Origin of the sequence: Microbulbifer sp. MI-G (assembly GCF_030440425.1) — a bacterium.
Lineage (GTDB): Bacteria > Pseudomonadota > Gammaproteobacteria > Pseudomonadales > Cellvibrionaceae > Microbulbifer > Microbulbifer spongiae.
Map to the genome: position 1 here is coordinate 3,930,001 of NZ_CP098023.1, position 57,671 is coordinate 3,987,671.

53 protein-coding genes (1 of these 53 running past the window's edge) are annotated in these 57,671 nt (G+C 58.5%); 27 read left to right on the forward strand and 26 right to left on the reverse strand.

What is annotated here, in order from left to right:
- Positions 1-261, reverse strand: the 5' portion of a protein-coding gene (gene tyrS / locus M8T91_RS16175) for a tyrosine--tRNA ligase (RefSeq protein ID WP_301415204.1). It extends 1,044 nt beyond the left edge of the window; only the first 261 of its 1,305 coding nucleotides appear in the window; the start codon lies at positions 259-261; its stop codon lies beyond the left edge, outside the window.
- Positions 262-536: 275 nt separating this feature from the next.
- Here tyrS and M8T91_RS16180 point away from each other — a divergent pair, with 275 nt between their 5' ends.
- Both M8T91_RS16180 and M8T91_RS16185 read left to right on the forward strand, forming a co-directional pair.
- The gene (locus M8T91_RS16180; RefSeq protein ID WP_301415206.1) at positions 537-1,916 is read left to right on the forward strand and encodes a peptidoglycan DD-metalloendopeptidase family protein; all 1,380 of its coding nucleotides are present in this window, start codon (positions 537-539) and stop codon (positions 1,914-1,916) included.
- A 13-nt stretch (positions 1,917-1,929) separates the two neighbouring features.
- Entirely contained in the window at positions 1,930-3,039 is a 1,110-nt protein-coding gene (locus M8T91_RS16185; RefSeq protein WP_301415207.1) for an anhydro-N-acetylmuramic acid kinase, read from the forward strand.
- Positions 3,040-3,062: 23 nt separating this feature from the next.
- On the opposite strand, the gene erpA is transcribed toward M8T91_RS16185, so the two are convergent.
- The 4 genes from erpA to argC form a co-directional block, all read right to left on the reverse strand.
- Entirely contained in the window at positions 3,063-3,416 is a 354-nt protein-coding gene (erpA, locus tag M8T91_RS16190) for an iron-sulfur cluster insertion protein ErpA (protein ID WP_301415208.1), read from the reverse strand.
- 159 nt (positions 3,417-3,575) lie between these two features.
- Entirely contained in the window at positions 3,576-4,019 is a 444-nt protein-coding gene (locus M8T91_RS16195; protein WP_301415210.1) for a bactofilin family protein, read from the reverse strand.
- A 33-nt stretch (positions 4,020-4,052) separates the two neighbouring features.
- Positions 4,053-4,796, reverse strand: a complete 744-nt coding sequence (locus M8T91_RS16200; protein WP_301415211.1) for a DUF6776 family protein — start codon at positions 4,794-4,796, stop codon at positions 4,053-4,055.
- Between the two features lie 53 nt (positions 4,797-4,849).
- Positions 4,850-5,896 (reverse strand): N-acetyl-gamma-glutamyl-phosphate reductase, encoded by a 1,047-nt coding sequence (argC, locus tag M8T91_RS16205; RefSeq protein WP_301415213.1) that lies wholly within the window; start codon positions 5,894-5,896, stop codon positions 4,850-4,852.
- Positions 5,897-6,115: 219 nt separating this feature from the next.
- Between argC and M8T91_RS16210 the strand changes: the two genes are divergently transcribed.
- The 5 genes from M8T91_RS16210 to hemB all read left to right on the forward strand — a co-directional run bounded on the left by M8T91_RS16210 (position 6,116) and on the right by hemB (position 11,901).
- Positions 6,116-7,813 carry a chloride channel protein gene (locus M8T91_RS16210; RefSeq protein WP_301415214.1) on the forward strand — a complete coding sequence of 566 codons (1,698 nt, stop codon included), beginning with the start codon at positions 6,116-6,118 and terminating at the stop codon, positions 7,811-7,813.
- A gap of 34 nt (positions 7,814-7,847) precedes the next feature.
- A complete protein-coding gene (hemJ, locus tag M8T91_RS16215) occupies positions 7,848-8,270 on the forward strand; it encodes a protoporphyrinogen oxidase HemJ (RefSeq protein WP_301415216.1) in 423 nt (140 codons plus the stop codon).
- Between the two features lie 82 nt (positions 8,271-8,352).
- Positions 8,353-9,138 carry a bifunctional hydroxymethylpyrimidine kinase/phosphomethylpyrimidine kinase gene (thiD, locus tag M8T91_RS16220; RefSeq protein WP_301415217.1) on the forward strand — a complete coding sequence of 262 codons (786 nt, stop codon included), beginning with the start codon at positions 8,353-8,355 and terminating at the stop codon, positions 9,136-9,138.
- Positions 9,139-9,328: 190 nt separating this feature from the next.
- Complete coding sequence (gene hemL, locus M8T91_RS16225; RefSeq protein ID WP_301415218.1) at positions 9,329-10,612, forward strand: glutamate-1-semialdehyde 2,1-aminomutase; 1,284 nt, start codon at positions 9,329-9,331, stop codon at positions 10,610-10,612.
- A 278-nt stretch (positions 10,613-10,890) separates the two neighbouring features.
- Complete coding sequence (gene hemB / locus M8T91_RS16230) at positions 10,891-11,901, forward strand: porphobilinogen synthase (protein ID WP_301415219.1); 1,011 nt, start codon at positions 10,891-10,893, stop codon at positions 11,899-11,901.
- 44 nt (positions 11,902-11,945) lie between these two features.
- On the opposite strand, the gene mrcB is transcribed toward hemB, so the two are convergent.
- Positions 11,946-14,528, reverse strand: a complete 2,583-nt coding sequence (gene mrcB, locus M8T91_RS16235; protein ID WP_301415221.1) for a penicillin-binding protein 1B — start codon at positions 14,526-14,528, stop codon at positions 11,946-11,948.
- Positions 14,529-14,915: 387 nt separating this feature from the next.
- On the opposite strand from mrcB, the gene M8T91_RS16240 reads away from it, so the two are divergent.
- Positions 14,916-15,914 carry an adenosine kinase gene (locus tag M8T91_RS16240; RefSeq protein ID WP_301415223.1) on the forward strand — a complete coding sequence of 333 codons (999 nt, stop codon included), beginning with the start codon at positions 14,916-14,918 and terminating at the stop codon, positions 15,912-15,914.
- Positions 15,915-15,937: 23 nt separating this feature from the next.
- Here the strand turns inward: M8T91_RS16240 and M8T91_RS16245 are convergent, their stop codons facing one another.
- From M8T91_RS16245 to M8T91_RS16260, 4 genes are all read right to left on the reverse strand, one after another.
- Positions 15,938-17,689 (reverse strand): EAL domain-containing protein, encoded by a 1,752-nt coding sequence (locus tag M8T91_RS16245; RefSeq protein WP_301415224.1) that lies wholly within the window; start codon positions 17,687-17,689, stop codon positions 15,938-15,940.
- Between the two features lie 173 nt (positions 17,690-17,862).
- Positions 17,863-18,429, reverse strand: coding sequence for a YajG family lipoprotein (locus tag M8T91_RS16250; protein WP_301415225.1), 567 nt, complete (start codon positions 18,427-18,429; stop codon positions 17,863-17,865).
- A 41-nt stretch (positions 18,430-18,470) separates the two neighbouring features.
- Positions 18,471-18,944, reverse strand: a complete 474-nt coding sequence (locus tag M8T91_RS16255) for a copper chaperone PCu(A)C (protein WP_301415227.1) — start codon at positions 18,942-18,944, stop codon at positions 18,471-18,473.
- Positions 18,941-19,666 carry an N-acetylglucosaminyltransferase gene (locus M8T91_RS16260; RefSeq protein ID WP_301415228.1) on the reverse strand — a complete coding sequence of 242 codons (726 nt, stop codon included), beginning with the start codon at positions 19,664-19,666 and terminating at the stop codon, positions 18,941-18,943. The genes M8T91_RS16255 and M8T91_RS16260 overlap by 4 nt, the downstream gene beginning before the upstream one ends.
- A 129-nt stretch (positions 19,667-19,795) precedes the next feature.
- Between M8T91_RS16260 and M8T91_RS16265 the strand changes: the two genes are divergently transcribed.
- The 11 genes from M8T91_RS16265 (at position 19,796) to coq7 (ending at position 31,788) form a co-directional block, all read left to right on the forward strand.
- Positions 19,796-21,589, forward strand: a complete 1,794-nt coding sequence (locus tag M8T91_RS16265; protein ID WP_301415229.1) for a protein-disulfide reductase DsbD family protein — start codon at positions 19,796-19,798, stop codon at positions 21,587-21,589.
- A gap of 241 nt (positions 21,590-21,830) precedes the next feature.
- Positions 21,831-22,307: a type II 3-dehydroquinate dehydratase gene (aroQ, locus tag M8T91_RS16270; RefSeq protein WP_301415230.1), complete on the forward strand. Its 477-nt coding sequence runs from the start codon at positions 21,831-21,833 to the stop codon at positions 22,305-22,307.
- A gap of 3 nt (positions 22,308-22,310) precedes the next feature.
- Positions 22,311-22,778: an acetyl-CoA carboxylase biotin carboxyl carrier protein gene (gene accB, locus M8T91_RS16275; protein WP_301415231.1), complete on the forward strand. Its 468-nt coding sequence runs from the start codon at positions 22,311-22,313 to the stop codon at positions 22,776-22,778.
- Between the two features lie 15 nt (positions 22,779-22,793).
- Positions 22,794-24,134, forward strand: a complete 1,341-nt coding sequence (gene accC / locus M8T91_RS16280; RefSeq protein WP_301415232.1) for an acetyl-CoA carboxylase biotin carboxylase subunit — start codon at positions 22,794-22,796, stop codon at positions 24,132-24,134.
- Positions 24,135-24,254: 120 nt separating this feature from the next.
- A complete protein-coding gene (gene prmA / locus M8T91_RS16285) occupies positions 24,255-25,178 on the forward strand; it encodes a 50S ribosomal protein L11 methyltransferase (RefSeq protein ID WP_301415234.1) in 924 nt (307 codons plus the stop codon).
- Between the two features lie 33 nt (positions 25,179-25,211).
- Positions 25,212-26,444, forward strand: coding sequence for a DUF3426 domain-containing protein (locus M8T91_RS16290; protein ID WP_301415236.1), 1,233 nt, complete (start codon positions 25,212-25,214; stop codon positions 26,442-26,444).
- 247 nt (positions 26,445-26,691) lie between these two features.
- Positions 26,692-27,630, forward strand: coding sequence for a tRNA dihydrouridine synthase DusB (dusB, locus tag M8T91_RS16295; RefSeq protein WP_301419127.1), 939 nt, complete (start codon positions 26,692-26,694; stop codon positions 27,628-27,630).
- Entirely contained in the window at positions 27,627-27,935 is a 309-nt protein-coding gene (gene fis / locus M8T91_RS16300) for a DNA-binding transcriptional regulator Fis (protein ID WP_301415237.1), read from the forward strand. Before dusB ends, fis begins: the two co-directional genes overlap by 4 nt.
- A gap of 149 nt (positions 27,936-28,084) precedes the next feature.
- A complete protein-coding gene (gene purH / locus M8T91_RS16305; RefSeq protein ID WP_301415238.1) occupies positions 28,085-29,656 on the forward strand; it encodes a bifunctional phosphoribosylaminoimidazolecarboxamide formyltransferase/IMP cyclohydrolase in 1,572 nt (523 codons plus the stop codon).
- 129 nt (positions 29,657-29,785) lie between these two features.
- Positions 29,786-31,090 (forward strand): phosphoribosylamine--glycine ligase, encoded by a 1,305-nt coding sequence (purD, locus tag M8T91_RS16310; protein ID WP_301415239.1) that lies wholly within the window; start codon positions 29,786-29,788, stop codon positions 31,088-31,090.
- On the forward strand, positions 31,087-31,788 hold the full coding sequence (gene coq7 / locus M8T91_RS16315; protein ID WP_301415240.1) for a 2-polyprenyl-3-methyl-6-methoxy-1,4-benzoquinone monooxygenase: 702 nt from the start codon (positions 31,087-31,089) through the stop codon (positions 31,786-31,788). Before purD ends, coq7 begins: the two co-directional genes overlap by 4 nt.
- Positions 31,789-31,921: 133 nt before the next feature.
- Here coq7 and M8T91_RS16320 read toward each other — a convergent pair whose 3' ends face one another.
- A complete protein-coding gene (locus M8T91_RS16320; protein WP_301415241.1) occupies positions 31,922-32,329 on the reverse strand; it encodes an OsmC family protein in 408 nt (135 codons plus the stop codon).
- A gap of 68 nt (positions 32,330-32,397) precedes the next feature.
- Positions 32,398-32,544 carry a hypothetical protein gene (locus tag M8T91_RS16325; RefSeq protein ID WP_301415243.1) on the reverse strand — a complete coding sequence of 49 codons (147 nt, stop codon included), beginning with the start codon at positions 32,542-32,544 and terminating at the stop codon, positions 32,398-32,400.
- Positions 32,545-32,640: 96 nt separating this feature from the next.
- Between M8T91_RS16325 and crp the strand changes: the two genes are divergently transcribed.
- The gene (crp, locus tag M8T91_RS16330; RefSeq protein ID WP_301415245.1) at positions 32,641-33,276 is read left to right on the forward strand and encodes a cAMP-activated global transcriptional regulator CRP; all 636 of its coding nucleotides are present in this window, start codon (positions 32,641-32,643) and stop codon (positions 33,274-33,276) included.
- Between the two features lie 79 nt (positions 33,277-33,355).
- On the opposite strand, the gene trpC is transcribed toward crp, so the two are convergent.
- The 8 genes from trpC to M8T91_RS16370 form a co-directional block, all read right to left on the reverse strand.
- Positions 33,356-34,150 carry an indole-3-glycerol phosphate synthase TrpC gene (gene trpC, locus M8T91_RS16335; RefSeq protein ID WP_436970307.1) on the reverse strand — a complete coding sequence of 265 codons (795 nt, stop codon included), beginning with the start codon at positions 34,148-34,150 and terminating at the stop codon, positions 33,356-33,358.
- On the reverse strand, positions 34,147-35,196 hold the full coding sequence (trpD, locus tag M8T91_RS16340; protein WP_301415247.1) for an anthranilate phosphoribosyltransferase: 1,050 nt from the start codon (positions 35,194-35,196) through the stop codon (positions 34,147-34,149). Before trpD ends, trpC begins: the two co-directional genes overlap by 4 nt.
- An 80-nt stretch (positions 35,197-35,276) precedes the next feature.
- Positions 35,277-35,855, reverse strand: coding sequence for an anthranilate synthase component II (locus tag M8T91_RS16345; RefSeq protein WP_301415249.1), 579 nt, complete (start codon positions 35,853-35,855; stop codon positions 35,277-35,279).
- Positions 35,855-36,715 (reverse strand): ion transporter, encoded by an 861-nt coding sequence (locus M8T91_RS16350; protein WP_301415251.1) that lies wholly within the window; start codon positions 36,713-36,715, stop codon positions 35,855-35,857. Before M8T91_RS16350 ends, M8T91_RS16345 begins: the two co-directional genes overlap by 1 nt.
- Complete coding sequence (gene trpE / locus M8T91_RS16355; protein ID WP_301415252.1) at positions 36,702-38,213, reverse strand: anthranilate synthase component I; 1,512 nt, start codon at positions 38,211-38,213, stop codon at positions 36,702-36,704. The genes M8T91_RS16350 and trpE overlap by 14 nt, the downstream gene beginning before the upstream one ends.
- Positions 38,214-38,449: 236 nt before the next feature.
- Positions 38,450-39,112 carry a ribulose-phosphate 3-epimerase gene (rpe, locus tag M8T91_RS16360; RefSeq protein ID WP_301415254.1) on the reverse strand — a complete coding sequence of 221 codons (663 nt, stop codon included), beginning with the start codon at positions 39,110-39,112 and terminating at the stop codon, positions 38,450-38,452.
- Positions 39,113-39,130: 18 nt separating this feature from the next.
- Positions 39,131-39,838, reverse strand: coding sequence for a nucleotidyltransferase family protein (locus M8T91_RS16365; RefSeq protein ID WP_301415255.1), 708 nt, complete (start codon positions 39,836-39,838; stop codon positions 39,131-39,133).
- Between the two features lie 52 nt (positions 39,839-39,890).
- Positions 39,891-41,084: an aminoglycoside phosphotransferase family protein gene (locus tag M8T91_RS16370; protein WP_301415257.1), complete on the reverse strand. Its 1,194-nt coding sequence runs from the start codon at positions 41,082-41,084 to the stop codon at positions 39,891-39,893.
- Positions 41,085-41,183: 99 nt separating this feature from the next.
- Here M8T91_RS16370 and M8T91_RS16375 point away from each other — a divergent pair, with 99 nt between their 5' ends.
- The 5 genes from M8T91_RS16375 (at position 41,184) to M8T91_RS16395 (ending at position 47,892) form a co-directional block, all read left to right on the forward strand.
- Entirely contained in the window at positions 41,184-43,784 is a 2,601-nt protein-coding gene (locus tag M8T91_RS16375) for an LPS-assembly protein LptD (protein WP_301415258.1), read from the forward strand.
- Entirely contained in the window at positions 43,781-45,127 is a 1,347-nt protein-coding gene (locus tag M8T91_RS16380) for a peptidylprolyl isomerase (RefSeq protein ID WP_301415260.1), read from the forward strand. The genes M8T91_RS16375 and M8T91_RS16380 overlap by 4 nt, the downstream gene beginning before the upstream one ends.
- A gap of 70 nt (positions 45,128-45,197) precedes the next feature.
- The gene (gene pdxA / locus M8T91_RS16385) at positions 45,198-46,184 is read left to right on the forward strand and encodes a 4-hydroxythreonine-4-phosphate dehydrogenase PdxA (protein ID WP_301415261.1); all 987 of its coding nucleotides are present in this window, start codon (positions 45,198-45,200) and stop codon (positions 46,182-46,184) included.
- Between the two features lie 64 nt (positions 46,185-46,248).
- A complete protein-coding gene (gene rsmA, locus M8T91_RS16390; protein ID WP_301415263.1) occupies positions 46,249-47,049 on the forward strand; it encodes a 16S rRNA (adenine(1518)-N(6)/adenine(1519)-N(6))-dimethyltransferase RsmA in 801 nt (266 codons plus the stop codon).
- 30 nt (positions 47,050-47,079) lie between these two features.
- Positions 47,080-47,892 carry a symmetrical bis(5'-nucleosyl)-tetraphosphatase gene (locus tag M8T91_RS16395; RefSeq protein WP_301415265.1) on the forward strand — a complete coding sequence of 271 codons (813 nt, stop codon included), beginning with the start codon at positions 47,080-47,082 and terminating at the stop codon, positions 47,890-47,892.
- A 90-nt stretch (positions 47,893-47,982) separates the two neighbouring features.
- Here M8T91_RS16395 and glnG read toward each other — a convergent pair whose 3' ends face one another.
- From glnG to M8T91_RS16410, 3 genes are all read right to left on the reverse strand, one after another.
- Entirely contained in the window at positions 47,983-49,407 is a 1,425-nt protein-coding gene (gene glnG, locus M8T91_RS16400; protein WP_301415267.1) for a nitrogen regulation protein NR(I), read from the reverse strand.
- A 3-nt stretch (positions 49,408-49,410) separates the two neighbouring features.
- Entirely contained in the window at positions 49,411-50,481 is a 1,071-nt protein-coding gene (gene glnL / locus M8T91_RS16405) for a nitrogen regulation protein NR(II) (protein ID WP_301415269.1), read from the reverse strand.
- A 365-nt stretch (positions 50,482-50,846) separates the two neighbouring features.
- Positions 50,847-51,419 carry a DUF4124 domain-containing protein gene (locus tag M8T91_RS16410; RefSeq protein WP_301415271.1) on the reverse strand — a complete coding sequence of 191 codons (573 nt, stop codon included), beginning with the start codon at positions 51,417-51,419 and terminating at the stop codon, positions 50,847-50,849.
- Positions 51,420-51,517: 98 nt separating this feature from the next.
- On the opposite strand from M8T91_RS16410, the gene M8T91_RS16415 reads away from it, so the two are divergent.
- Complete coding sequence (locus tag M8T91_RS16415; RefSeq protein WP_301415272.1) at positions 51,518-51,652, forward strand: hypothetical protein; 135 nt, start codon at positions 51,518-51,520, stop codon at positions 51,650-51,652.
- Here M8T91_RS16415 and glnA read toward each other — a convergent pair.
- Positions 51,640-53,046 (reverse strand): glutamate--ammonia ligase, encoded by a 1,407-nt coding sequence (glnA, locus tag M8T91_RS16420; RefSeq protein WP_301415274.1) that lies wholly within the window; start codon positions 53,044-53,046, stop codon positions 51,640-51,642. The two genes, M8T91_RS16415 and glnA, sit on opposite strands and share 13 nt — an antisense overlap.
- A 307-nt stretch (positions 53,047-53,353) precedes the next feature.
- On the opposite strand from glnA, the gene thiI reads away from it, so the two are divergent.
- Positions 53,354-54,853: a tRNA uracil 4-sulfurtransferase ThiI gene (thiI, locus tag M8T91_RS16425; protein ID WP_301415275.1), complete on the forward strand. Its 1,500-nt coding sequence runs from the start codon at positions 53,354-53,356 to the stop codon at positions 54,851-54,853.
- 66 nt (positions 54,854-54,919) lie between these two features.
- On the opposite strand, the gene M8T91_RS16430 is transcribed toward thiI, so the two are convergent.
- Together M8T91_RS16430 and M8T91_RS16435 are read right to left on the reverse strand one after the other, a co-directional pair.
- On the reverse strand, positions 54,920-55,417 hold the full coding sequence (locus M8T91_RS16430; RefSeq protein WP_301415276.1) for a TlpA family protein disulfide reductase: 498 nt from the start codon (positions 55,415-55,417) through the stop codon (positions 54,920-54,922).
- Positions 55,417-57,537: a TonB-dependent receptor plug domain-containing protein gene (locus M8T91_RS16435; RefSeq protein ID WP_301415278.1), complete on the reverse strand. Its 2,121-nt coding sequence runs from the start codon at positions 57,535-57,537 to the stop codon at positions 55,417-55,419. Before M8T91_RS16435 ends, M8T91_RS16430 begins: the two co-directional genes overlap by 1 nt.
- Positions 57,538-57,671: the final 134 nt, after the last annotated feature.

A 57,671-nucleotide genomic window follows, 5' to 3' on the forward strand; every position in this document is an offset into this window, starting at 1 on the left:
TGCCTTGAAGGACGGATCACCAATCAGGCCGGTGGCACCGCCAACCAGGGCAATGGGTTTGTGCCCTGCCATCTGAAATCTCTTCAAAGTCAGTAGCGGTACTAAACTCCCTATATGCAGGGAGTCTGCAGTGGGATCGAAACCGCAGTACAGGGTTCGACTCTCCGACAAATGCTGCGTCAGTTCGCCATCGCCAGTCGCTTGATTGATCAATCCACGACGGCCCAAGTCCTCCAGCAGTGCCATGTCGACCCCAGCCATGCCTCCCCCTTCTCTTTCGGCTTGAAATTCGCGCCGCCAGCCGGCGGCAAATGCGCTGCAACATTACCGGAGTCTGCAGCAAATACAAGCGCACTGCGGCAAGAGGCCCAGGCTGTAAAGGATGTTAGAGAGGAACTAAGCCATGGGCGGACAGGTCAATTATCTCGTGAACCAAGGCGGTTTTTTTGCTATAAAGCCGCCTCAATGTCTGTTTTTTAGACACTTGGAATACCAAGCGCAGATAACAACGACCGCCGGCGCCGCCCGTTAACACCATGCAAAACCACCGCAAACCGATTCCAAACCCCCGTATTGGCGCCTTGTCCAAACATTTTCCCCGGGTACATGCACTAACCGCTGGTGTCGCTGTATTTGTGTTGGTGCTGGCCGTATTTATTCCCACACCGGAGGTAGAAGCCAGGCGCATGCCCCTGCCGGTCAAACTCTCTCCGGTCACTGGAGAAACCGGCGAGGCCCACCTCGATACCACTCTCGCACCCCATCAGGCTGTGCCATTGGCCAGTGCCGGCACAGAAGCCCTTCAGTCACTGAGTCTGAAAATACGCAATGGCGATACCCTCACTGATCTTTTCAAGCGCGCCAAAGTGCATGCCAGCGAGATGTATCACTTGCTCGGCAGCGGCAGGGAAGCCAAGCAATTGGCCCGCCTGGCTCCGGGGGAAGAACTCACCTTTTTGCTGAATCCAGAGGGACAGCTACAACGTCTTGAGCTGCACAAGGACCGGCTGAGTCAAGTCAGGTTTACCCGCACAACGGGAAACACATTTAAACACACCCTGGTACAGCGCGAGCCGGACAGCCACCCGGCCTATCGTCACGGTGAGATTAGCAGCTCACTATTTGTCGCCGGCAGTGAGGCGGGATTGAGCGACAGCCTGATCATGGAAATGGCAGACGTTTTCAGTTCCGATATCGACTTCGCGCTGGATATTCGCAAGGGCGACAGCTTTAGCATTATGTTTGAAGAAAAATTTTTCGATGGGGAGAAAATTGGCAACGGGCCCATTCTGGCAGTCAGTTTTACCAATCAGGGCAGGACCTATAGCGCTGTGCGCTACGTCGACAATAAGGGCGACGCCAACTACTTTACGCCGGAAGGCAAGAGTATGCGCAAGGCCTTTATCCGCACTCCATTGGATATTGTCCGTATCAGTTCTCACTTTAACCCCCGGCGCCTACATCCTGTGTTCAAATCCCGCCGCCCTCACAACGGCACCGACTATGCCGCACCCCGCGGCACGCCCGTCTATGCCACCGGCGATGGCCGTGTCATCGCCTCCAGTTACAGCAAGGCCAATGGGAACTATATATTCATCCAACACGGCGAGCGCTATGTTACCCGCTACCTGCACCTGACCAAACGCAAGGTGAAAAAAGGCCAGCGTGTACAACAGCGCCAGGTGATTGGCACCGTGGGTTCCACCGGTTATGCAACCGGGCCACACCTGCACTACGAATTCCTGGTGGATGGCAGGCATCGCAACCCGGCCACCATAGTGCGCAAACTCCCGAAAGCGAAATCGGTGCCGACCTCTGAAATGACCCGCTTTAAGAACCAGACCCAGCCATTACTGGCAAAACTGGCCAGTTACCAGGGACCGGCACTGGCCAAACTCGACGAGAACAACCCATAAAGTGGCAACCGATATGCCCAGTCTTTTTATCGGCCTGATGTCCGGTACCAGCGTCGACTCGATTGACGCGGTACTGGTTGATTTCGGCGATGAAGGCAAGATGAAGCCAAGAATTCTGGCAGCCATAGGACACCCCATTCACGCCGCCCTTCGCGATGCTATATTGGCCCTGTGTGCGCCTGGTCCCTCCGAACTGGACCGCGCCGGGCAACTCGACCGCCAATTGGGCCAGATCTTCGCTGAGGCCGCGAATCTGTTACTGGCGCGTGCCGGCGTTGAGGCCAATGCCGTGACCGCGATCGGCAGCCATGGGCAGACTGTGCGGCACCGCCCTCCGGGCACCGTCACCTCGCCCTTTACCCTGCAGTTGGGCGACCCCAACACCATCGCAGCCCTGACCGGTATCAGTACAGTGGCAGACTTCCGTCGCCGCGATATGGCCCTCGGTGGCCAGGGCGCGCCTCTGATGTCCGCATTTCACCGCGCTGTTTTTAGTACCGGGACCAATCGTGCCGTCGTGAATATCGGCGGCATCGCCAATATTACCGAATTGGCAACAAACGGCAGTGTGTACGGGTACGATACGGGTCCCGGCAACGCACTGCTGGATTACTGGGTGGGTTTGCACAGAGATCAACCATTTGACCGGGACGGGGCCTGGGCCGCCAGCGGCCGCGCCAATCCGGAGTTGCTCAACCGTCTGATGTCCACCCCCTACTTTGCCGCTGAGCCACCCAAAAGCACCGGCCGCGAGACATTCAATGCCAGTTGGCTTGAGCAGGCCCTGGCGGGCCTGGAGCTGACGCCTGCAGACGTGCAGGCAACCCTGTCGGAAGTTACGGCAGCCAGCATTGCCGAGGCGGTACACTTGTTTGCAGACGGTGGAGAGCTACTGGTCTGTGGCGGTGGTGCCAAGAACAAAAACCTGCTGTCCCGCCTGCAACGGAGACTGCCTACCTGGTCAATTTCCAACACGAATACCTACGGAATTGATGCTGACTGGCTGGAAGCCGTGGGGTTTGCCTGGCTAGCCCGGCAGACACTGCTCGGCCTGCCAGGTAATTGCCCCGGCGTCACCGGAGCGCGTAAAGAAGCCGTTTTGGGAGCAATCTACCCGCCCTGAGGGCAGATACACATCCAACCGGCCTATATGGAGAAGGAGGAGCCACAACCACAGGTTGAGGAAGCATTGGGGTTTTGCACAACGAATCGAGAACCGGACAGGCCCTCTTCATAGTCGACATTGGCGCCCACCAGATAGGGATAGCTCATGGCGTCAACCAAGACCTGTATGCCATCCTTTTCAATAACGGCATCATCCTCAGCAACCAGTTCGTCAAAAGAGAAGCCGTATTGGAATCCCGAGCAGCCGCCACCGGTGACGAATACCCTGAGCTTCAGATCTGGGTTGCCCTCTTCTTCCAGCAGGCTCTTTACCTTGGCCACAGCACTATCTGTAACCACCAGCGGTACGGGAGAAAAGGATACAACTTCTGACATAAGTCTCTCTCACCTCATCAGGACCATCCCGGCCGGCATAAAGCCAGACAGAACGCAGTCCGGGGGCCCATCATGCTTAAACCCAGGAAATCAGTCAAGTAATGGACAAGTGCCCCTGATAGCACTGCAATAGCGCGCGTTCCCGGTACAGAGACTGGCCTAGGAGACTTCAATCACGGTCTCGTCTTCCGTGTAGCCAATCCTTTGGGGCTCACCGGCAGAGCTGACATCCACGTTGGAGACCAGGGCACCATTCACCTGTGCCCCTTTGACCATCTCTATCAACTTATAGTGTACATTGCCCTCCACCATAGCTTTGGCGGCCAGCTCCAGATGGCGCGCGGCATACACATCGCCATGTACATGGCCATTGATCACCACCTGCGGCACGCGGATCTCCCCTTCGATAATACCGCCCTCAACAATTTGCAGGCGCGCCTCACTGTCGCTGTTAGCGCTGACATTGCCTTTCACCTTGCCTTCGATGACCAGGTTTCCGCGAAAATGGATATTGCCGGACACTTCGGTCTGACGTGCAATCAGGGTGGTGTGGTTACTACCGTTACTGGCCATAGTGGTTTGTTTCTCTTTTTTTCTCAACATATTCTCCAAAACCTCATGCCTGTGGCATCGTTGCTAGCTTTTCTGAACCAGCCAACCATAGCGCTGTTCAATATTGAACCCTTTGCGCCCGGTGGATTTGAGCAACAACTCCACACCCTCGGGGACAAACCCCTCCGGTAAGCGCAGCTCGCCCTCGATATTCTGGAAATACTTGAAACGCAACGCAATGGATTCGTTCTCCACCTGCTCGGATAACGCCTTCAGGGGATAGCGCTTCACCTGCCCATCCTCGCGCCCAACCACAGTAACAGTGGCTGAGCCCCTGACCACATTGCGCCGCGCCGCTGACTGCTGCACCTGTAATTTGTACTGATACATTCTTGCATCGGCGGTTTGCGAAAGGATAAAGCGGCCAATAGAAACGCCCTCGCCGCCATCCGCCGGCGCCATAACGCCCCGGTAAAAAGAAATCTCCTGCTTCAACTCGGCAATCTGGTTTTCTTTTTGCACCAGTTCAGCGCGCACAGCCTCGCTGGCCTTGTCACCAATCGCCAGGGATTGCTCAGCGGTTGTCGCGCGCATACGCAGGGTTTCATTTTCGCCCTTAAGGGCCGCCAGATGCTCCAGAACCTTAGTGTGCTGCACAGTCTTTTCATCCAGACTCTTACGCAATTGGTACTGCCCGGTAAAATAGGAGCCGGCAGCCGTGGCCAAAACCAGCAGAGTGACACCAACTGTGGCGAAAACACCAGAAAAGGGCTTATGGGGCACCACCTTCATGCGGTACTGCTTGCTGCCTTTAACTTTGAGCTCCATAAAGTCCGTTGCGTTTTATTCGGGTTTTATCGATTGTCGTGGGTGTCCCGATTCTAAGGCAGTACCGCCGGACTCTCCAAGCCCAAGGTCTCACTCAGGCCAAACATAATATTCATATTCTGTACCGCCTGAGCCGAAGCGCCCTTGGCGAGGTTGTCGATGACCGACATGACCAGCAGCGTGCCCCGCCCCTGTGGCTGCATCACAGAGAGGCGACACAGATTGGTGCCTCTCACACTGCGTGTCTCCGGGTGACTGCCGGGGGGCAGTACATCTACAAACGGCTCATCCCTATAGCGATTTTCATACAGCGCCTGAAGTTCGGCAGCTGACAGATGGCCCCTGGCTTTTGCCAGCAAAGTGGCGTGGATACCCCTGACCATCGGCAACAGATGCGGCACGAAAGTAACTTGAGCAGGGGTGGCTCCCGGAGGCTGGACTCGGCTCAGGCCCTGCTCTATTTCCGGCAGGTGCCGGTGACCGGAGGCGGAGTAGGCGCGAAAATTATCGCTGTTTTCGGCCAGAATCAAGCCCGTTTTGCCCTGACGTCCGGCACCACTGGCACCACTGGCAGCACTGGCTACCAGCCCTTCGGACTCCACCATATCCGCCTCCAACAGGGGAATCCAACCCAGTTGAATCGCAGTGGGGTAACAACCGGGACAGGCAATCAGCTGGGCCCCCGCAATCTCGGCGCGATTGACTTCAGGCAACCCGTAGACGGCCTCCTGAGCCAGTGCCGGCGCCCCATGCACCTGGCCATACCAGCGTTCCCAGGTGGGAATATCCCGCAGGCGAAAGTCCGCGGAGAGGTCGATTACCCTGATACCCCGCTCGAGCAGAGGCGGGACCTGGGCCTGGGCAGCACCGTGCGGGGTAGCGAAGAACACCACGTCACAGTCGGCCAAGCGGTCGATATGCGGTTCGCAGAAAGCCAGCTCACAGTGGCGGCGCAGATTGGGAAAAAGCTCCGCCACACGGATATCTTTCCGGGAGCGGGAAGTGATGGCAGTGACTTCAGCCTGTGGATGCACCGCCAAAAGCCTCAATAATTCCAGCCCCGTATAGCCGGTGCCACCGACAATTGCTACCTTGATCACCTTGCTAGAATCTCCCGGCAAATCCACCAACTGGGGCAATAATCATAAAACCAGCAGAGCACTTTATCACAAGCACCAGCATTTGAAGGATCGGCGGTGTCACAGCGTCCAAGGAAATTACTCAAGAATACGCTAGCCCGGTGTTTGCCCCGGAAAAACACGCTCGAGCATGTGCGTTTACGGCTTTCCGCGAGAGAGGACCTGATACCACTGGCAGGTATGGGACTGCTTATCGGTATCCTGGCCGGCGGCGTGACCATTCTGTTCCGGCTGGCAATGGAGTGGCCCACCACATTTTTTTTATCGGTGCCACAGAATTATGAATCCCTCTCGCCCCTATGGCGGTTTATTCTGCCGGTACTGGGGGCTTTGGTGATTGGCTTTATCTACTTGCCACTGAGCCCCAAACACTACGACGTCGGCGTGGTACACGTGCTTGACCGGCTCTACAACCACCAGGGGAAAATGCCGGTACAAAATGCACTCCTGCAGTTTTTTGCCGGTGCCATCATCCTGATCAGCGGCCATTCGGTGGGGCGCGAAGGCCCCGCAGTGCATCTCGGCGCGGCCAGCAGCAGTGGCTTGGCGCGCATCCTTCACCTGCCCAACAACGCCGCACGCAGCCTGCTGGGCTGTGGGGTGGCCGCGGCCATCGCCGCGTCATTTAACACCCCACTGGCCGGTGTGGTGTTCGCCATGGAGGTGGTTATGCTGGAATATTCCGTGGCGGGATTTCTACCGGTCATGCTGGCGGCGGTGGCCGGCAGCACCCTTACCCAGCTCACCTTCGGGCGCGAGCCGGATTTCAATGTACCAGCAATCCAGCTTAACTCCCTGGCGGAGCTGCCCATTCTGGTTGTCTGTGCCCTGGCCATCGGTACGCTGGCGGCCCTATTCATCTGGGCCCATCGCAGCCTTGCGCGCCAGCAATACCGCTCACCACTGCTGCGCTTTCTGCTGGTGGGCCTGGTGACCGGCACCATTGGCATCTGGGTGCCGGAAATTCTCGGCGGCGGTTACGACACCCTGCAAATGGCAATGCTCGGCGAACTCGGTATCGCCACCCTGGCTGTGGTGGTCGCGGCCAAGTTGGTAGCCACGGCCCTGGGCTCCGGCCTGGGCATTCCCGGCGGGGTGATCGGGCCCAGCCTGATTCTCGGCGCCTGTCTGGGGGGCATCGCCGGCGGGCTCGCCAATCTGTGGCTGGGCCAGCACGCTGCCAGCCCCGGTTTCTATGCCATGGTGGGAATGGCGGCGATGATGGCTGCCATGCTGAATGCGCCACTGGCGGCGTTGCTGGCCATACTCGAGCTGACCTACAACCCCAATATCCTGTTTCCCGGAATGATGATGATCGTAGTGGCCACAGTGGTGAGCAGACAGCTGTTCTCCACCCAGGGTATCTACCAGGAGACACTGCGGGCATTGAACAGGGCCGGCACCCCCAGCTGGCGCCAGCAGATGCTCAGCGGTGTCGGCGTCGCCAGTGAAATGGACCGGCACTTCATCGTAACGCCACAAATCATCACCCTGGCACAAGCCAGGGAATACATCGCCCAGCACCCCCAGTGGATCCTCATTGACCTACCCGATGAACCCTCGCCACAGTTACTGCGCGCCGCTGACCTCGCTACGTTCCTGCAGGGCGACGCAAAAGGTGAAATCCCGGCAACCGCTGCTGCAAAAGAGATGGGGATTGCCAAAGCGCCACCGCGGATCGATCTGCTGAAAATACCCGGTGAGCGCAAACAATTGGCGGAGTTGAACTGGTACGCCACTTTACTGGAGGCCCAACAAAAACTGGAGAGCACCGGCGCTGACGCCCTGTACATCAGCCGCTACCAGAGCGGTCCGCTGGACAATCGCATCGCAGGTATTATTCTGCCAGAGCAAATTGATAGTTTTTACCGCAAATAAGCAGAGTCCGATTTCATTTTCGAGGGGGTATCCGATGCTGTGGGTCAAGGCTTTTCACATTATCGCCATGGTGAGCTGGTTTGCGGCACTATTTTATTTACCGCGCCTTTTTGTCTATCATGTGGATGCCACAGATGCCATCAGTCGCGATCGCTTCTGCATTATGGAACGGCGCCTGTATCGCGTGATTGCCATCCCCTCCATGATCACCACAATCGCCCTGGGTATCTGGTTATACAGTTTTAACACCAGCTACTACACTGCCGCAGGCTGGATGCATGCAAAGCTCGCCTTTGTGGTATTGCTGCTGGTTTATCATCATATATGTGGCGCCTATGTGCGTAAATTTGCCCGGGACAACAATACCCGCAGCGGACGCTTTTTCCGTATATTCAATGAGATTCCAACACTGGCTCTGATTGTCATTGTCGTCCTGGCGGTAGTAAAGCCCTTCTAAGTTGGCGTTTAGTACTACCAAGTATCGTCGGCTCAGCAACTAGAATTAGCCGCACAGCTATTGGCAGCCACCCAGAACCCCTATGGATACACCACAGCCCATTATCCTGACCATCACCCACCACGATCCCAGCGGTAGTGCCGGTATCGCTGCCGATACCGAGACGGCAGTCAGCCTTGGCTGCCACGCCGCTTCCGCCGTCTCTGCCATCAGCGTCGGCAATACCGGTGAACTGCTCGGGGTGGCGCCGATGGACGACAGCCTGCTGGTGGAACAGACCCGAACGGTCCTCGAGGATATGCCGGTGGCGGCCATCAAGATCGGCTACCTGGGCTCGGTGGAAAATGTGCGGGCACTGCACAGCGTATTGAGGGACTACCCGGATATCCCGGTGGTTATTGATCCGGATGCCACACTGGCGGACAAGGAGAGTGTGCTCGCCCCTCCTCTCTGGTCAGCCATGGCGTCCCTGCTGCTGCCCCATGCCACTATGGTCTGCCCAAACCGGCGCGAAGCCCGCGCTATGGCGGTAGAGGCGGATGTACTGGATGCAATGGCTCAGGAGTTGCTGGAAGGGGGCTGCCGCTACCTGCTGCTCACCGGTGTCCCCTGCAAACAACAGCTGCAAAATCGTCTCTACGACGTGCGCGGGCTGATCCGCGAATTTCACTGGGAGAGACTGCCACCGGCCGCCTACGGAGTTTGCGGAACCCTGGCCACTGCGATCGCCTGCCACATCGCCCATGGCCTGACCATCATTGAGGCGGTAAGTCGCAGCCAGCAGTACACCTGGAGCGCCATCAGAGACAGCCGCCGACTGGGCATGGGCAGGCCGATCCCCAACCGCCTCTTCTGGTGTGAACGCTGAGCAGTCTCACGGCCCCTTCCTCTTACAAACGGAAATCCCGCACCCAACGCAGGTGAGCGTCTGACTGGCCTGCCCGTCACCGCCTCTCAATCAGCAGTGTCCACCGCGCTGCACATTGTCCCAAAAGCCCAACGCCGCGATAATATCCCACTGGTCCCTGGTGTTTTGCACAATTTCAGAAAAAAATTCTATGAGTAAATCCGAACAGCTCTTTGCGCAGGCGCAACAGTTTATCCCCGGCGGCGTTAACTCACCGGTACGGGCTTTTCAGGCGGTGGGCGGTACACCGTTGTTCATCCGCCGAGCCGACGGTGCCTACCTCTACGACGCGGATAACCAGCGCTACATCGACTATGTGCAGTCCTGGGGCCCGATGGTGCTGGGTCACGCACACCCCGAAGTCATTGCTGCGGTGGTGGCACAGGCCCAATCAGGCCTGAGCTTTGGTGCGCCTACCGAGCTGGAAACCGAACTAGCGGAAACACTCTGTCGCCTGTGGCCAAATATGGACCTGGTGCGCTTTGTCAACTCCGGCACCGAAGCCACCATGAGCGCCATCCGCCTGGCGCGTGGCTATACCGGGCGCGACAAAATTGTGAAGTTCGAGGGCTGCTACCACGGTCATTCCGATGCCCTGCTGGTGAAAGCGGGTTCCGGAGCCCTGACCATGGGGGTCCCCTCCTCCCCCGGTGTGCCCGCAGCCGTGGCGGACAATACCATCACCCTGAACTACAACGATGTGGAGGGCGTGCGCGCCTGTTTCAGGGAGCTCGGTGACCAGATCGCCGGTATTATTGTCGAGCCCGTGGCCGGCAATATGAACTGCATTCCGCCGCTGCCCGGCTTCCTGGAAACTTTGCGCGAAGTCTGTGACCAATATGGTGCCGTATTGATTCTCGACGAGGTGATGACCGGTTTCCGCGTCAGCCTGACCGGTGCCCAGGGCTACTATGGCCTTGAGGCGGACCTGACCACACTCGGCAAGGTGATCGGCGGTGGTATGCCGGTGGGCGCCTTTGGCGGCAAGCGCGAGATTATGGAACAGATTGCCCCTCTGGGTCCGGTGTATCAGGCGGGTACCCTGTCCGGTAACCCGGTGGCCATGGTGGCAGGCCTGGCAACCCTGCGCCTGGTGGAAGCACCCGGCTTCTACGAACAGCTTGTTGCCAAAACAGACCGCCTGGTAGCGGGCCTCCTCAGGGCCGGCAGGGCGGCAGGCATTCCTTTCACCGCCAATAAGGCCGGCAGCATGTTCGGCTTCTTTTTTACGGAAGAGCCTCAGATAACTAACTACCAGCAGGTAATGGCGTGTGACAACAAGCGCTTTAACCGCTTCTTCCACGGCATGCTCGAAGAGGGGGTCTATCTGGCACCGGCATCCTACGAAGCCGGTTTTATGTCTGCCGCCCACACCGAAAAAGATATTGAGGAAACGATCACCGCCGCCGAGCGGGTCTTCGCTCGCCTCGACTGATTCCCCTGCTCTGGCACCCGCAGGCACGGGTGCTGTTATCCACAGCAGACTTTTTTTTTGCGTCCCGATCGGGCTCCCCTCATCCGAGACTTGCCTTACAACACCGGCCGCAGCAAGCACAGTATCGCCGTACCTCACTGCCGACAAAATCTCTCCCCATCGTACACTGTCCCCAGCCCCACAAGAGGGGAAATCACCAGAGGCGGCAATTTGATATGATGGTCCATTGCGGTCGCGGAGTGTCCGCAGCTGCTGATGATAGCCGGAGAACGTTTTCCATGAGTCAGAGTCTCGGCCGCGGTGCCTATCCCAACACCCGCCTGCGCCGCCTGCGCGCCCGGAGTTTTTCCCGTCGACTGGTGCGGGAAACCCAGCTCAGCAGCGATGATCTGATCCTGCCGCTGTTTGTGATTGAGGGTCGCAACGAAATCCAAACGGTGGCGTCAATGCCGGGAGTACACCGCCTGAGCATCGACCTGCTGGCAAAAAAGGCCAAGTCAGTGCAAAACCTGGGGATTCCCGCAGTGGCGCTATTCCCGGTGGTCGACCCCACTCAAAAGAGCGACGATGCCCGCGCCGCCCACGATGCCGACGGACTGGCCCAGCGTGCGGTGCGGGAAGTGAAAGATGCGGCACCGGAACTGGGCGTCATCACCGATGTGGCCCTGGACCCTTTCACCAGCCACGGCCAGGATGGCCTGATAGACCACAGCGGCTATGTTATCAACGATGAAACCGTGGAGGTCCTGGTGCAGCAGGCCCTGTCCCACGCCGCTGCGGGTGCGGATATGGTGGCGCCTTCCGATATGATGGATGGCCGCATCGGCGCCATCCGCAAGGCCCTGGAGCGTGCGGGCCACACCAACACCCTGATCATGTCCTACGCCGCCAAGTACGCCTCCGCCTATTACGGCCCTTTCCGCGATGCAGTGGGTTCCGGCGGCAGCCTGAAAGGCGCTAGCAAGGCGAGCTACCAAATGGATCCCGCCAATACCGACGAAGCGCTACACGAGTGCATCCTGGATCTGCAGGAGGGTGCGGATATGGTGATGGTGAAACCGGGTATGCCCTATCTGGATATTGTACGCCGGGTGAAGGAGGCGTTGCGCGTACCCACTTTTGCCTACCAGGTGAGTGGAGAATACGCTATGCACTGTGCGGCCTTTGAAAACGGCTGGCTTCAGCGCGAGGCGGTGATTCTGGAAAGTCTGCTGGCGTTCAAGCGCGCTGGCGCCGATGGCATTCTCACGTATTTTGCTGAGGAGGCCGCACAACTTCTGCAGGGGTAAAAATTCCAAGGCGGATATACAGGGCGTAGCACCACATCCAAACTTCAGGGCCACTGATCTTCCAATGCGGGGCCTGTGGGCTGCACCTCCTCGCCGGGCACGTCGCGGGACTCTGTGTCAATGGGCTGCGAGCGGCCCTGTTCGCTGGGGAGCTCGATCGGCTCGTCCTCAGAGCCCGGCGCCGGTCCGAATTCCTCCGCATCATCCCCCCTCAGCTGCTCCCACAGCTGGCGGCGACGCTCTTCGCGCAGTTGCTGTTCGCTGGGGTTCACCCCCCAGCCCGGCGTCATCTGCTCCCGCGGTGCCACGTCACGGCGGTCGCGGCCAAACAGGTTGCGGAACCAGCGCCAGCGATCCTGCCCCCGGCATTCCGGTGCCGGTTGCAGGCGAGTTTCGAAGGAGAAAGGTATCTCGTAGCCACCGCGGCAGTAATCGGGGTCCATAAACTGGCCGCGTGCATTGACCGGCTTGAACTCTACCCCCCGCGGAGGTTCTATCGGCCCATGCTGGTGGGGCAGCTTGCGCATGATTTCCGTCCAGATCGGCAGGGCACCGGTGGAACCGGTGAGCCGGGTGCGCTCATTGTCGTCGCGTCCCAGCCATACCACCGCGGTCACATCCGGGGAAAAACCGGCAAACCAGCTGTCGCGATTGTTGTTGGTGGTTCCGGTCTTGCCTGCAAAGGCAACACTGCCCGGCAGGCGCTTGGCGGAGCTGCGCCCGGTACCTTCACGCACGGCCTGTTCCAGTCCCCAGCGCAGTAGGTAAGCCGGTACCGGATCCACACCGCGATGGGTGCGGCGGCGGAAATGCTGGACGCGAACCCCTTCTGCATCGGCTACCGCCAGCAGGGTACGCGGCTGCACAGCCTCTCCGCCGTTGGCGATGGCCTGGTACATCCCCGCCACCTCGAAGGGGGTCATCTCCACAGCACCCAGCAGCAGCGCCGGCACGCGGGGCAGATGGGCCTCTACGCCCAGACGGCGAATCGTCTGGCGTACATTTTGCAGCCCCAGATCGAGACCCAGGTGGGCGGTGGCCAAATTGTAGGATTTGGCCAGAGCCACGTACAACGGGATCTGGCCGTGGGCGCGCTTGTCGAAATTCTGCGGCATCCATACATCGCCATCCGCCTCCTCAATGCGAATCGGGGCATCGTCGAGCAGCGTGGCCAGATTGTATTCCAAGGGCCGCTCCAGCGCGGTGAGGTAGACCGCGGGCTTGATCAGGGAACCCACTTGACGGCGGGCCTCCAGAGCGCGGTTAAAACCGGGGTAATCCGGGTCGCGGTCTCCCACCATAGCCAGCACATTGCCGCTGCCATTATCCAGCAACACTGCGGCCGCCTGCAGGGAGTTGTCCTCGATATGGCGTTCCTTTTCCAGCGCTTGCACACCGTTGCTGACTGCCTCCTCGGCAAGTTTCTGCACCGAGGGCGCCAGGGTGGTGTAGATCCTCAGGCCCGCGGTGCGCAACTCCTCATAGGAGTAATAGGGCCGCAATTCTTCCAGCAGCCGTTCGGTAAAGGCCGGATAAGGATTCTGCGCAGTGACTCCGCCTTTGACCACCCCCAGGGATTTCGTCGAGTAGAGTGCATATTGCGTCTGGGTAATCAGCCCGTGCGTCTGCATCACATCCAGCACGGTGTTTCTGCGCGCCTGCGCACGCTCCGGATGACGCCAGGGGTTGTAATAGGATGCTCCCTTTGCCAAGCCCACCAGCAGAGCTATCTGGTGGGGCTCCAGTGTGTCCAGGGGTTGCTGGAAATAGAATTCCGCTGCCAGGCCGAAACCATAGATGCCGCGCGCGCCCTGCTGCCCCAACCACACTTCGTTGATATATTCCTGCAGGATATAGCCCTTGTCGTAGTGCATCTCCATCAACACCGCCATCAGCGCCTCGTTGATTTTGCGCTGCAGGCTTGGCTTGTGGTCAAAAAAGATATTTTTCACCAGTTGCTGGGTGATGGTGGATCCGCCCTGGACCAAACGACCGGCCTTCACATTGGCCACCATGGCGCGGGCGATCCCCCGGGGTGAAATACCAAAATGGTGGAGAAAATCCTGGTCCTCGACTGCGATCAGCGTGTTCGCCACCAATGGGGGAATCTCATTGAAACGCACCGGATTGCGATCATCACCACCACCGAGCAGGGAACCGATATTAGCGGCATCCAGGCGGAATTCGGCCAGACGCTGGCCACTGCCATCGCGCAAATTGCTGATTTCATCGTTGCGCAGGCGGAAAGAAACCACCGCTCCGGCACTGCGGCCATCGGAGTGGATAAAATCGCGGCGCCAGACCCGGTATTCCATACCCTCGCGAGTCCAGGAACCGGGCTCGCTGGGGACTGCCTGTTCGCGGTAACTGAGGGCGGCGAATTCGGAGGCCAATTCACCCGGATGCATCACCATGCCCTCACGCAGAACCAGCGGTCGCGCGTAGACCCGCGCAGGCAACTGGTACTGGCGGCTGTCCAGGCGCTCGCGCAGCTGCAAATCCAGGTACACCATGTAGCCGGCCAGGGCGAGGGCCCCCAGCAGGGCCAGCAGGAACAGAAGCTTGAGCCAGCGATATCGCCTCTTGGTTGTAGACGCCCTGGTGCGCCGGCGTTTCGTCGAAACCATAGAAAAGTGCTATCCAGCCGCCAATTCAGTACATCATTCGATAGCCGGAAGGGCATCAGCGCCCTGTCATCGCCAAAGGCAGGGAACCAGCCGGTGGCAGCTCCGCTGGTATATTGCCGCCGGCATCTGAGCCTGTGCCAGTGGCAGGAGACTGCCTGTACCGTCGATACTCAGCGGTCAGGCGGTCTCTGCCGGTCAATTGACCCTCTCAAGGCGATATTCGCGCCTTTGCGTGGATTGACCGCTGTTTCCCTACATAAGTTCACATTGGGGCAACCGGTGCCGTTATAAAGGCTGCTGAGCAGAAGTCAAATCCACCGCCTTGCACTTGACGGAATCACAGCCATAATGCGGCGGAAATCTATACAAAACCCGTTAAGGATGAATATGCAGCAATACGACCTCTATGGCATTGGCGCCGCCCTGCTGGATACGGAAATCGAGGTTTCGGATGAGGATTTGTCCGTGCTCGATGTTAAAAAGGGGGTGATGACCCTGGTAGACGATGTGCGACAACAGCAATTGCTGGACGCTCTGGGGGACAACCTTGTGACAGCCAAGCGCGCCTGTGGAGGTTCCGGTGCCAACACAGTAATTGCTGCCAGCTACTTCGGACTGCGCACCTTCTATTCCTGCAAAGTTGCCGCAGATGACAACGGAGACTTTTACCGCAACAATCTGGCTGCTGCAGGGGTCGACTACCCGGCCGGCCTGCGCCAGGCCGGTATGGGTACCACCGGTAAGTGTTTGGTTCTGATCACCCCGGATGCCGAGCGCAGCATGAACACTTACCTGGGAATCAGTGAAAAACTGTCGGTCGAGGAGCTGGACACTGAAGCTCTGGCAGCGTCACATTGGGCTTATATCGAAGGCTACCTGGTCTCCTCGGAAACCGGACGCAAAGCCGCGATTGCCCTGCACAAACAAGCGCAGCAGGCGGGTGTAAAAACTGCCCTGAGTCTCTCTGACCCCGCGATGGTGCAATTCTTTGGCGAGGGCTTGCGGGAGATGGTTGGCAGCGGTGTGGATATGCTGTTCTGCAACCGGGATGAGGCTTTGGGCTTTACCGGTACCGAGTCTCTCGATGCCGCTGCGAACACCCTGCGCGCCTACTGCCGCAGTTTTGCAATCACCCTTGGGGCCGATGGTGCTCTGCTCTGGAATGGCGCCCAGCTACGGCGGGTGAAAAGCCCGCGGGTACACGCCATCGACACCAATGGGGCCGGGGATATGTTTGCAGGGGCCTTCCTCTACGGCATCAATCGCGATATGTCCTTTACCGAAGCCGGGGAGCTGGCCTGTCGCGCCGCCGCCCAGGTCGTCAGTCAGTATGGACCTCGCCTGCGGGAAGCCCAGCACTCGGAGCTGCTTGCCGCAGTCATTTAAGCAGAACGGGAAAGCGCACGCGTTCAGCCATCGATCTCCGGAAGCGCCGTGGCAGGGGCAATACCGAATCCCTGGGCATAATCCACTCCCATCCGGTGGAGTTTTTCCATCACCTCGGGGCTTTCCACATACTCTGCGATGGTACTGATGCCCATACACTTGGCCAGGTGATCAATGGTACTGACCATGGCGCTATCGATTTCATCCTCAAGCATATTACGCACGAAACTGCCATCAATCTTGAGAAAATCCACCGGCAGCTGGCGCAGGTAAGCCAGAGAGGAGACACCGCGACCAAAATCGTCGAGGGCAAAACTGCAACCGGCGGCACGCAGCTTGTGAATAAAGACCAGCGCCCTTTCCAGATTGTTGATGGCACTGGTCTCGGTTATCTCAAACTGTACCCGCGAGGGTGTAAGCCTCGCCTCAGCCAGCTCCTGGGAGACGAAGCCGGCAAAGGTATCATCGCCAAGGCTGATACCGGAAACATTGATGGCGTAACTGGCCCCGGGGAACCCGGTCCGCTGCTCCCGCGCCATATAGTGGAACACACGCCGGATCACCCAGCGATCCACCTCTTCAATCAGTCCGTAACGCTCCGCGGCGGGCAGAAACAGGCCCGGTGAAATCACCCCGCCATCGCGACCGAGCATCCGCACCAGAATCTCGTAGTGATGCAGTTTGCGCCCTCCCTTCAGGGAAATAACCGGCTGGCGGTAGAGAACCAGGCGATCCTCCCGCAAGGCGGCATGGATTTCTGCAACCCAGGTGGTCTCCCGTCGATGCTCCAGCACCTTGCGGGAGTCCCCAAACAGCTTGACCCGGTTTCGCCCCTGCTCCCGCGCGGAACAACAGGCATCGTTGGCAGAGGCCAGCAGCTGGCTGGCGTTGGCAGTAAAGCAGTCCACCCCCACAACCCCGATCGAGACTGCCACGCGATTGTTGTCGCCCTCCCAGTCAAAGCTGAAGTCCTGAACCGCATCGCGCAGACGCGCCACCACCCGGCCACCCTCCCCCAATGTGCAGTCCCGCAGCAAAATGGCAAACTCATCGCTGCCCACACGGGCAAACAGGTCGGCACTGCACAGGTTGTGCTGCAGCAAAGCCACCAATTGCACCAGTAACTGATCCCCCGCGACAAAGCCCAGGGTGTCATTGATGACCTTGAACTGATAGATATCCAGATACAGCAGGACATGGTGCTGGCGCTTGTCGACACACTGGGCCAGAAGCTTTTGCAATGCACTTTCGAAATACTGGCGATTGGGCAGACGGGTGAGGGCATCGTGGCTGGTCTGCCAACTGAGACGCGTGGAAACCCGCCTTGCAGCAGAGGTATCCCGCAACACCAGCACATAATTTTTCAAGGTACCGGCATCCCACAACGCCATCACCTGCAGGGTTACTTCCAGAGGAGCACGGGCGCCGTCGCAGCGCAGGATGTAAGCCTGAATTTCACGCATGCTGGGGACTTCGCGCACAGGGATATCCGGTAGTGGCGACGGCAAGGGCGCACCCTGGGTATCACAGAGCTGCAGCCCCTCGTTGAGGGGCTGGCCGGGCAACAGACCAACCAGATTACCGGTCATTTCACTGACCAGAGGGTTGGCATACAGAACGATCCCGCCAGCGTCGGTCACAATGACCCCATCGGCAACCTCCCCAAGCGCCGCCTCCGCCGCTTGCAGGCTGATTCCCTCACAGGGGTTCAAACCTTTCTCCAACTGGGCCAGTGGCCCCAAATATTCTGCGGATTTAGGATCAAACAGTGTCATGGCCACACACTCACAAAAGGCTTGGCACCCCTCCCCACAAGCAGAGAGGATCACGGGGCTTTCCATTCGGCACGCTGAGCAATTTGACCGACATCAGCGTCCGGGGTCGCCGATTTTCTTCAATGATTCAGCCTCCCAGCCTGTCTTTTCATCACAGTAGCTAAATGGCACGCTCATAAGTGTGTGTACAGGAACTCCTTCAATTTCACGTCTTCGAATACCCGTTGCAGGGTTGCACCCAGTATGTTGTTCACCCGGGCTTCCACCTCCTCCCGGCTGGGTTTGACCAGATTTCGATCTGTGCCGGAAGCGCTGTAAGTTCCGAAATAGGTAGCAGCACCAACTTTAACTTCCAGGTGAATCTCAGCAGAAGTATCGATGGTGGTGGTGTACACCATATCGGGGCTGTTATAGGTCAGCCGCACCAGCCTTGCGACCACCTGCACCTGGGAGGCGGTATCGGTCACACGAAAAGACCAGTTGGCAAATCCCCGCCGCAGTCCGGCCGCTATCGCCTCACCCGCATCATTGGCAACACTGACTCGGGACGTCTCGGAGTAGACCCCACCGAGAGAGCCCAAACCACCACCGGGCAGTTCATTGATACCCTGTACGCTCAGGGTATGGCCGGACCCTATGGCGTCTGCAGTGACCAGGAACTCGGGGTATACCTGAATCTGCAGCGGGCTATAAGCGCAGCTGGCCAGACAAAAGACCCCTGCAAGCAACCAGTTTTTCATTCTTCCCCCCTTTTACCTCGATAAAAAAACATGAATCTGTTTCATTCATGGTGCTGATGCTGGGCCTTATTCACTCCATCCATACGTATGACCGGCACCCGGATATCCAGGTGCGAGGCATCCGCAAAGAGTAAACGCAACAGCAGCGTTTCCCCTGCCTGGAGACGGAGCCCATTGAGCATCAGGTGCACTCCGCCAGGTGCCATCTCCAGTTGCTCTCCAGCTTCGATAGCTAGATGCTGCAGTCGGCGCATACGGCTGACACCGCCCCTGTGCTCCGTAGAGTGCAGGTCGGCACTGGCACCTTCTACCTCCGGCAGCGTCACCTCGGTCAGCAGCATTGCCTGCATTCCGGTATTGTGCAGGGACAGATAGGCGGCGCTCATGGGCGCTCCCGGCAGTGTTTCACGGGCATAGCCTGCCACCGTGAGGACCGGGGTCGTGCTCCGAGCCTGTGTCGCACACAGCAGCGCTGTGCCGAATATTATCCAGACTGCTATCAATGGATTTTTCATGGGCTCTTGCCACCGGATTGAACTAGAAGCAGTCGCGCTGGACTGCCGACTTTAATATCCCCCCGCACCCGATAACCGGGTACAGCCTCGCGCAGTTGCTGGTAAATCCAGCGCCCCTCGGCATCATCGCGCGCGACAATAATGACGCGCAACTGCTCACTGCGAATGCGCCGAGCCAGGCGCTGCAACTGCCCTGCGAGTTGTTCCGACCTGGCATTGAGTTCCGCTACCGGGAGGCCAATGCTCTCTCCCTCGGGAAGATCGAAGCGGGCGCGCTCCCGCTCACGAACCAGTTGCCGGCGCAATTCCACCACCAGTGAATTGCCCGGTGCCAGCATCTCAGCACGTTTGAGCAGTGTTTCCACTTCGCCAAAGCCACGCTGGCGCAGAGCCTCACGGGCCTGTTCGACATAGGTGACCACCAGGGTCTGAATACCGGCCCGGGCCCGGCGATTGCCCGGGTCCAATTGCTGCGCGCGCAGATAGTAGTCATAGGCACTGGCACCGGCCGGCTGAGTCAGGTAGCCCTTGCGCAGGGCCTGCTCGGCACGCTTGAGAAAAAAAGTCACATTGCTCTGGCGAATCTCTTCCGGCGAAGGCCCCGTTTTCTCAGGCGGGGGAGTGGCCGGAGGCCGGATAGGCTTATTGGCGGAACAGGCCCCGAGCACACCGGCCACCAGCAGGCAGATCCCGAGGCTGTGAAGGCGTTCAAATGACGGCAAATCAATCTCCCGCTGTTGTTTTTTTGTACCGCTGACATCGCTATACTGCTGGTGCGACTGAACCCCCACCCGGCACAACAGTCAGAGCTGTACCTCCGACTATAATGAATTTTTTCGTCAATGGCTGTGATGACCAAAACTTTCAGAAATAAGTTCCTCGCCCTGCTGGCAATCCTGTTGTTGGTGCCCGGCGCCAATGCCCAGGGGCAAGACCCCGGCAGTCCTTTTGCCACCCTCAACGACACTCTGGACAATCCCTTTCTGCCGGTTGACGAAGCCTACCGGCAGGACCTTTTGCTGAGCGGCAGCCAGCTCAGTGCTATTTTTGAAATAGCCCCTGAATACTACCTCTACCGCGAAAAACTTGCCCTCTACCGTATTGAAAACGGACAAAAGACCAAATTGCCCCTGAGCCTGCCGAGCGGCGAGGTAATCTGGGATGACTACTTCGAAAAAGAAACCGAAGTCTACCGCGGTCAACTGGAATTCCCCATCCGCCTTGCGGACACCGGCAAGGTCGTGCAGTTGGAGCTGCACTATCAGGGCTGCGCCGATGCTGGACTCTGCTATCCACCACAAACCCGTCACTACAGCGTGGACAGCGGCAACGGCAGTATCCGGATGCTGGGGACACCTCCCCGAAATGTCGCAACCCCGGATACCCAAGCGCTCTCCCCCCAGGAGAATAACAACCGTGCCATTACTGTGCCCCTGGCACTGTTGTTTGCTTTCGCCGGCGGACTGTTGTTAAACCTGATGCCCTGTGTTTTTCCGGTACTCTCGATCAAACTACTGTCAGTGAGTCAGGCAGCACAGAGTGCCAGCCAGCGCCACCACCACGGCTGGGCCTACAGTATCGGCGTTATTCTGAGTTTTGTCGCCATTGCCGCGGTCATGCTGGCGCTGCGTGCCGGTGGCGAGGCAATCGGCTGGGGCTTCCAATTACAATCCCCGTGGCTGGTGGCCGCCCTGGCCTACCTGTTCTTTGTGATGGGACTCAGCCTTTCCGGTGTCACCGAATTCGGAAGCAGCCTGATGGGCATCGGCGGTCATTTGAACAACAGCCGGGGTTTGCGCGGCTCCCTGGCTTCCGGCGCCCTGGCCACCCTGGTGGCCAGCCCCTGCACGGCGCCACTGATGGGATCTGCGCTGGGATTCGCTGTGACACAGCCGGCTGTGCTGGCACTCAGTATTTTTGCCGCCTTGGGCGCTGGAATGGCCGCGCCTTTCCTGTTGTTGACTCACCTACCCACCCTGACAGAAAAACTGCCGCGCCCGGGACCCTGGATGGATCGGCTCAAGCAACTGCTGGCCTTCCCCATGTACCTGACCGCAGTCTGGTTGCTGTGGGTACTGGGGCGGCAAACCGGGGGGGATGGCGTCGCTCTGGTACTCACCGGTGCTGTGGCAATCGCCTTTGCCCTGTGGCTCTGGCCCCGCCACCAGTGGCGGTGGCTGCAGGGTTGCGTGGCGGCGGTGGCCCTGGTCTTGGCCGTATTATTATTGCCGCACCTCAGCACTGCACCCCAGACTCAACAACAGTCCAGCGGCTACTGGCAGCCCTACTCAGCCGAAAAACTGGATGCCGCGCGCAGTGAGGGCCGCGCTGTACTGGCGAACATGACTGCTGCATGGTGTATTACCTGCCTGGCGAATGAACAAATGGTGCTGTCGAGTGATGCCGTGAGCCACGCCATTGAACAACTGGGGATTGTGGCCTTCAAGGGGGACTGGACCAATCAGGACCCCCACATCAGTGCGCTGCTGGCCAAGTACAAGCGCACCAGCGTCCCCTTGTACCTCCTCTATCCCGCCGGCGGTGGTGAAGCCAAGATTCTGCCGCAAATACTGTCGCGCCGTGAATTACTGGCGGACCTTGAGGCCGCAGCCCGAGGCGGGCTGAGCACCTCTTCAACCCCGTAAGGGAAAATGCCGTCTCGACAGCCATACATCTGGCCAAACCGTCTTAATATGTATATTTTGCGTTAATTTTAGGCAAATATCGCCGAATTGTCGCTAACTTCTCTAAACTACCCGAAGAGCATGGACACAGGGTCACTTTTGCGGCACACTCCGGCAACAAAGCTCAACTTTCGCGTTTACTGCGAAATCGTCCTTTAAAACAGTTTGGTGTGATTTTCCGGCAATCTTCCCGGAGCGTACTATGGCCAAAATTCTTCTCCTGCACGGCCCCAATCTCAATCTGCTTGGCAGCCGGGAGCCGCACATCTACGGTGTCACCACCCTCGCTGAAGTCAACGAGGCCGCCGCTCACCAGTGCAGTGCTGCCGGCCACACGCTGGAGACCTTGCAAAGCAACAGCGAAGCGGCCCTGTTGGACCGCATCCACCTGGCCGCGACTACCGATGTCGATTTTATCGTCATCAACCCGGCGGCCTTTACCCACACCAGCGTGGCCCTGCGGGACGCCCTGGCGGCAGTTGCCATACCCTTTGTTGAACTGCACCTGTCCAACCCCCATACCAGGGAGACCTTCAGGCATCGTTCCTATCTTTCCGATTTGGCCTGTGGTGTAGTGTCCGGCTTCGGTCCGCACAGCTACACACTGGCCCTACAGGCGGCCATACACCAGTTGGATATGGCACCCCGACATCAACGAGTCAAACCTGCGAGTGATTGAACTATGGATATCCGCAAAATTAAAAAACTAATCGAACTGCTCGAAGAATCGGATATCGGTGAGCTGGAGATCAAGGAGGGCGAAGAGTCCGTGCGCATCAGCCGCGGTGTGAGTAGCGCTGCACAACCCGTCGCCCCGGTATACAGTGCCCCCCCCCCCGCCACACCGGCGACTGTGCCGGCGACACCCTCTCCAAGCGCTGCCGCGAGCGAACAGGAGTCCAAACCGGAGATCAGCGGCCACGCGGTGAAGTCACCCATGGTAGGCACCTACTACGCGGCACCCAGCCCCGGTGCCGAGCCTTTCGTCAGGGTGGGTCAACAGGTCAAGGTCGGTGATGTTATCTGCATTGTCGAGGCGATGAAGATGATGAACCAGATCGAAGCCGACAAGGCCGGCACCATTGGAGCCATTCTGCTGGAAGATGGCCAGCCGGTAGAATTTGATCAGCCGCTCGTGACCATTGTCTGAGCGGGGTTAGTGACCATGTTTGACAAAATCCTGATCGCCAACCGGGGCGAAATCGCCTTGCGGATTTTGCGTGCCTGTAAAGAAATGGGTATCGCTACCGTGGCGGTGCACTCTCTGGTGGACCGCAATCTGAAGCATGTGCGCCTGGCCGATGAATCGGTGTGTATTGGCCCCAACCCTTCACCACAAAGCTACCTGAATGTACCGGCCATTATCTCCGCGATGGAGATTACCGACGCGGTTGCTGTGCACCCCGGCTACGGCTTCCTGGCCGAAAACGCCGACTTTGCGGAACAGGTGCAAAAAAGTGGCTTTACCTTTATTGGCCCCTCCGCGGATGTAATCCGCCTGATGGGGGACAAGGTTTCCGCTATCGCCGCAATGAAAAAAGCCGGCGTCCCCACAGTCCCCGGCTCCGATGGCTCGCTGCCTGATAACAGCGAGGGCTGCCTGGAGATCGCGCGCAAGATCGGCTACCCCGTTATCATCAAGGCTGCATCCGGCGGTGGTGGCCGCGGTATGCGCGTGGTTGAGCATGAAGCGGACCTGATCAATGCCATCGCCGTCACCAAATCCGAAGCGCAAGCCGCTTTCGGTGATGGCACCGTGTATATGGAAAAATTCCTCCAGAACCCGCGCCATGTGGAAATCCAGGTAATGTCTGACGGCCAGGGCAATGCTGTGCATCTGGGCGATCGCGACTGCTCCCTGCAGCGCCGCCACCAGAAAGTGCTTGAGGAAGCCCCCGCACCGGGGATTCCCGATGCGGTGCGCCGGCGCGTGCAGGAGGCCTGCGTGCAAGCCTGTATCGACATCGGCTACCGCGGTGCCGGAACCTTCGAGTTTCTCTACGAGGACCAGCACTTCTATTTTATCGAGATGAATACCCGCATCCAGGTGGAGCACCCCGTTACCGAAATGGTCACCGGTATCGACCTGATCAAGGAGCAGATCCGCGTCTGTGCGGGCGAGAAACTCTCCCTGCAACAGGCAGACATCGCGATTCGCGGTCATTCCTTTGAATGCCGTATTAACGCAGAGGACCCGCGTACCTTTTTCCCGAGCCCAGGCACGGTGAACAACTTCCATATGCCCGGTGGTTTCGGTGTACGCGTAGACTCCCACCTCTACTCGGGCTATTCAGTACCCCCCAACTACGATTCGATGATTGCCAAGGTCATCACCCATGGGGAAGACCGCGACACCGCCCTGGCGCGTATGCGCGTGGCCCTGTCCGAACTCGTGGTGGACGGTATCAAAACCAATATTCCCCTGCAGGAGGAGCTGGTACGGGATGAAGCCTTTGCCAAGGGTGGGGTGAATATCCATTACCTGGAGAAAAAACTGGGGCTGTAATGCCGCGTCTGCACACACTCTGCCACCTGGTGGCGAACCCCGTTGCCATGGATGGCAGCCGGTATTGAAATCCTGAGGGCGAGTCCGCCCCAAATCGTATCGATCCACCACGGAACCCCAATGCCCTGGCTGCAATTTCGCGTCGACACCAATCGCATACACGCAGAAAAGATTGAGGAGGCCCTGCTTTTGGCCGGTGCCGTCTCCGTCTCCCTGCAGGACAATGCCGATCAGCCTATTCTCGAACCCGCACTCGGCGAGGCCCCCCTCTGGGATCAGACCCGGGTGACCGGTCTGTTCCATGCGGAAATCAACACGGCGGCCACAGAGGCCAAAGTGGCCGCCTTGCTCAGCGCACCGCTGCCCAACGCCCACTGGGAGCAACTGGAGGACCGGGACTGGGAGCGGGCGTGGATGTCCCACTACAAACCCATCCGGTGTGGCGAAAACCTGTGGATCTGTCCCAGCTGGTGTCAGCCCCCACACCCCGAGGCGATCAACCTGCTGCTCGACCCCGGCCTTGCCTTCGGCACCGGCACCCACCCCACCACATTTCTCTGCCTGCAGTGGCTGGCCGAGGAGCCACTGCAAAGCCGAAGCGTGATCGACTTCGGCTGCGGTTCCGGCATCCTGGGTATCGGCGCCCTGCTCCTGGGTGCCGAGCGCGCCATGGGTGCCGACATTGATCCGCAGGCACTGATCGCCAGCCGTAGCAACGCTGCACGCAACGGTATAGACCCCGAGCGCTTTCCGGTCTATCTGCCGGAACAGATGCCGCGGGAACCGGCGGATATCCTGCTCGCCAATATCCTGGCGGGCCCCCTGATGGAACTCTCCTGCAAATTGATTGACCTGACCAGGATCGGCGGTCGCATCTGCCTGTCGGGTATCCTTGCCTCCCAGGCGCAACAGGTGAAGGCAGCCTACAGACAGCATGTTGCATTCGACGAAGATCGGGAGCGGGCGAACTGGGTGCGCCTGAGCGGCACCCGTGTCCGTCAAATGCGCCAGGCACCACTACGCGGGGGCCGGGGAGACTGGTAGACTTGGCCGCAAAACACACTGCGTCACAATCGAATGTCCCAACTGGTCACCCGCTGCCCCCATTGCAACACCGCATTTCATGTCAACGGTCAGCAACTGCGCGCCGCACGCGGTACGGTGCGTTGCGGCTCCTGCCTGCAAGTGTTCCGTGCAGACGAAAACATCGTCTTCAACGATACGGATACCGAGATCTCCAACTCGCTGCTCGAGACACTGTTGGAAGACGACGACTTCCTGATCCACGATGATATGGAGCTGGATGAGACTGAATCGAAGACAGAGAAACGGCAGCTGTCCCCCGCTCCTCCCCCGCCGACCCGACAACCAGCGCCAGAGAGAGAGACTGCAGCGGAACCGTCCCCGGTAGATACACACAGTGAGGGGGATTCGGCCCCCGTCATCGGAGAGGCATTTGGCGATAGTGATTGGCAGCTGCCGGACCCTGAAAGAGTGTCTGGAGAGAGGCCCGATGAAGACCTCGGCGATGTGCTCAAGCCCGATGACGACCCTATCTCTGGCTCAGATATTGCTCCGACCGGATCGGCAAGCGGCGCAAACGCCCCACAGACCAGCGCGGGGAAACAATCACAAGGTCACACTTGCGGTCAGCCCCCCTTAGCAACACTGTCAGCACAAAGGCCTTCCGATCCCCTGAGGGAAGAAGCGGGGGAGCGTAGAGAACCTTTTTTTGCTTTCGTGAATACAGCTGGTACGGAACCGGGAGGCGAGCCACTGATCTCCTCCATTCAGCCAGTGCCTGTGGAAATGATTTGGGGCTCTCCACAGCAAAAAGCCACACACCCCTGGCTGTGGGGGGGGCTACTGTCCCTGTTGACCCTCACACTGCTCGCGCAGGTGGCCTATTTCCAGTTTGACACCCTCAACAAAAAACAGCCCTGGCGCAGCTTGTATGCCGCGACCTGCCCTGTGTTCGGTTGTTCCCTGCCCCAGCTCAGGGACCCCAACGCCATACAGGCTTCCAACCTAATGGTGCGCAGCCACCCCCAGCGAAACGGGGCCCTGGTGGTAGATGCAGTGCTGCTCAATACGGCGCCCTACCCCCAGCCTTTCCCCAGTCTGTTATTGCAGTTCACTGACCTGAAAGACATAGCGGTAGCCAGCCGCCGGTTTACGCCTCAGGAATACCTCCAGGGCGAACTCGCGGGCCGCAAACTGATGCCACCGGCAAGTCCGATTCATCTCGCTATTGAGATAGTGGACCCCGGCGCCGAAGCGGTTAACTACGAGTTGAATATCACACACTGAAGCTTGGCTTTACGCCAATACCTCCTACCGGATTGGCACTTAAAACAACAAAAATCGACCACTCTGCAGGCTAAATGCACAGGGATCGATCAAATTGTCCGCTTTTTCGCTTTTCCAATACCCCACCAGCCGCTATCATAGGCCGCTGTTTTGCAGGGTCTTGAGCGGCCCCTTCCAGAGAAATGGAGCTGCCGTGCCCACTGCCATAGGTCCCTATATTATCGACAGTCCGGTAATTTTGGCGCCAATGGCCGGTGTGACCGACCGCCCCTTTCGCCAACTGTGCCGCCAACTTGGCGCCGGACTGGCTGTCTCGGAAATGGTGACCTCAGACACCCGCCTGTGGGGCAGCCGCAAGTCCCGGTTTCGCCTGGATCACTGCGGTGAAATGGCACCCGTGTCAGTGCAGATCGCCGGTGGTGACCCCGAGAGGATGGCCGAAGCCACCCGGGAGAATGTGCGTCGTGGCGCGCAGATTATCGATATCAATATGGGCTGCCCGGCAAAAAAAGTGTGCAAAAAGGCCGCTGGTTCGGCGCTGCTGAGGGATGAAAAGCTGGTTGCGGACATTCTCCAGGCGGTAGTTCAGTCGGCTTCGGTGCCGGTGACACTGAAAATCCGCACAGGCTGGTGTCCGGATTTTCGCAATGGCACCACTATTGCCAAAATGGCCGAGGATGCCGGGATCGCTGCACTGGCAGTTCACGGCCGCACGCGCGCCTGCGGGTACCGCGGGGAAGCTGAATTCGATACCATTGCCGACATTGTATCCCGGGTTAAAATCCCGGTTTTTGCCAATGGCGATATCACCAGTGCGGATAGAGCCCGCGAGGTGCTTGATTACACTGGCGCAGCAGCGGTGATGATCGGCCGCGCCGCACAGGGACGACCCTGGATTTTTCGGGAGATAGCCCATTTCCTCGCCACCGGTGAGCGGTTGCCCGAACCGACATTGGATGAAGTCAGAAAAATACTGCTCACGCATTTAGGTGAGCTGCACCGGTTTTACGGTGAATTGATGGGGGTCCGTATCGCCCGCAAGCACGTGGGCTGGTACTTGAAGACACTTGCAAACAGCGAGTCCTTCCGCAAGACCTTTTTCCAAATAGAGAACGCAGAAGTACAAAATGCCAGCGTTCACGAGTGGTTTGAACGCCGAATAACGAGAGGGGCACAAGCGGCATGAACAATGACGTATTGATTCCGGATACTGGCAGCGAAGAGGTATCCTCCAGGGGGCAGACACAATTAGCACAGCCTCAACAGCAATCCCTGCGGGATGCCGTTGAGCAGGCGATGGAAAACTACTTCCGGCATCTGGATGGCCAATTAGTGACCGAAGTCTACGACATGGTGCTGTCAGAGATAGAAGCCCCCATGCTTGAAGTCGTAATGAAACATACCCGCCACAACCAAACCCGCGCCGCTCAGCTGCTGGGCCTCAACCGCGGCACTCTGCGCAAGAAGCTGAAGCGCTACGGACTGCTGTAAGCCGTCGTCAGCGTAAGCATGGCACGAAGGGGGGTGGGGTCTCTCACCCCCCTTCCCTATTTCCCCCACCGTCATTTTCGCCGCCGCACTGGAAACCTGGCAGAAAGCCGGTGGCGAATCCTTTGCAAAAATCAGTTGGACCAAGTGCAATGACAGACAAGGTAGCGATCCGCCGCGCACTGATCAGTGTCTCCGACAAAAGTGGCATCATTGAGTTTGCCCAGCAACTCTGCGCAATGGGTGTTGAAATGCTCTCTACCGGTGGCACCTACCGGAAACTGAGAGAAAACGGCATTCCGGTCATCGAGGTCTCCAGCCATACCGGTTTTCCCGAGATGATGGATGGGCGCGTGAAAACCCTGCACCCCCTGGTACACGGCGGCATCCTCGGTCGCCGTGGCACCGATGACACCGTCATGCGCAAGCACGGCATTGCCCCAATCGATATGGTGGTTGTGAACCTCTACCCGTTCACACAGACCGTGACCAGACCGGGCGCCTCACTGGAAGATGCTATCGACAATATCGATATCGGCGGCCCCACCATGGTGCGCGCAGCGGCCAAGAACCACAACGACGTCGCTATCGTGGTAAATGCCGGCGATTACACAGGCATTGTGGATGAGATGAGAGCCAACGAAGGCGCGCTCAGCTATGCCAGCCGCTTCGATCTGGCCGTGAAGGCCTTTGAGCACACCGCCGCCTACGACGGCGCTATCGCCAACTACCTGGGTAGTATCAAAGACAGCGAAACACAGCGGTTCCCGCACACTTACAACAGCCAGTTCATCAAGAAGCTGGATCTGCGCTACGGTGAGAACCCCCACCAGCAGTCCGCTTTCTACACGGAAGCCAAGCCGACCGGGGCAAGTATTGCCACCGCCACCCAGTTGCAGGGGAAAGCGCTGTCGTACAACAATATTGCCGACACAGATGCGGCGTTGGAGTGTGTGAAAGCGTTCGACGAGCCCGCCTGTGTGATTGTCAAGCACGCCAACCCCTGCGGCGTAGCCATTGCCAAAGAGCTCTGCAAGGCCTACGACCTGGCCTTTGCCACCGACAGAGAGTCCGCATTCGGCGGTATTATCGCCTTTAACCGCGCACTGGACGGCGCCACAGCGCGGGCCATTGTTGAGCGCCAGTTTGTCGAAGTGATCATCGCGCCATCCGTCTCCGCAGAGGCCAGGCAGGCCGTTGCGGAAAAGAAGAACCTGCGCCTGCTGGTGTGCGGTCCGTGGGATTCAGGACACGTGCCAGAGCTGGACTACAAACGCGTCAACGGCGGCCTGCTGATACAGGAACGTGACGACGTTATTATTACCGCTGCCAATTTGACCATGGTATCCAGGCGCCAGCCCAGCAAAGATGAAATTCGCGACCTGTTATTTACCTGGAAAGTCGCCAAGTTCGTCAAATCCAATGCCATCGTTTACGGTAAAGACGGCCGTACCATCGGTGTGGGCGCCGGCCAGATGAGCCGCGTCAATTCCGCGCGCATAGCCGCGATCAAAGCCGAGCAGGCCGGCCTCGCGGTGCAGGGTTCCGTGATGGCCTCAGACGCCTTCTTCCCCTTTCGCGACGGTATCGACAATGCCGCTGCCGCAGGCGTCCGAGCGGTCATCCAGCCGGGCGGTTCCCTGCGCGATGAAGAGGTGATCGCGGCAGCGGATGAACACGATATGGCCATGGTCTTTACCGGCATACGTCACTTCCGCCACTGAGCTGGAGTGGGGCATCCCCGTGCCTGCACGGCCGACCGGCAAGGCTTTCCCCGCACCGATTCCGCGTTACACTAGTGCAACAAATATCGACTCAACAGACCAATCAGGTCTATTCAGGGGGATTGAACAGTGAATGTATTGGTTATCGGTGCCGGTGGCCGGGAACACGCAATGGCGTGGAAGGCCGCACAAAATCCGGCTGTAGGCACTGTATTTGTGGCACCGGGCAATGCCGGCACCGCGCGCGAAACCGGACTGCAAAACGTCGCCATCGGTGTGGACAACTTCTCCGCCCTGGCAGATTTTGCCGAGGAACATGCGGTGGCACTCACCATCGTCGGCCCCGAGGCACCCCTGGTTGACGGCATTGTGGACTTCTTCAATGGTCGTGGCCTCGCCATTTTCGGCCCCAGCAAGGGTGCCGCCCAACTAGAGGGCTCCAAGGCCTTTACCAAGGATTTTCTCCAGCGTCACAAGATTCCCACCGCCGCCTACCGCAATTTCACCGAGATTGACCCGGCCATTGACTATATTCGCGAATGCGGAGCCCCAATCGTCGTGAAGGCAGACGGCCTCGCCGCCGGCAAAGGCGTGATCGTGGCGGAAACCGAACAGCAGGCTGAACTGGCAGTGCGGGATATGCTGTCTGGTAACGCCTTTGGCGATGCCGGCTGCCGGGTGGTGATTGAGGAATTCCTGCAGGGGGAAGAGGCCAGTTTTATCGTGATGGTCGATGGCAAGAACATACTGCCCATGGCCACCAGCCAGGATCACAAGCGGGTTGGCGATGGCGACACCGGCCCCAACACCGGTGGCATGGGTGCCTATTCCCCTGCTCCGGTGGTCACAGACAGTGTGTACCTGCGCATTATGCGAGAAGTGATTGAACCCACCGTGCAGGGGCTGGCTACTGAGGGTATACCCTACACCGGTTTTCTTTACGCGGGGTTGATGATCGACCCGCAGGGCGCGCCTAGGGTCATCGAGTACAATTGCCGCTTTGGCGACCCGGAAACACAACCCATCATGATGCGCCTCAAGTCCGATCTGGTGAACCTCTGCCTGGCCGCCCTGGACAGCAAACTCGACCGCGCACAGGCCGAATGGGACCCGCGCCCGGCCCTGGGTGTGGTGCTCGCCGCACACGGCTACCCCGGCAGCTATCGCAGGGGTGATGCCATTGGCGGCCTGGAGAGCGCCGGCAGTGACCGGGCAAAAATCTTCCACGCCGGTACCGCCGAAGATGGAAACCGCGTGGTGACCAATGGTGGGCGGGTCTTGTGCGCCACAGCTCTGGGCGACAGTGTTGCCGATGCCCAGACCAATGCCTATACGGCGGCACGCGCCATCTACTGGGATGGTCTCTTCTATCGCAGGGATATCGGCTATCGCGCCATCGAGAGAGAAGAGGTCACTGCCGGAGAACAGCCATGACAACAACACAGGACCGCGGCACCCGGGAGTCAACGCAGCAGCGCGTGCAGCCTGTGGGTAAACGCCATCTGAGCGGGCTCGACCGCTTGCTTGTCCAGGCCGACCGGGCCCTGCGCACCCTGAGCCCCGGTGAACCCTGCCATGGGCGGCCTTCCCCTGCCAGGGCCGAGGCAGAGGCCGAACTCAGCAGCTCGGAACGCAGACATGCCGCCGGCCTGATGCGGGTCAATCACAGTGGCGAAGTCTGCGCCCAGGCGCTCTATCAGGGCCAGGCACTCACCGCGAAACTGGCGAAAGTGCGCAGCGAAATGGCACGCGCCGCCGATGAGGAGATAGATCACCTGGCCTGGTGTGAACAGCGCCTGCAGGCACTGGACAGTCGGCCCAGCTGGCTCAACCCCCTCTGGTACGGCCTGTCTTTCGGCCTCGGCGCCGCCGCCGGCAAGATCAGCGACCGCATCAGCCTGGGCTTTGTGGCTGCTACCGAGGAACAGGTATGTAAACACCTGCAGGACCACCTGGAAAAACTGCCGAGCCGGGACAAGAAAAGTCGCGCGGTGGTAAAGCAGATGCTGATCGACGAGGAGGCGCACGCCCACGCAGCACTGTCTGCCGGTGGGCGTCGTTTTCCCCGGCCCGTTAAGGGCGTTATGTCGCTGGTGGCAAAAGTAATGACCTCCACCAGCTATAGAATCTGAGGACAATACGCCGAGTGGTGATCGTGCTCCAGGGAATCACGCAAGTGGCTTTTACGGGATGGTTGCACGCGATCATACAATGGCTTCGTGCGCCCAGTTTTATCGCCGCCCGATTATTCCGGCAGTATTTCAATCACGCCTCTTCAACACGGTAGCGGTGTACTATCTCCACCCCGGCATTGCGCAGCATAATAGAGGCGGAACAGTATTTTTCCGCGGAGAGCCTCACCGCCCGCGCCACATGACTTTCTTTCAGCCCGCAACCACGCACCACAAATTCCATATCTATCCGTTCAAACGGCGAGGGGCCTGTATCCGGTCGTGCCCCATCCAGTTCACAATGGCAGGAAATAATATTCTGGCGCGCTTTCTGCAGAATAGAAACAACATCATAGGCGGCACAACCGCCGACACCCAGCAAAATCATTTCCATGGGGCGAACGCCGTTATTGGAGCGCCCACCTTCCATCACCACTGCATTCCCACTGCCGGCTTCACCGACAAACATGACATCCCTGACCCAGGTTACCTTGCCCCGCATTCGCATCCCCCCACGAAATTCCAAGTCGCAAAGCTTAGCATATTGCGCAAGATTATCCCGGTGTCCGCCTATTTCCGGTATAGTGTCTGCACGCCTCCGCGCGAAATGCCCCACAGCACCATTTCAGCAGATGCCAGTGACACCTGAGCCATACTGAAGTCCAATCCCGCCAGTACCAGAGTGTCACAGGTCACAATGCGGAACTTTGCCACCATCAACCTCTGTTGGGGACGCTTTTTTCGCGCGATAATTCAACAGTGCTCCGCTGCTCAAGCCTGGATAGAGCACGAGACAAAAATGAGGAATACATCGTGACGGTTGCTATCGAAGAACCCATAACCATCGGCAATATTGAAGACTTTCTGGCCCATTGCCACCGGCGTCGCTACCCGGCCAAGAGCACAATTATCTATGCCGGCGACCGCTGTGAATCCCTGTATTTTATTATACGCGGCTCGGTAACCGTGCTAATTGAGGACGACGAGGGCCGAGAGATGATCGTCGCCTACTTGAATGATGGGGACTTTTTCGGTGAGATGGGGCTCTTTGATCAGGATACCCGCAGTGCCTGGGTACGCACTAAAACCGAGTGCGAGGTGGCGGAAATCTCCTACACCAAATTCCAGGAGCTGACCCGCCAGCACCCCGAGTTCCTGTTTGCCCTGGCCACACAAATGGCGGGTCGCCTGCGCAATACCACGCGCAAGGTCGGTGATCTGGCATTCCTGGATGTCACCGGACGCGTGGCGCGCACCCTGCTGGATTTGTGCAATGAGCCCGATGCAATGACACACCCCGAGGGGATGCAGATTAAAATTACCCGCCAGGAAATCGGTCGTATCGTCGGCTGTTCACGGGAAATGGTGGGGCGGGTGCTGAAGACTTTGGAAGAACAGGGTCTGGTCTCCGTTAAAGGCAAAACCATGGTGGTCTACGGCACCCGCTGAGCCCAAGCGATGACACAGAACAAAAACAGGCGATCCTATGATCGCCTGTTTTTGTTCAGCCGCATAAAAAGATTACAGCTCAGTTAAACATCTCCATCAATTTGCGTCCGGGTTCCCGCTCGCGCATAAACGCCTCACCCACCAGGAAAGTATCGACGCTGTGCCCACGCATGGCCGCGACATCATCGGTGGTATGAATGCCGCTTTCGGTCACTACAATGCGGTCAGAAGGCACCAGGTCGAGCAGTTTAAATGTATTTTCCAGGTGTACCTCGAAGGTGTGCAGATCGCGGTTGTTGATACCAATCAAGCGGTTCTGCAGAACCAGCGCGCGCTCCAACTCACGGCGGTTATGCACTTCCACCAACACATCCAGACCGAGCTCCCGTGCCAAACCGTTGAGATCCTGCATTTGCTGATCCTCCAGACAGGCGGCAATCAGCAGGATACAGTCGGCCCCGATAGCCCGCGCTTCGTAAACCTGGTAGGGGTCCACGGTAAAGTCCTTGCGCAATACTGGCAGACGCACCGCATTGCGCGCCTGTTGCAAATAGCTGTCGGCTCCCTGGAAGAAATCGACATCGGTCAGTACCGACAGACAAGCCGCACCACCCTTTTCATAGCTGGTGGCAATTTCCGCAGGCAAAAAATCCTCGCGGATCACCCCTTTGCTGGGAGAGGCTTTTTTGATTTCCGCAATCACTGCGGCTTCACCTTCGGCAATCTTGCGTTCCAGTGCAGCCACAAAACCCCGCACAGGGGCCTGGTCTCTTGCGCGCAAGCGCATCTCTTCCAGGGTACACCGGGACTTGCGCTCTCGGATTTCCTGCCATTTGCGCGCAATAATGGCGTTGAGAATCGTGGGGGTGCTCACGATCGCACCTCCTCTGGACGGAAGGCACTACTGAAAGCGACCAGGTCATGGATTTTCTCAGCGGCGAGACCACTGTCGATCGCATCCTGAGCCATGGCGACACCCTGCCCAGCGGTGGTCGCTACACCACTCACATAAATGGCCAGGCCGGCATTCAGGGCAATAATATCCGCAGCTTTTTGCCCATTCACGGTCGAGCGCTTGCCGAGGGCATCGCGAATTAACACCAGGGAATCCTCGGGACCGGATACACTGAGGCCACTCAGATCACGGCGCTGTAAGCCGAAGTCCTCCGGGCGCAGCAGAAATTCTGCAACAACCCCGCCTTTCAACTCCACGGCAAAAGTGTCCGCAGCGAGACTGGCTTCATCCAGGCCGTCATCACTGTGCAGTACCAGTACATGCTCGGAACCGAGGTGCTTAAGCACCTCGGCCAGTAAGCGGCAATAGCGCTTCTCATAGACTCCAATCACCTTGCGTTTGACACCCGCGGGGTTGGTCATGGGGCCGAGTAGATTGAAAATGGTGCGCAACCCCAGCGCCTTGCGTGCCGGCCCCACATGGCGTACCGCACTGTGAAAGCTGGGGGCAAACATAAAGCCAATACCGATAGTTTCCACACAGCGGGCCATTTGCTCCGGACTCAGCTCAAGAAAAACACCTGCGCGCTCGAGCAGGTCGGCGGAACCACTGCTGGAGGAAACCGAGCGATTGCCATGCTTGGCCACCCTGGCACCCGCCGCCGCCGCAACAAAGCTACTGGCAGTGGAAACATTGAAAAGGTTGGCGCCATCGCCACCGGTGCCGACAATATCCACGGTGTTATCCAGATTCAGCTCCACCCTGGTGGCCAGCGCGCGCATGGTTTCCACGGCACCTACGATTTCATCGACGGTCTCACCGCGGATACGCATTGCGACCAGCAGCGCGCCAATCTGGGCTTCCTCCGCCTCACCACACATAATCTGGCCCATGGTCTCGCGCATTTCCACACGGGTGAGATGCTCCCCATCCACCAGTTTGGCGATGGCTTGTTGAATATTCATGCTGCTCCCCTTGGCCCTGCTCTGTGGTTTATTGTGCAGGACAGGCAGCGGCCTGTCCTGCAATCGTTTGTCCCAGAAAATCAGGACTCGAGAAAATTCCGCACCATGTCGTGGCCGTGCACGGTGAGAATGGACTCGGGGTGAAACTGCACCCCCTCAACCGCCAGTTCACGGTGGCGCAACCCCATGATTTCATCGATCTCACCGTCTTCGGTTTCAGTCCAGGCGGTAATCTCCAGGCATTCCGGCAGACTCTGCTTCTCCACCACCAGGGAATGGTAGCGGGTCGCCTCGAAAGGATTGGACAGACCGTGAAATACCCCCAAGTTATTGTGCACGATAGGGGAGGTTTTACCATGCATTACCCGGCGCGCACGCACCACCCTGCCGCCAAAGATCTGACCGATACTCTGGTGGCCGAGGCAAATCCCCAGTATCGGAATCCTGCCGGAAAAGCGGCGAATCACATCAAGGGAAATACCCGCCTCATTGGGCGTGCAGGGCCCCGGGGAGATCACAATTTTCTCCGGGGACATTGCTTCAATCTCCTCAAGGGCAAACTCGTCATTGCGCTTGACCTCAACCTGCGCGCCCAGTTCCTGCAGATACTGCACCACATTCCAAGTAAAGGAATCGTAGTTGTCTATCATCAGAATCATTACTCGGCCCCCATTACCTTTGCTGAATAATCACTTGCCTCCATGCGCTTTTGCAGGCGCACCAGGGACATCTGGGTTGCGCGCAGCTCCCGCAGTATCTCTGCCTGGCTCGGCGGCAGGCGCAACTCGTCCATGCGGCGCAGCTTGGCCTCCTCCAGATTATTGAGCACAACCCCAATAAACAGATTAATCATTACAAAGGCGCCCATCACTACGAAGCTGACAAAATAGACCCAGGCCCAGGGCATCGCCTCCATAGCGATATACATAATGTCGGTCCAGTCCTCGAAGGTAACAATGCGAAACAGGCTCAGCAGGGCAATTGGCAGACTGCGCCAGTGTACGGGATCAATTTCATGGAAGAGAAAATAACCGGCCACGCCGTAGATATAAAAAATAATCCCCATCAATAGCGCAATATGCAGCATGCTCGGCAGGCTGCGCAGCAGGGTATCCACGAGAACGCGCAATTCCGGAAAAGCGGAAACCAGGCGCAAAACCCGCAGAACGCGCACCAGTCGTGCCAGGGTTGCCAGTGGCCCCGCCGCGGGAATCAGGCTCAAGACGATAATGGTGAAATCAAAACAATTCCAGCCGCTGGTAAAATAGCGCCACGGGCGCGATCCATAAGCGGCGATCTTGACCGCCGCCTCCAGAATAAACACCCCCAGCACCAGCTGGTTGATGCCACCGAGCAACAGGCCAAAACGCTCCACCATCCAACTGGAAGTCTCCAGCCCAACCGCAATCCCATTGAGTAAAATTACGCCAATAATCATCTGATTAAACAGCGGTGCTGCAACAATACGCTGGCAGCGTGCGGCAAAGGAGAACTTTTGGGGAATACTAACTTCGCTCATCTTGCTCGGTCTTTACTGCATCACAACGACTGGCCAGGGCCATACCTGCAGCGCGGAACAGCGCACGGGCCTTATTCATGGTTTCATCCCATTCAGATTGGGGGTCGGAGTCCGCCACCAGACCGGCGCCGGCCTGGATAAACAGCCGGCCATTTTTGATCACGGCAGTGCGGATCGCAATGGCGGTGTCCATATTGCCATTCCAGGCCACATAACCCACGGCGCCACCATAGATGCCGCGTTTTTCCGGCTCCAATTCATCAATGATTTCCATCGCGCGGATTTTTGGCGCCCCAGACAGGGTGCCAGCAGGCAGGGCAGCACGCAAGGCATCCATACCGCTCAGGCCAGCTCTGAGATGGCCGGTCACATTAGAGGTGATATGCATGACATGGGAATAGCGTTCCACCACCATCTGCTCAGTCACCCGCACACTGCCGGTTTCCGCCACACGCCCTACGTCGTTGCGCCCCAGATCGATCAGCATCAGGTGTTCAGCCCGCTCCTTGGGGTCGGCCAGCAACTCCTTTTCCAGAGCCTGATCCTCTGACTCCGAATCACCGCGACGGCGGGTGCCCGCCAGGGGGCGCACCGTTATTTCCCCCTCCTCCAGACGTACCAGGATTTCGGGACTGGACCCCACCACCTGGTGGTCCCCCAGATCGAGAAAATACATATAGGGGGAAGGATTGAGACTGCGCAGGGCGCGGTAGAGATTCAATGGCGGCGCATCGAAAGGTACGGACAGCCGTTGCGACGGCACCACCTGCATGACATCACCGGCCAGGACATATTCCTTAACCCGCGCCACCGCGTTCTTGAAATTCCCTTCACCAAAGTGGGAGTGGAAGGCGCCCTCGTCGATCCCCATGCCGTCGAGGTCCATAGACACCAGATTCGGCAGCGGCTGTGCAAGCCTGCTGACCAGCTGATCCAGACGCTGTTGCGCCCGCTCGAAAGCAGCCGACTGCTCCGGATCGGCATGGACGATAAAGATCACCGCACCGGCCAGGTTGTCGAACACCACCAGCTCATCACTGACCATCAGCAAAATATCGGGATTGTCCAGAGTATCCGGTGGCGTGCTGAGGGCCAGGCGCGGTTCAATAAAGCGCACGCAATCGTAGCCGAAATAGCCTACCAGCCCACCGTGGAAGCGCGGCAGGTTGGGCAATTCCGGCACCCGGTAACGTTTCTGAAAACGCTCCACAAACGTCAGCGGATCCGCCGAGGTTTCACTCTCCACCACTTCCCCATCCCGTTCCACGACCACCATATTGCCGCTTACCCGCAACAGGGTCCGCGCCGGCAACCCGATAATGGAATAGCGGCCCCATTTTTCGCCCCCCTGCACAGATTCGAACAGGTAACTGTAGCGCCCCACCGCGAGCTTCAGGTACGTGGATAACGGCGTTTCGATATCCGCCAGTACACGGCGCACCAGCGGTATCCGGTTATAGCCCGCAGACACGAGCCGGGCATATTCACTTGGGGTCATAGAGACTCCAGACTGTCTTTGTATTGCTTGGCTAGGCGCGCCCGATTAATGGCAGCGCTTAAGGGGAGGGCGGCCGAATTGGCAGTGACTACCGATTGAGCCTCAATGGGTCAGTGGCGCCATCGCCAGTGGATAGTCAGGGGGGCAACACGATTCACGGAGATTCCCTCTTTACAAGGTACACCAGTTTACAAAGCCCCCGAGCGGTGGGCAAGAACCCGCTCGCGGGGCATTGATCAGCCCAGGCTACTGCGCAGAGCGCCAATGGCCTCAGCGTAGTCCGCTGTGCCAAAGATGGCGGACCCCGCCACAAAGGTGTCGGCGCCAGCGGCGGCGATGTCCGCAATGTTGTCCCGATTGACGCCCCCGTCAATTTCCAGTCGAATATCAAAGCCGGAGGCATCGATCATCCTGCGTGCCTCACGGAGTTTGGCCAGCGTTGACGGTATAAACTTCTGGCCCCCAAAGCCCGGATTGACTGACATAAGCAGGATCATATCCAGCTTGTCCATGACATATTTGGCCGCATCCAGGCTGCTGGCCGGATTGAGTGCCAGGCCAGCTTTGCAGCCGAGGCTGCGGATCAACTGCAGGGAGCGGTCCGGGTGACGGGAGGCCTCCGGATGGAAGGTGATATAGTTGGCGCCGGCATCGGCAAACATACGAATCATGTCATCGACCGGCTCCACCATCAGGTGCACATCAATCGGAGCTTCGATGCCGTGTTCACGCAGAGCCTGGCACACCATGGGACCAATCGTGAGATTCGGCACATAGCGATTATCCATAACGTCGAAGTGCACCCAATCAGCTCCGGCTGACAACACCGTTTCCACCTCTTCCCCCAGCCGCGCGAAGTCGGCGGAGAGGATGGATGGGGCAATCTTGTATTCTGGCATTTCCATACCCTTAGTCACTCAGTATTCCGCGGCCAACCGGCGGTGCAGTTGCTCCAGGCGCTCCGGGGTACCCACATCACACCAATCCCCTGTGTACAACTCTGCCTGCAACCTGTCTTCATTCAAGGTAAACACCTCCCCCAGACCAAAGCAATCTCGCAATTTCGCATAGCCGGTGAGCATCTCCGGTCGCAACCAGCTGATGCCGGCAAAAGTGTAGCGGGGCCTGGAGCCACCCGACAACAGCCCCCGCTCAATACCGAAATCACCCTCCGGATTGTGCGGGGGGTTTGGCACCATCAGCAACCGTCCCGGACAGTGTTTCGGTAGCGGTCGGGCCACCCACTGGGACAGGTCAAAGTCACACCAGACATCGCCATTGACCACCAGAAAGGGGGCATCCCCCAAAAGGGGCATGGCCTTGAGGATACCGCCGGCGGTCCCCAGAGGTTGCTCTTCATGCTCCACCGAATAGCAAATATCCAGTCCCCAGCGCTCTCCTCCGCCCAGGTAATCCCGGATTTTTTGCCCGAGATAGCCGAGGTTGATCACCACACGCCGGACACCGATACCCCGCAGACGCTCCAGCGCGTGTTCTATCAGTGGCTTTCCGGCAACAGACAGCAGAGGTTTTGGTATTTGGTCCGTGAGCGGGCGCATGCGGCGTCCGAAGCCTGCGGCCAGCACCATGGCGATGGCCGGGGGAGTCTCTCTGCGCTGGGTCATCTCATTAATCTATACAATGTGCTTGCAACGTATTTTTTGTAGCCTGCCTATGCTAGCTTCCGGCCATACGGTAATCGCTGTACCAGGGTTGTCGCTCGATCAGTGGCAGCAGCTCACTGCCAAACCATTCGCCAAAGGGTTTCAATTCAGGATAGCGTTCGGAGATTTCCAACACATAGCGAATCACCAGCGGTAGATTCTGCAAATATCCCCGCTTCCCATCCCGTAGTAACAGGCGCGGAAACAGGCCGAGTACCTTAATATGGCGCTGCAGGCCCATCCAATCGAACCAGCGTATGAACCTTTCCTGAGCCACAGGTTCCAAAATCCCCGCCGATTCGGCAGTGGCGGCATAGGCCAGGGCCCAGCGCACGACCCGTTCGCGCGGCCAGCGTATATAACAATCGCGCAACAGGGAGGCAAGATCGTAAGTGACCGGTCCCCAGACAGCATCCTGAAAATCCATAATACCGGGGCGCTGCCCCCCTCGGACCATCAGGTTACGACTGTGGTAGTCCCTGTGCACCAGGGTCTGAGGCTGCTCGGCAGCACTTTCCAATAAAAGCCGGAAGGTCATCTCCAGTAACTGTACCTCCGGTTCACTGAGGGAATAGCCAAGCATTTTTCCCGCCAGCCATTCCGGCATAATACGCATCTCCGCCAGTAACAGTTCCCGGCTGTAGGCTGGCAACAGCGCTTCTTCGCGGGGTATCTGCTGCAAACACAGCAGCTCGCTCAGAACTTCTGCGTAAAGGCCCTCAACGCTGTCTTTATTGAGCGCGCAGAATAACTGGATATCCCCGAGATCTTCCAGCAGGAGAAAGCCCTTTGCGGTATCCGCCGCAATCACCATCGGGGTATGGATGCCATTGCGCCGCAGGTAATCCGCCAGAGCCACAAAGCGGGCGGGGTTCGTGCGCTGAGGTGGGGAGTCGACGGCCACCAGGCGAGGTTCAGTACCGGTGCGGAAGTAACGCCGGAAGCCCGCATCTCCGGCGAGATCAAGGAGCGCAACAGCCCTGTCCATTTCCAGGGCTCGACCCACCCAGCGAGCCAACTGCTCGCGCCGCAGGTCATCACGCACAACATACCCCTCTTCCATCCCACCGGCCAACCGCTTGTTCATACCCCGGAAGTTTCCCATTTCCCAGGCTGCATTGTAACCCTGTAGCCATTCACGTCCAGCGGCGGCGATACACCCTTCCCCTGTACCCGCCCTGTGGCTATCAACCACTTCTACATTCAAGTAGAATCACGCGAAGGTTGTTGCGCGCCCCGGCTGGATAGCTGTCGCACGCTTATCCCAATAAAAGACACACTCAAGATAGCCGGAACATATCGTTTGATGCTCGAAGTCTCCCGGTGGCACCGCCTCGCGCTGGCGATCGCTAAAAACTCGCAAGCCCGCACCCTCACCATCGGCCTGATCGCTGCGCAATCCCTGTGTGCCCACGCTGAGCAGGCGCCCACGGCAGATCCGGACTACAACCCCTATCTGTATCTGGACTGGCTGCCCCGTTCAGAACTATCCCCAGAGATGCGAGCCAGACTACCGGCGATTTGCTCGGGCGCCTTTGTCGCCCCTCCCAGGCGCTATCCGGGAGCGGACCTACCACCAGAGACGGCTCCGCTGCGCGCCACTGCCGTGCAGTCCATGTGGCTGGAAGACGGCAGTGCAGAACTGAGCGGCAATGTGCATATCACCCAGGGATACCGCCAGCTGTTTGCGGACCGGGTGGAGATCAATCGCGCCAATAATACCGCCTACCTGAGCGGCGCTATCGAACTGCGCGAGCCCGATCTACTGGTGCGTGGCGCCACGGCGGAAGTGCACACAGAAAGTAACGCCGCTTCAATTGATGACGCCACCTACGTGGTACACGACGCGTTTATTCACGGCACCGCCGCCTTCGCTGCCCGCCAGGCCAGTGGCGAACTGAGCCTGACAGACGGCACCTACACCCGCTGTGAACCGGGCAGGGAGTTCTGGCGTCTGAGCGGCGGTGAAATCAATATCGATAGAGTCGAGAGCCAGGGGGTAGCGCGGGATGTACGCTTGGAAATTCTGGGCGTACCGGTTCTCTACCTCCCCTATTTTCGCTTCCCGGTAGACGATACCCGCATGTCGGGGTTTCTGTTTCCCTCAGTGAGTAACAGCGATGAAAACGGCTGGGACGCTGCCATCCCCTACTATTGGAATATTGCCCCTCAGATGGACGCGACTATTACGCCGCGCTATATCCAATACCGTGGAACCGGCCTGGAAGTCGAATTCCGCCACCTGAGCCCCGTGTTCAACACCATTGTGCGCGCAGCGGATTTGCCCAATGACAAGGGGGGCAACGACGACCTCTCCCGCGAACTGATCGACAGGGGTTTTCCGCAAGCGCTGGTACTGCCCTACAAGGGAGAGGATCGCTGGCTGTTTAGCCTCGAACAGGCAGGGGGCTACAGCGGCAGTGTCTGGCGCACCAATATCGATTATACCAAGGTCAGTGACCCCGATTACTTCCGCGATCTAAGCCCCGCCAACCTGGCAATCAGTGCCGAAACCAAGGTCAACCAGACGGTACAGGGCAGCCTCAACTTTGAGCACTGGCGAGTCGCACTTCGGGCGCAGGACTACCAGGTACTGGAAAATGACGTCTTTGATGCTTTTGCCCAATTGCCGCGCCTGGATGTGGACGGCAATTACCGCTGGGGCGACTGGCAATTATCCCTGCAAAACGAAGCCACAATATGGGACCATCAGGATACCCAGACAATCACATTTATACGGGATATAGACGACCCGGACAGTGTAACCAGTCGAACCCAAGATTTTATTAACGCGGATCGGCTGCGCCTGGATTACGAACTCCAATGGGACAAGGAGTGGATCTGGGGCTATTTCAAGCCCGGCATCGCTGCACGCTACCTGGGGTACCGAGTCAGCGACCTGTTCCTGTCCGAGGATGCCAATAATACCCCGAGTGCCTCCGCCGGCCAGTTTACCCTGGATACGGGCCTCTATTTTGAGCGGGATGGATATCTTTTCAACCGCGACTATATCCAGACCCTTGAGCCCCGCTTATTCGCCCTGATCAGCAGCAGTGCCAACCAGAGTGACTTTTTCGATATCAGCGGAGATGACATTAACAACATTGGCCCGATCGACCCTTTGAGTAATAACCTGCTTTACGATACCTCGCTGTTCACCTCCAGTTATGACCAACTGTTCCGGGACAGCCGTTTTACCGGAAATGACCGTATAGACGATGCCGACCGAATTGCCCTGGGCCTGACCACACGCTTTATCGACCCCGTCAGTGGGCGTGAATTATTCTCCGCCAGCGTCGGCCAGGCCTTCTATTCGAGCGACTCACAAATCGGCTTGAGGGAACTCATTGAGAATACACCCCGCTCCGAGCTGGCCGCACAACTGCAGAGTCGGCCCCTGCAATCCCTGCGTATTGACAGCGAACTTGTCTACGATGACACCGAGCACAACATCAACCGCGGCAACTTCAACCTGCGCTACTTTGACAATGATGCCAGGATTTTTAACCTCGGGTACAACTACGTTCGAAATGACGCAATCAGGGTAATCGAGGACGGTAACGAGGTGGACTCCTCCACCCGGCAGCTGAACAGCTCCGCCGTCCTGCCCATCAGCGCCCACACCGCTATACTGGCTGGCGCGGCCTATGATCTGACTTTGGATCGGGAACTGGAATACCTGGCGGGTATCGAATATGACGACTGTTGCTATCGTGCGCGGCTGGTGTGGCGTCGCACCCTGGACAATAATCTGGCAGGGATAGTGGCGGCAGAGGATCTGGAGTACGACGAGGGTGTCTTTCTCGAGATACAACTGAAAGGTCTGGCCGGCTTCGGCGCAACCGTTACCCAAATACTGACCCAGGGGATCGCCAACTTTGACCAGAGAGAAGAGCTGAAACCGTGAAGAGAATAATGCAGAAAGTCACCTCGACATTCATCCTGTCCTCCATGCTCGCTGCCTGCGTCCTGGTCGGGGGCCCTGTCACAGCGCAGGTACAAACACTTGACCAGGTGGTCGCAGTTGTCGACGACGATGTCGTAATGGCCAGCGAGCTGGTGCAACGCATGAATACGATTGCAGCCCAGATTCAGGCCCAACAGATGCAGGCGCCTCCGGTGGATATTCTGCGCCGGCAGGTACTGGAGCAGCTGATTATAGAGCGGCTGCAATTGCAAATGGCTTCCCGGGCCGGCGTCACCATTTCCGAGGCGGAACTCGATCAGGCGATCGCCCGGGTACAGCAGAATGCCGGGGTCAGTCCGGAAGCATTTCGCCAGCGCCTGCGCGCAGATGGCATGAGCATGAAAAACTTTCGCCAGCAAATCCGCCAGGAACTCATGATTCGCCGCGTGGAGCAGGGCAGTGTCAACCGGCGCATTCAGATCACCGAACAGGATATCGACAACTTTCTCCGCTCCAAGGAAGGGGCCTTCTGGCGCTCCCCCCAGTATGAACTCGGCCATATCCTGATACCCATCAGCTCCAGTGCCCCCGCCAGTGAGGTCACACAGGCCCGTGAGAAGGCGGAAGAACTGGTACAACGGGCCCGCGAAGGCACCGACTTCCGCCAGCTCGCCATCGCCAACTCCGCCGGGCAAAACGCCCTTGCCGGTGGCGATCTGGGCTGGCGCAAAACCGTAGAGTTGCCCACCCTGTTTGCCGATGCGCTCAATGGCCTCAAGGTGGGAGAGGTCACTGACCCCTTCCGCAGTGATGCCGGTTTTCACATACTCAAGATCCACGCCCAGAAAGGCGCCGGTGAGCAGTTGGTTGAGCAGACCAAGGTGCGCCATATACTGCTCAAGCCCTCCGCCATTCTCACTGACGACGAAGCCTACAACAAATTGATCAGGCTGCGTAAAGAAGCCATGGCCAGTGAGAACTTTGCCGAATTGGCGCGCGAAAACTCAGAAGATATTGGCTCCATGCTTTCCGGTGGCGATCTCGGCTGGTCCATGCCCGGGCAATTCGTCCCCGAGTTTACCCAGGCCATGAACACAACCAGTATCGGTGAAATCAGCCTGCCCTTCCGCAGCCAGTTTGGCTGGCACATCCTGATGGTGGAGGGCCGCCGCAAGCAGGATATGACGGACCAATATATCCGCAATCAGGCCGCCAATTTGTTGCGCAATCGTCGCTACGAAGAGGAACTGCAGAATTGGCGTCGTGAAATTCGTGACCAGGCCTATGTGGAAATCAAACTGTCTGAGGAAAAAGAAGCCAGTTCTGACAGTGAACAACGGTAAAGGCCCGGTATTGCGGCAAAGCCAGCCCCTTGAACGGGTTTGTTGATGCGCTTAGGAAACCGCCAGCTCGATGATACCCAGAATTGCCCTCACGCCCGGCGAACCGGCCGGCATCGGCCCGGAGCTGGTAGTTAAACTGGCGCAACGGGGCAGCGCAGCGCAGCTGGTTGCCGTCGCCGATCCAGCGCTGCTGCGCCAGGAGGCGATAAACGCAAATCTTCCCCTGCAACTGTTGCCCTTTACCCCGCAATCCCCTGCCCTTGAGACACCGCCCGGCAATCTCTATGTTCAGGCGGTACCCATGGCGGAGCCGGGACTGCCCGGTGTTCTGAATATCGCCAATGCACCGTATGTCCTGGAAACCCTGAGAGCAGCCACGCGGGGTTGCCTCGGGCGGCACTTTGATGCCCTGGTCACCGGTCCTGTGCACAAGGGGATCATCAATGACGCCGGCATCCCCTTTAGCGGGCATACCGAATTCCTTGCCGGTCTGGCCGGTGTCGGGCAGGTGGTTATGATGCTTTCCGCCAAAGGGCTGCGCGTCGCCCTGGCCACCACGCACCTCCCTCTGAAAGATGTCAGTACTGCCATTACCGGCTCGCACCTGGAGCAGGTTATCGGGATTTTGTACCAAAGCCTGCGCACCCAGTTCTGTATAGACTCACCTTGTATCGGGGTATGCGGGCTGAATCCCCACGCCGGGGAGGGCGGCCACCTGGGACGGGAGGAACTGGAGATTATCGAACCCGCACTGACCAGACTGCGCGCACAGGGTTTGCACCTGATCGGTCCCCTACCCGCCGATACCCTGTTTACACCACCCCAACTGGCCCGCTGCGACGCCGTATTGGCCATGTACCACGATCAGGGACTGCCGGTGTTAAAATTCAAAGGTTTCGGCAGCGCCGTCAATATCACACTGGGCCTGCCCTTTATCCGCACCTCCGTCGATCACGGTACAGCGCTGGATATTGCCGGTAAAGGCCGCGCCAGTGATGGCAGCCTGATGGCGGCCCTGTCCGAGGCGGTTCAGTTGGCAAAACTCCAGAAACCCTGACAGCCCACATGGCATCCCCAATAACTCACCGCCCTTAATGACACCTTGAACGACTGATTATTTGATGGACAACTTTTTCCAGCACAAGGCCCGCAAGCGCTTCGGGCAAAACTTTTTGATTGACGAAACAATTATCGAGCGCATAGTGCGCGCCATTGCACCCAGGGCGTCAGACAGGCTTGTCGAGATCGGTCCCGGCCAGGGCGCCATCACCGAACTGCTCCTGCAGCACTGCCCCAGCCTGACCGCTGTGGAATTGGATCGGGACCTAGTTCCTCTCTTGCAATTCAAGTTCAGGGAATATCCGCAATTTCAGGTTATCGAGCAGGATGCCCTGAAGTTCGACTTTGGCAGCATTGCGGCACAGAGTGCTCTGCGTATAGTCGGCAACCTGCCCTACAATATTTCCACGCCACTGCTGTTTCACTTGCTCAGTTTCAAAGGCAAGGTGCAGGACATGCACTTTATGCTGCAAAAGGAAGTCGTGGACCGCCTGAGCGCCACACCGGGCACCAAATCCTACGGCCGCCTGAGTGTCATGGCGCAATATCACTGTCGTGTGCAGGGGCTTTTCCCCGTACCCGCGCGATCATTCCGGCCAGCACCCAAAGTGGAATCCGCCATTGTACGCCTCACCCCCCACAGTCCCCCATCCTGTTCCGCCAAGGACGAAAGATTGTTGGGACAAATCGTCAATACCGCTTTCCAGCAGCGCCGCAAAACGCTGCGCAATGCCCTGAAACCCCTGTTTCCGGAACTTGAGCCAGAATCAGTGCCACTGGATATGAGTCGCCGACCGGAGACACTCAGCGTGGGGGATTTTGTACAATTGGCAAACACCTGTTTTGAACGCAACTCGGAATAAGCGTCAAATAGGACATGATGGGAAGATACATTGGCCACTTACGCCGTTGGTGATATTCAGGGCTGCTACAAACCGCTGCAGCGCCTGTTAAAAAACATTCCATTCCGCTTTGACTGCGACAAACTATGGATCGCCGGGGATATGGTGCACCGCGGGGATGACAGCCTCGGTACCCTGCGCTTCCTGTACGATCACCGGCACCAGGTCACCGCAGTGCTCGGCAACCACGACCTGCACCTGCTGGCACTGGCCCACGGTGCCAAACGGCTTTCAAAAAAGGAACAGGATTTAACCCGGGTGCTACAGGCCAAGGATGCGGACAAATTACTAAACTGGTTGCAAAGCCTGCCCCTGCTTGTACACAGGAAGGGTTACACCATGGTACATGCGGGTATTCCACCGATTTGGGGTATTACAAAAGCCGGGGAACTGGCCCGTGAAGTGCACCGGGCCCTTGCCGATGCATCTATGGCCAAGGCTTATTTCTACGGTATGTACGGCAATGAGCCGCACTGCTGGAATGATCATCTCTTCGGTATCGAGCGGCTGCGCTCCATCACCAATTACCTTACCCGCATGCGCTTTTGTAAAGCGGATGGCACCCTGGATCTTGTCACCAAGCGCGGTCCACTGGCTGCCCATGGGGAATACAAACCCTGGTTCAGTTTTGCCAATAGAAAAACCCGGGATGACAAAATCCTTTTTGGCCACTGGGCCGCCCTGGAAGGGCGCGCAAATACCAAAAATATATATGCCCTGGATACCGGCTGTGTTTGGGGTGGCTGCCTGACCGCCATGCGACTCGGTGACGAACAGTTTTTTTTTACGGACTGTCGTGCGTGATCGGCTCACAGAAGTGCATACAGGGCATAGCGAGGGCAGCCCGGGATACGTTTTTTAAAACGGCAACAACCAAGCCGGCACAGCGGATGGTTATTGCGGACCTGCTTCCACAGCGCCAATCTCCAACTCTTTGAGCTTTCGCGTCAGGGTATTGCGGCCCCAACCCAGCAGCGCTGCGGCATCCCGTTTGCGCCCGGCGGTGTGCTTTAGTGCAATTTCAATCAGTGCCCGCTCAAAGGCGGGAACCGCTTCGCTGAGGATATCCCGCCGCCCGGCAGCAAGAGCCCGGTCCGCCCAAACCCGCAGGGTTTTTTCCCAGTCGAGCGACGATTCTGCATCTGTACCCTGGTGGCACAACAACTCTTGGGGGAGATCTTCCCTGTGCACCTCGCGGCCGGAGGCCATCACGGTGACCCAGCGACAGGTATTTTCCAACTGGCGCACATTGCCGGGCCAGTCGTAAGCGGAGAGACAATCCTCGGCCTCCCGCGTCAGGATCTTGGGCTGTACCCCCAGGTCCCTGGCGGCGGCATCAAAGAAATGGCGCACCAGCCTGGGAATATCCTCGCGGCGATCGGCAAGCCTGGGAATATGGATGCGAATAACATTCAGGCGGTGGAAGAGATCTTCGCGGAATCTGTGCTGCAGTGCCAATGCTTCCAGGTTTTGGTGTGTGGCGGCAATGATGCGCACATCCACTTTTACCGGCGTATGGCCACCTACACGGTAAAATTCCCCGTCCGACAGCACGCGCAGCAAGCGCGTCTGGGTCTCTGCCGGCATATCGCCGATCTCATCCAAAAATAGCGTGCCGCCATTGGCCTGTTCAAAGCGCCCGGAACGCAGGGAAGCCGCACCGGTAAAAGCCCCCTTCTCATGGCCAAACAGTTCTGACTCCATCAGATCCCTGGGAATCGCCGCCATGTTGAGCGCGATAAACGGTTTATCCCTGCGCGGACTGTGATTGTGCAAAGCCTGCGCCACCAGCTCTTTGCCGGTGCCGGATTCACCATTGATCAACACGGTAATATTTGAATGGGACAAGCGCCCGATAACGCGAAACACCTCCTGCATGGCCGGTGCTTCGCCGATCATTTCCCCACCACCAGTGCCCTTCTCCAACTCCACAGGTTCTCCACGGCCTTGGCTGCTGGTGTGAAGCAGCGCGCGTCGGGTGACCGCCACAGCTTCGTCGATATCGAAAGGTTTGGGCAGGTATTCAAATGCCCCACCCTGGTAAGCGGCCACCGCGCTATCGAGATCCGAATGGGCTGTCATGATAATAATGGGCAGCGACGGGTACTCTTCCTGAAAGCGCTGCAGTAATTTGAACCCGTCGGCACCTGGCATGCGGATATCACTGATCACCACATCCGGTGGTGTGTTGTAAAAATCCTCCAAAGCGCGGTTGCCATTCTCGTAACACCGGGCTTCGATCCCCGCCCGTGAGAGCGCCCGCTCAAGTACCCAGCGGATCGATTTATCGTCGTCAATGATCCAAACGCGATGACTCATGCTCTAGCACCCTGTATTGGCGGATTTGGATGAAAGTGGCAGGTAGATTTGGAACACACTGCCTCCGGAGCGGCTGTCATACTGGATCAGGCCACCGTGCTGGTTGATGATGTTCTGGGAGATGGAGAGCCCCAGCCCCGTGCCCTCGGCGCGCCCGGAAACCATGGGAAAGAAAATCTGCTCCCTGAGTGCCTCGTCAATGCCAGGGCCATTGTCCTCAACCTCAATGCAGCAGACCAGTGGGCAGAGACGCCGACCGATGGTAAAACGCCGCTGTATGCGGGTGCGTAAAACAATCTCACCGCTGGTGAGGCCGGAGTACTCGCCAACAGCCTGCATGGCATTGCGGACAATATTCAGCAGAGCCTGTAGCAATTGCTCGCGATCCGCCGGCACTTCCGGTATGGAGGGATCGTAGTCGCGGCGAATGTGCAGCCTGCCCTCACATTCCGCATCCACCAGTTGCGCCACCCGTTCGAGCACCTCGTGCACATTGGTGGCCATCAGCTTCAGGCGCTGGCGCGAACCCAACAGGTGATCCACCAACTGGCGCAGGCGATCCACCTCCTCAATGATGACCTGGGTATATTCCTCTAGGGCAGGGTCCGGCAGCTCCCGCTGCAACAGCTGGGCGGCACCGCGAATACCACCCAAGGGGTTTTTGACTTCGTGGGCCATGCCGCGCACCAGGTTGCGCGTGGTCTCACGAGTGTTGTACAGCGTATCCTCACGCGCGATGCGCAACAGCCGTTCCACCGGTTGCACCTCAACCAAGAGCATTCCCAGCTCCGACAGCGGGCCTACCGAGTAGTCCACGATGCGCATTTCCCGGTTGTGCAGGTGCCAATGGGCGCGGCGCACCGTATACCTCTCCCCCTTTACTAACACCTCCCGCAAAGCCTGCCAGGAGCCGGTTTCGCGCACCACCTCATCCAGCGACAACCCGATGACCCTGGCGCTGGAGGCACTGAGCAGGTCCTCGGCGGCATTGTTCAGATAGCGCAGCGACAATTCGCTATCCAACATCAGCACAGCGGAAGTCAGGTTGTCCAGCAGCTGGCGGTCATTCAGCATTCAGTCGTTTCCGGTTCAATTCACAAGCCGGCGCCGTGTTCTACGCGCGGTGCCACAAGCTCTTGAGTTTGGTCAGTGCAAAAAGCAAACCAAAATGGCGCACGGGGACAGGGATAGCCCTAAAGTCATCCCTGCCGGGGGGTATCTACAGCCAGTGTCGTTTTTTAAGCCCGCCACGATGCCCATTCCGAAGAAGCCCGACGCAACGCCCGAATGCGAGAATGCACCATATCGGTGCAAAGTTCAAAATTCAACCAAAAGGAAATGATTGGGACAGCCCCGGATGCCGGAGACTCCGCTGCCAGCGCTAGCGGCGGTGTGGGTTGGGAATGCCTTCGGCCTGCTTTGCAAGTGCCGGTACACCCCTACCTGGCGGGCAGGTTGACACTGGGGCGCTGCACATACAGGGTGATCGCCGGGGACTGGGCCAGTACCCGGCCATTGGCATCGGTGAGTACCACCTGCACACTGTGGCTGCCGCGCTCCAGCATTGAGAGATCCAGGGCGGAACCGTTGGAGCTGCCGCGCCAGGGCTGGCCGTCGATCACTGCAAAGAAGCGGGCGCCTTCTGGATAGACTGGCTGCACGTCCACCTGCAGGGCAACCAGGCGCTGTCCCGGCGGTATAGTGGCGCCATCTTGGGGGCTGACTATGCGGATAGAGACCGGGCCCAGGCCCGCTCCCGCACCGCTGTCTGCCTTTGGGGACAATTTGCGCATCGGCAACGGACGCGGCAGGGTGATGGGCTGGATATTGATAGGCGCCAGCTCCACCTTCTCTGCCTGCCTGTCTACCGGGGGGGTATCACTGAAAGTCACCTGGCCGTCCGGGCCGACGATCTTGTAAATGGCACCGGATTCTTTACTGCCATCGGGACCGGCAGACACCATCAGAGGCACAGCGAGCAACAGTATCTGCAGCAGTCTTGGAATTCCCATAGCGATGATCAACCGCAACCTGCGGATGCTCCCTTTACAGGCCCCGTGACGGAGCGCAAGCAGTCGGGACAATCGGCCACCGCCAAGAACCCAACACCGTGATTAAAACGACAGCGCGAAAGCTGCCCTATTCACAGTGTACCCCCATTAAAAAAGCCCGCGCCAGGGCAGTGCGGGCTTTTCGCCAAGCGGTCGACAGTCTCTCGGTGCGCAGTCGCCGTTACACGGAGTAGTACATATCAAACTCCACCGGGTGGGTGGTCATGTTCAGGCGCTCAACCTCTTCGCGTTTCAGCTCGATGTAGGCATCAATCGCGTCATCGGTGAATACCCCCCCCTCAATCAGAAAAGCGCGGTCCCTGTCCAAAGCGTCCAGGGCCCCCTCCAGGCTGTCGGCCACTGTGGGGTACTCGGCCAGCTCTTCCGGCGGCAGGTCGTACAGGTCCTTGTCTGCGGCATCACCGGGGTGGATCTTGTTTTTGATCCCGTCCAGGCCCGCCATCAGCAGTGCCGCAAAGGCCAGGTAGGGATTGGCGGTCGGGTCCGGAAAGCGGGTCTCAATGCGCTTGCCCTTGGGCGAGGTCACGTAGGGAATGCGGATGGACGCCGAGCGGTTGCGCGCGGAGTAAGCCAGGATCACCGGCGCCTCGAAACCGGGCACCAAGCGTTTGTAGGAGTTGGTGGAGGCGTTGCACAGCGCGTTCAGGGCGCGGGCGTGCTTCACAATACCGCCGATGTAGTACAGAGCGGTTTCCGACAGGCCGGCGTAGGTGTCGCCGGCAAACTGGTTGACCCCACCTTTCGAGAAGGATTGGTGTACATGCATGCCCGAACCGTTGTCACCAACCAGTGGCTTGGGCATAAAGGTAGCGGTTTTGCCGTAGGCATGGGCAACATTGTGCACGGCGTACTTGAGAATCTGAACCTCATCCGCTTTTTTCGTCAGGGTATTGGCGGCAACCCCGATCTCACACTGGCCGGCGGTACCCACCTCGTGGTGGTGTACTTCAACGTGCAGACCCATCTGCTCCATGGCGGAACACATGGCGGCACGGACATCGTGCAGGGAATCCACCGGCGGCACCGGGAAATAGCCCCCCTTGATACCCGGGCGATGGCCGATATTGCCCTCCGCAAAACTGTGTCCGGAAGACCAGGCCGCCTCTTCAGAATTGATCTTGTAGAAAGCCCCACCCATTTCCGCGCCCCAGGTGATGTCGTCGAATACGAAGAATTCGGGCTCCGGCCCGAACATCGCTGTGTCCCCCAGACCGGTGGACTTCAGGTACTCCTCGGCGCGCAGGGCAATGGAACGTGGATCGCGCTCATAGCCCTGGCCGGTGACGGGATCAACGATATTGCAGCGCACAATGACTGTGCTCTCGTCGGTAAAGGGGTCGAGGAAAGCGGTTTCGTCGTCCGGCATCAGAATCATGTCGGATTCGTTGATCCCCTTCCAGCCAGCAATGGAGGAGCCATCGAACATCTTGCCCTCTTCAAAGAACTCACCATCCACTTCCGACGCGGGGATGGAGACATGCTGTTCTTTTCCCTTTGTATCGGTGAAGCGCAGGTCTACCCACTTGGCTTCACTTTCATTGATCAAATCAAGCGTTTTCACTGACATTGCAGCCCTCCAGGTCTTGAAAAAAATTGGTCGCTATGCCTTTTGCTGCCGGCATTCACGCTGTACCTGGCGTGAAATAAAGCAAGGAGTGTGCCAAATCAGGGCATCCACGCCCTGGTGGCGACGGGCCCGGTCGCCGGGCCGGCTGAGGCAGGATAGATGCCTTATGGCCGGGCAGCTACCGGGAAGTGCACCAGTATGGCACATCCCGAGCCAACAGGCGCACCACTTGGGTGCATCTCCAGGTCCCCCCTGCCTGGTTTATACTGTCGCATCTTCTATCAACAGCAGTACCCGGCGAAACCCCATGCACTTTGTCGTCAAGTTTTTCCCCGAGATCACCATCAAGAGCAATCCCGTGCGCAAACGTATGTCGCGCCAGCTGAAGGACAACCTGCAGCGCCTGCTGCGACAGCTGGACGACCGTATCCAGGTGCGCAAGGACTGGGAAAAGATCGACGTGGTTGCCCCGGACGCCGTGGCCCACCTGGGTGATCGCATCGAGGAGGTACTCTCCAACACGCCCGGCATCGCCAACTTCTCCCGTGTGCGCCAGTTCCCCCTGGGCGACCTGCACGATATCTACGAGAAAACCCTGCCGGTGTGGGGCCCGGCACTGAAGGATAAGACGTTCTGCGTGCGCGTAAAGCGCACCGGCAAACACGAGTTTCAATCCCTGGATGTAGAGCAGTATGTGGGCGGCGGCCTCAACAGGAACACCGAAGCGGCCGGGGTAAAACTGAAAAATCCGGATATCACGGTAAAACTGGAGATCCGCCACGACAAACTCAATGTCATTGAGAAGCAGCACCCCGGTCTCGGTGGCTTTCCCCTGGGTACCCAGGACCCGGTGCTGTCGCTGGTATCCGGCGGCTTCGACTCCACCGTGGCCAGCTACCTGACCATCAAACGCGGCATCCGCACCCATTTCCTGTTTTTTAATCTGGGGGGGCGCCAGCACGAATTGGGTGTTAAGGAGGTGGCCTATTACCTGTGGAACAAGTTCGGCGCCTCTCACCGGGTGCGCTTTGTCACTGTGCCCTTCGACGAGGTGGTGGCAGAAATTCTCGAGCGGGTCGACGACTCCTATATGGGCGTGATCCTAAAGCGCATGATGTTGCGCGCTGCCGGTGTGATGGCAAAAGAGCTGGAAGTGGATGCACTTGTGACCGGCGAAGCCATTGCGCAGGTCTCCAGCCAGACCCTGAAGAATCTCGCAGTCATCGACAGCGTCACCGATACCCTGGTCCTGCGCCCACTGATTGCCAGCGACAAGACCGACATTATCAGGACTGCGCGGGCAATCGGCACAGAAGAGTTTGCCGCCAATATGCCGGAATACTGCGGCGTGATTTCGGTAAAACCCACCACCCGCGCCAAAATCGAGAAAGTGGAAAGCGAGGAGAACCGCTTCGACTTCACTGTCCTCGATCGCGCCATCGGCAACCGCGTGGTCCAGAACATCGACGAGGTGATCGAAGAAGTAGGCGGACAGGCGCCGGAGGTGGATATCCGCGAGGAACCCGGCAGTGCGGTAGTGATCGATATCCGCCACCCGGACGAAGAGGAACTGGACCCGCTGGAACTGGAAAACGGTGCAGTACAAACCATTCCCTTCTACCAACTCAACAACCGCTTTGCCCAACTGGACCAGGCGCAGGAATACCTGCTGTATTGCGCCCGCGGTGTGATGAGCCGCCTGCACGCCTCCCATCTGCTCGACGAGGGCTACCGCAATGTGGGTGTCTACCGACCGCAAAGGCCCCATCGGCAGGAGAAGGCGGGAGTGGGCAAAACCGTAAAATAACCCCGCTAAGGGTTCATACCGGGAGAAGTTTCGTGCGAGCCGCGGGCACGGCGGCCTGCACCCCGTTTAGCTGCCGCAAGTGACCCCCAGGTACGCCGCCAAAACCGGTGTCAATTTCTCCTCGGGCATAAACCCCCTCAGCCAGCCCGCGGGCGCGCCGTGGCGGTCGATCAGCAGGGTGAAAGGCGTGGCGGGAATGGTACCTACTGTATCGAGCAGCGCACTGCTGATCTGGAAGGCGGGGAAATCCGGGCGCAGCCTGCGGTATTCTGCTTTCAGTGCCCGGCGGGAGCCGTTGGTGCCCACTGCCAGGGGCTGAAACTGACCGGGGCATTGGGCCAACAGCCGATTGAGCACCCGCACCTGGCGAAAGCACCAGGGGCACTCGGGTTCAAAAAACACCATCAACGCTGGTTGCCCCTGGTACTGCGCAAGGCTGATACGCCCGGGGCTGGCCAGGTCTCTCAGTGTCAGATCCAAAAGCGAAGCGCCCTGCGCAGCAGCGGGAAAGGCCGGTATGCACAGGGTAAACAGCAGGAACAGGAACAAAAAACGGCGCACCACTACCAGTTCCAGTCAAAGCCCAGATAGAATTCCCGGCCGCGCAGCGGGCCGTAGATATAGGCCACATCGTAAGCGCCCCCGGCATCCCAGAACAGCGGGGTTTCCGCATCGTTGACCTGGGTGTAGTCGGTGATGTTATTGCCGCCGACATACACATTCAGGTTTTCACTCACGTCGAAGGCCACCTTCATATCCAGGGTCCAGTAGCTTTCCGCGCTGTTGCTCTTGCGCTCTCTGCCAGGCTGGTTGTAGCCCTCATAACCATAATCCCCCAAGTCCCGCTGGCCCACCCAACTGGCGCCGGCGTATAGCATCCAGGGGCCGCTGCCATAGTCCAGACTGAACAGCGCCCGTTGTTCGATGGGCGTTATGGCGTAGGATTCCTTGAAAATGCGGTCATAGTCATACCCTTCCAGGGTAACGGCGAGTTTCAGTGCCTCGTTCAGGGTATAACCGAGACTGATATCCCCAGCGCTGACAACCGCGCTTTCGCGCATCTGTGTCAGCAGTGGCACACCGTTTTCCGTTTCTCCCAGTGCGGCCAAATGCTCCACGGTTGTGTGTGCCAGTGACAGGGTGCCACTCAGGCGCTCACCCTCGTAGCTCAGTGCGTAGGTTGCGGAGAGGGACTTTTCCAGTTTGTCGATCTCGATGGCAAAGCCATCGCCGGCATCCAGAATACCGTGGTCGGTCTCGAAGAAAGACAGCGGAGCGCGGTAGCCGCGACCAAAGGCCAGGCGCGATGTCCATTGGTCGTTGTGCAGGTAGCGCATATCGATCCGTGGAACCAGCAGGGTCTCCTCAATCTCGGTGCCGGGTTTTTCCTCCGCCACAAAGTCGGCGCGTACCCTGTCGAGGCGCACCGCGGCGGCGACTTCCAGTTGCGGCGACACCTGCCAGGTATCCTGCAGGTAGACACCACCGGTGCGGTAGTCGAAGCTGTCCTCCACATAGTCGGCGCTCTCGGCACCCGCAACGGAATCGGAGCGCATTTCCTCGTCGCGCAAATCCATACCGAAGGTCAGGGTGTGCGCCTCGTTCACTATCAGGTTGTTGCGCCAGTCGAAGTAAAAGAGTTGGTCGGTCGCCGCATAGTCAAATCCCTCGTAGAAGGAATCCTGTCGGTGTTCAGACCAGGCCAGGGTGACCATGGCATTGTAGTGTTCATTGAATTCCCGCAGCCAGTTGGCGGAAACCTCGGTGCGCTCTGTATCGATCCACTCGGTGGTCTCCCAGGGTTTACCGGTGAACTTGGCGCGTACATCGTCATTTTCAAACAGATGCTCGGATTCCACACCGTCAAAACCCCGCAGCACTGTGCCGATGTTATAGCCCTGGGGGCCGCCGAAGATGGTGGAGTCGGTGTAGGCCAGACGCAGCACCAGGTTGTCGCGTTCAGTGAAATCATGGGAGACACGGCCAACGTAGCTGGTGTTTTCCTGCAACGGGGCTTCGCTGACGCCGTTGTTATCGTTGTCCATCTGGTGATGCTTGTCACCCTGGTACACCAGGCTGGTGCGGGTGCGATCATCGTCGCTGACATGGCTGCCCATCATACCGACGAAGAAGCTGTCGTTATCCTCCCAGGAAGCGTTGATATTGAAACCGGTTTCCTGTGGCTCCTTGGAAATCACGTTGATGGTGCCACCAATGGCCTCGGGGGCAAGCAGCGAAGCGCCGGCGCCACGCGCCACTTCGATACGCTCCACCCCGGTAGTGGCGAGGGCGTCCACCGCATAGTAGCCGGCCATCATGGTGTGCAGGGGGATACCATCGGTGAGGATGGTGGAATGCTCACCGCGCATCCCGTTGAGCATAATGCGCTTCACGCCGCACATGGAGCACTCGTTCGAGACCCGCACGCCGGGGGATTTCTCAATGGCCTGGGTCAGGTTGACCGCCTGCATGGCCTTTATGCGGGTTTCATCCACCACCTCGGTTTTCTGGATGGCGTCCAGCAGGGTACCGGCGTCGTACAGGCGTTGGCGCACGCCCACAACCACCGTTTCCTCGATAACGCCATTTAAGGACCCCTCGGCCTGGGGTTCGGCCGCGAAGGCGGTTGGCAGGGCTGCGGCAAAAATCGCCAATGACAGCAGAGTGCGATGATAAGCGGGCATGGCTTGCTCCGAATTCCTGTGACGATACTTCTGATAAATGCGAATGATAAACCCTCTCATTATGTGTCGCAAACAATAATCGCGGGGTCAGCGGGACTGTCCGGTACAGTCATCCACGGCTTGAATTTCTACAG

What these genes read in the sequence shown, in the direction of transcription:
- M8T91_RS16345 (WP_301415249.1), bottom strand. Translation starts at nt 35,855, where the DNA reads ATGATTCTGATGATAGACAACTACGATTCCTTTACTTGGAATGTGGTG.
- M8T91_RS16410 (WP_301415271.1), bottom strand. Translation starts at nt 51,419, where the DNA reads ATGGGAATTCCAAGACTGCTGCAGATACTGTTGCTCGCTGTGCCTCTG.
- aroQ (WP_301415230.1), top strand. Translation starts at nt 21,831, where the DNA reads ATGGCCAAAATTCTTCTCCTGCACGGCCCCAATCTCAATCTGCTTGGC.
- coq7 (WP_301415240.1), top strand. Translation starts at nt 31,087, where the DNA reads ATGACAACAACACAGGACCGCGGCACCCGGGAGTCAACGCAGCAGCGC.
- accC (WP_301415232.1), top strand. Translation starts at nt 22,794, where the DNA reads ATGTTTGACAAAATCCTGATCGCCAACCGGGGCGAAATCGCCTTGCGG.
- M8T91_RS16350 (WP_301415251.1), bottom strand. Translation starts at nt 36,715, where the DNA reads ATGAGCGAAGTTAGTATTCCCCAAAAGTTCTCCTTTGCCGCACGCTGC.
- prmA (WP_301415234.1), top strand. Translation starts at nt 24,255, where the DNA reads ATGCCCTGGCTGCAATTTCGCGTCGACACCAATCGCATACACGCAGAA.
- thiD (WP_301415217.1), top strand. Translation starts at nt 8,353, where the DNA reads ATGGATACACCACAGCCCATTATCCTGACCATCACCCACCACGATCCC.
- hemL (WP_301415218.1), top strand. Translation starts at nt 9,329, where the DNA reads ATGAGTAAATCCGAACAGCTCTTTGCGCAGGCGCAACAGTTTATCCCC.
- M8T91_RS16325 (WP_301415243.1), bottom strand. Translation starts at nt 32,544, where the DNA reads ATGGTGGCAAAGTTCCGCATTGTGACCTGTGACACTCTGGTACTGGCG.
- thiI (WP_301415275.1), top strand. Translation starts at nt 53,354, where the DNA reads ATGCACTTTGTCGTCAAGTTTTTCCCCGAGATCACCATCAAGAGCAAT.
- M8T91_RS16245 (WP_301415224.1), bottom strand. Translation starts at nt 17,689, where the DNA reads ATGACACTGTTTGATCCTAAATCCGCAGAATATTTGGGGCCACTGGCC.
- M8T91_RS16375 (WP_301415258.1), top strand. Translation starts at nt 41,184, where the DNA reads ATGCTCGAAGTCTCCCGGTGGCACCGCCTCGCGCTGGCGATCGCTAAA.
- M8T91_RS16290 (WP_301415236.1), top strand. Translation starts at nt 25,212, where the DNA reads ATGTCCCAACTGGTCACCCGCTGCCCCCATTGCAACACCGCATTTCAT.
- rpe (WP_301415254.1), bottom strand. Translation starts at nt 39,112, where the DNA reads ATGCCAGAATACAAGATTGCCCCATCCATCCTCTCCGCCGACTTCGCG.
- trpE (WP_301415252.1), bottom strand. Translation starts at nt 38,213, where the DNA reads ATGACCCCAAGTGAATATGCCCGGCTCGTGTCTGCGGGCTATAACCGG.
- mrcB (WP_301415221.1), bottom strand. Translation starts at nt 14,528, where the DNA reads ATGGTTTCGACGAAACGCCGGCGCACCAGGGCGTCTACAACCAAGAGG.
- M8T91_RS16240 (WP_301415223.1), top strand. Translation starts at nt 14,916, where the DNA reads ATGCAGCAATACGACCTCTATGGCATTGGCGCCGCCCTGCTGGATACG.
- glnL (WP_301415269.1), bottom strand. Translation starts at nt 50,481, where the DNA reads ATGCTGAATGACCGCCAGCTGCTGGACAACCTGACTTCCGCTGTGCTG.
- accB (WP_301415231.1), top strand. Translation starts at nt 22,311, where the DNA reads ATGGATATCCGCAAAATTAAAAAACTAATCGAACTGCTCGAAGAATCG.
- hemJ (WP_301415216.1), top strand. Translation starts at nt 7,848, where the DNA reads ATGCTGTGGGTCAAGGCTTTTCACATTATCGCCATGGTGAGCTGGTTT.
- hemB (WP_301415219.1), top strand. Translation starts at nt 10,891, where the DNA reads ATGAGTCAGAGTCTCGGCCGCGGTGCCTATCCCAACACCCGCCTGCGC.
- M8T91_RS16265 (WP_301415229.1), top strand. Translation starts at nt 19,796, where the DNA reads ATGACCAAAACTTTCAGAAATAAGTTCCTCGCCCTGCTGGCAATCCTG.
- M8T91_RS16200 (WP_301415211.1), bottom strand. Translation starts at nt 4,796, where the DNA reads ATGGAGCTCAAAGTTAAAGGCAGCAAGCAGTACCGCATGAAGGTGGTG.
- erpA (WP_301415208.1), bottom strand. Translation starts at nt 3,416, where the DNA reads ATGTCAGAAGTTGTATCCTTTTCTCCCGTACCGCTGGTGGTTACAGAT.
- M8T91_RS16250 (WP_301415225.1), bottom strand. Translation starts at nt 18,429, where the DNA reads ATGAAAAACTGGTTGCTTGCAGGGGTCTTTTGTCTGGCCAGCTGCGCT.
- dusB (WP_301419127.1), top strand. Translation starts at nt 26,692, where the DNA reads ATGGCCGGTGTGACCGACCGCCCCTTTCGCCAACTGTGCCGCCAACTT.
- M8T91_RS16435 (WP_301415278.1), bottom strand. Translation starts at nt 57,537, where the DNA reads ATGCCCGCTTATCATCGCACTCTGCTGTCATTGGCGATTTTTGCCGCA.
- M8T91_RS16180 (WP_301415206.1), top strand. Translation starts at nt 537, where the DNA reads ATGCAAAACCACCGCAAACCGATTCCAAACCCCCGTATTGGCGCCTTG.
- M8T91_RS16365 (WP_301415255.1), bottom strand. Translation starts at nt 39,838, where the DNA reads ATGACCCAGCGCAGAGAGACTCCCCCGGCCATCGCCATGGTGCTGGCC.
- M8T91_RS16320 (WP_301415241.1), bottom strand. Translation starts at nt 32,329, where the DNA reads ATGCGGGGCAAGGTAACCTGGGTCAGGGATGTCATGTTTGTCGGTGAA.
- trpD (WP_301415247.1), bottom strand. Translation starts at nt 35,196, where the DNA reads ATGAATATTCAACAAGCCATCGCCAAACTGGTGGATGGGGAGCATCTC.
- glnA (WP_301415274.1), bottom strand. Translation starts at nt 53,046, where the DNA reads ATGTCAGTGAAAACGCTTGATTTGATCAATGAAAGTGAAGCCAAGTGG.
- M8T91_RS16185 (WP_301415207.1), top strand. Translation starts at nt 1,930, where the DNA reads ATGCCCAGTCTTTTTATCGGCCTGATGTCCGGTACCAGCGTCGACTCG.
- rsmA (WP_301415263.1), top strand. Translation starts at nt 46,249, where the DNA reads ATGGACAACTTTTTCCAGCACAAGGCCCGCAAGCGCTTCGGGCAAAAC.
- M8T91_RS16210 (WP_301415214.1), top strand. Translation starts at nt 6,116, where the DNA reads ATGGGACTGCTTATCGGTATCCTGGCCGGCGGCGTGACCATTCTGTTC.
- M8T91_RS16195 (WP_301415210.1), bottom strand. Translation starts at nt 4,019, where the DNA reads ATGTTGAGAAAAAAAGAGAAACAAACCACTATGGCCAGTAACGGTAGT.
- fis (WP_301415237.1), top strand. Translation starts at nt 27,627, where the DNA reads ATGAACAATGACGTATTGATTCCGGATACTGGCAGCGAAGAGGTATCC.
- glnG (WP_301415267.1), bottom strand. Translation starts at nt 49,407, where the DNA reads ATGAGTCATCGCGTTTGGATCATTGACGACGATAAATCGATCCGCTGG.
- purH (WP_301415238.1), top strand. Translation starts at nt 28,085, where the DNA reads ATGACAGACAAGGTAGCGATCCGCCGCGCACTGATCAGTGTCTCCGAC.
- M8T91_RS16255 (WP_301415227.1), bottom strand. Translation starts at nt 18,944, where the DNA reads ATGAAAAATCCATTGATAGCAGTCTGGATAATATTCGGCACAGCGCTG.
- pdxA (WP_301415261.1), top strand. Translation starts at nt 45,198, where the DNA reads ATGATACCCAGAATTGCCCTCACGCCCGGCGAACCGGCCGGCATCGGC.